The organism is Streptomyces sp. NPDC001002, from assembly GCF_053599215.1.
In genome coordinates this window covers 1-41,976 of sequence record NZ_JBSFLV010000085.1, presented here as the reverse complement: position 1 = coordinate 41,976, position 41,976 = coordinate 1, and the positions used below count along the sequence as shown (strand labels likewise).

Genomic DNA, 41,976 nt, shown 5'->3' with positions numbered 1-41,976 from the left:
CCCAACACTCTGTCCCTCCACGCCGCTCTTCCGATGTCCCGGTGGGCCGCCGCTGCCGCCCGAGCCGCCGCGCCGGGACCGGCGCGGGCTGCTGGCGGGGTGCGCGGTGTGGGCGGGCCTCGCCTGCACGTGCCAGCTGTGCTGCGGCTCGTACGAGGACCCCTGGACCCGGGAGCCGAAGGAAGGTCTCTGCAACCCGGACTGCGGCGACTGCTGTGACTGCTGCAGTTGCTGTGACGGTTGCGACTGCTGCGATTGCGGCTGCGACTGCAGTTGCTGAGGCGGCTGGATTGAACGCGGGGGCGTTCCGGGACGTATCTCCGGCAAGGACGCGAAGTGCGTGCGGCCGCTCGAAAGGATCGGGACCATGTCAGGGCGCTCTGACAGGATCGTGCCGCTCGCTGTGAAGATCGTGGTGAGCGGGGGGCTCGGGGTCGGCAAGACGACGTTCATCGGGGCCATTTCGGAGATCGGACCGCTGGACGCGGAGGCCGCGATCACGCAGATCTCGATGGGGGTCGACGCGGTCGACGGGACCGAGTCGAGGACGACCACGACCGTCCCGCTCGACTTCGGGCGGATCACGCTCGATCCGTCGATCGCGTTATACCTCTTCGGGACGCCCGGCCAGGACCGGTTCTCCTTCCTCCGGGACGACCTGGAGGAGGGCGCGCTGGGGACGGTGGTCCTCGTGGACACCCGTCGGATCGAGGAGTGCTTCCCCGCCGTCGACTACTTCGAGACGCAGGGCGCGCCGTTCGTGCTCGCCGTGAACCGCTTCGACGGCGCGGACCGGTACGAACTCGACGAAGTGCGCAGGGTGTTGGGGCTCAGGAGCGATGTGCCGGTGCTGGAGTGTGATGCTCGGGACCGCGGGTCGGTACGGGACGTGCTCGGCGCGTTGCTGGACCGGGTGATCGGGGTCCGGGCGGCGCCCAAGGGGAGGGGAGGGGTGTGCGTGTGAAGGCGGGGAAGGAAGAACACGTGCAGCGAGGAAGGCTCAACAGGAAGAGGACCACACTCGACCGAAGTCGATGTGGGAGCGCTTGACCAGCCACTGCTGTGGATGCATGGGCCAAGTGGAACAGGCATCCGGTTTCCCGTCAACCGAGCTGAGACGTGCCGCTCACATGATGGACAACCTTGACAGCGAGGGGAAACGGCCCCGTACAGTCGACGGACGGCCCTGCTGAGGGGCTCGGCCGTAGCGCGCCCAGCGGCGCACCGTGTGAAGGCACCCGTGCTCGACCTATGCGTCACGGAGTCTTCGCATGTCATCGGACACCCTTGCCAAAGTCACCGCCGTACCCGGCGCGAGGCCCTCCCTGGTGATCGTCGGGGCCGGGCCGCGAGGGACCGGTCTGATCCAGCGGATCGCGGCCAACGCGCAGGAGCTGTACGCCGGTTCGGGTCTCGACATCCATCTCGTGGACCCGCATCCACCGGGCGCCGGACGCATCTGGCGGGCCGCCCAGTCGCCGTTGCTGTGGATGAACTCCCACGCCGAGGACGTCACGATGTTCACCGACGAGACGGTGGCCATGGAGGGTCCCGTGGGGGAGGGGCCCACGCTGCACGAGTGGGCCGGTATCGACGCGGACGTCTTCGCCGACCGCCCGCTGCAGGGCTCCTACCTGCGCTGGGTGCACGAGCAGGCCCTGGCCGCCCTGCCGGAGGGCATCACCGTCCACCATCACCCGACCCGCGCCCTGCGGGTGGGTGGCCCGCGCGAGGGGCGCCAGCAGGTGTGGCTCCAGGGCCGCCCGCGTCCGCTCCTGGCCGACCTCGTCGTGCTGGCCCTCGGTCACCTGGACGCCGAACTCGACGAGCAGCAGAGCGAGTTGGCGTCGTACGCCGCCGCTCACGGGCTGGTCCATCTGCCGCCGGACTTCACCGCCGACAGCGATCTGTCCCCGCTGAAGGCCGGCGAACCCGTCCTGGTCCGCGGCTTCGGGCTCGCCTTCGTCGACCTGATGGTGCTGCTGACGGAGGGGCGCGGCGGGCGTTACGAGGGGGACACCTACGTGCCGTCCGGGCGGGAGCCGGTGCTGTACGTCGGGTCGCGGCGCGGAGTGCCGTACCACTCGAAGATCGGTTACGACTGGAGCGGTGAACGGCCGCCGCTGCCACGGTTCTTCGGGCCCGCCGAGGTGACGGAACTGCTCGGCAGGCCGGGCGGGTTCGAGTTCCGGCGGGACGTGTGGCCGCTGGTGGAGAAGGAGTTGGGGTTCGCCCACTACCACCGGCTGTTCACCGTGCATCCGGAGCGGGCCGCGATGCCCTGGGCCGACTTCGAGGAGAAGTACGCTGCCGCCGCCGACCTGGCCGAGCGCGAGGCCCTCGTGGCCTCCGCGGTGCCCGGAGCGGCGGACCGGCTGGATCTCACCGCGCTCGACCATCCGCTGGACGGGGTGCGGTACGGCTCGTTCGAGGAGTTCCAGGAGGGGCTGCGTGGCTATGTCGAACGGGACCTGACCAGACGTCATGATCCGCAGTACAGCCCGGACTTGGCGGTCTTCCTCGGACTGCTCTCCGTCTACGGTCAGTTGATCCGGCTCGGGGACATCGGGCCCTGGTGGCACGGGTTCTTCAGCTATCTGGCCTCCGGGCCGCCCGGCCCCCGACTGCGGCAGCTGCTGGCGCTGTCCCGCGCAGGTGTCCTGAACTTCCTGGGCGCCGACATGACCGTCACCGCGGAGGACGGCGTGTTCCGGGCCACCAGCGCAACCGTGCCCAACTCCTTCGTCGAGGCACGGGCGTTGGTCGAGGCGCGGCTGCCCGATCCGGCGATCGGCCGGGCCCGCGACGCCCTGCTCCGCGAGCTGTACGAGGAAGGGGACGGGGTCGCCGAGACCCCGGAGGGGCTGCTGCGGGTGGACCCCGGCGACGGACGCATCCTCGACCGGGCCGGCCGACCGCATCCCCGTCGCTTCGCACTCGGCCCCTTCACCGACGGCCGGACCTCCGGCGCCTTCACCCGGCCGCGCACCGGCGGCCCCGCGTTCCGACAGAACGACGCGACGGCACGGGCCGCGCTGCGGTTCCTGGCGGAACTCTCCGCCCGGGCGGCCGCGTGAGCGCTCCCGCTGCTTCCCGACACCGCTGCCGCGGTTCCCTGCGCGTGGGCGGGGTTCGTGACTCTCGCCGTTCCCTGCGAGTGGGCCGGAATTGCCGCTCAGGCTGCTCGCTGCGCGGCGGCGGGGCTTGCGGCTCCCGTTGTTCCCTGCGGGTGGGCGGGGCTGGTGACTCCGGCCGTTCCCCGTGTGTGGACGGGGTTTGCGACCCCAGCCGTTCCCTGCGTGGCGGCGGGGCTTGCGGCTCGCGCCGGTCCTTGCGTGTGGGCGGGGCCGGTGACTCCGGCCACTTCTTGTGTTTGGGCGGGGCTTGCGACCCCAACCGTTCCCTCCGTGGCGACCGGGCTTGCGGCTCCCGCTGTTCCCTGCGTGTGGGCGGGGCCAGCGACCCCCGCCGTTCCCTGCGCGTGGGCGGGATCAGCAACCCCCGCCGTTCCCTCCTCTTGGACGGGACCAGTGACCCCCGCCCCTCCCAGCGTGCGCGCCGGGCTCGTTGCCCCCGCCGCCTCCCGTGTGTTCTTCGAAAAGGATCTTCGACATGAGCCCTTCGTACGGTCGGGGGCTGTTGCATCTGGCCGCCGGGATCGACCAGCCGGCGGTGTTCGATGCCGGTTCCCATGTCGAGTTGGCGCGGCTTGCCGAGCGGGGTGGGCTGGACTTCGTCACGTTGGACGACACCTTCGCCCGGCCTGGACCCGACGCGCTCTCCGTTCTGGCGCGGGTGGCGCCGGCGACCAGTCGGGTCGGGCTGGTGCCGACCGTGACCACGACCCACACCGAGCCCTTCCACGTGCAGGCGGCCGTCGCGACCCTCGACTGGGTCAGCCGCGGCCGGGCCGGCTGGCGGATCGACGTGTCGGCCACCGAGGGCGAGGCCCGCCTCTTCGGCCGCAGACATGCCGCCGCGGCGGACGAGTTGTGGCGGGAGGCAGGTCAAGTCGCCGACGTGGCCGCGCGGTTGTGGGACAGCTGGGAGGACGACGCCGAGATACGGGATGTGCCGACCGGCCGTTTCGTGGACCGGGACAAGCTGCATCACGTCGACTTCGCGGGCGACTCGTTCTCCGTCAAGGGTCCTTCGATCGTGCCGCGGCCCCCGCAGGGCCACCCCGTGCGGGTCGTCGACGCCACCGAAGGGCACGCCCGGCCCGTGGCCGCCCGGTACGCGGACGTGGCGCTGGTGCAGGCCGTGAGTCCCGCCCAGGCCGCGGCCGTACGCGATGAACTGCGGCGCAGGGCCGCGGAGTTCGGGCGTGGTCCGGATGCGCCGCGGGTGCTCGCCAGTCTCCTGATCGACCTCGGCGACGGCGAGCACGCGGCCGAGCCCGGGCACGGCGGGGGCGGTCCCCGGCAGACCGCGCAGGGGCCGCTGTACCGGGGCGGTCCGGTGGACCTCGCCGAGTTGATCGCCGCCTGGTACAAGGACGGCGCCGTCGACGGCTTCCACCTCACGCCCGCCGAGCCACGCCGTGACCTGGAGCGGCTCGTCAACGGCACGGTCGCGCTGCTCCAGCACCGGGGCCTGTTCCGCACTTTCTACCCGGGCAGCACGCTGCGGGAGCACCTGGGACTGGCCCGGCCCGCCAACCGGTACGCCGTGGCAGGGGGCACGTCATGACCGTACGACGCAGGCGGATGCATCTGGCCGCGCACTTTCCCGGGGTCAACAACACCACGGTGTGGGCGGATCCGCGGTCGCGGTCGCAGATCGAGTTCTCGTCCTTCGAGCATCTCGCGCGCACCGCCGAGCGGGGTCTGTTCGACTTCTTCTTCCTCGCCGAGGGACTGAGGCTGCGCGAACACAAGGGCCGCATCCACGACTTGGACGTCGTCGGGCGCCCGGAGTCGCTCACCGTCCTGAACGCGCTCGCCGGGGTCACCGAACACCTCGGGCTAGCCGCCACGGTCAACGCGACCTTCAACGAGCCCTACGAACTCGCCCGCAGACTGGCCACGTTGGACCATCTCAGCGGCGGCCGGGCGGCCTGGAACGTGGTGACCTCCTCCGACGCCTTCACCGGCGAGAACTTCCGGCGCGGCGGCTTCCTCGACCGAGCCGACCGGTACACGCGAGCTGCTGAATTCATCGAAGTGGCACGGGAGTTGTGGAACTCCGGGGATTCCGACGGGGTCTTCCGGCCCTTCGCGCACCGCGGCCGACACTTCGACATCGCGGGCGAGTTCGGCGTCCCGCGCTCACCGCAGGGACATCCGGTCGTGATCCAGGCCGGGGACTCCGACGAGGGACGGGAGTTCGCGGCGGCCACGGCCGACGTGGTCTTCACCCGGCAGGGCTCCCTGGAGGCGGGCCGCTCGTTCTACGCGGATGTGAAACGCCGGCTGGCCAAGTACGGCCGTACGGCAGGCGACTTGAAGATCATGCCCGGTGTCTCCGTCGTCCTCGGCGACACCGCGGCCGAGGCGCAGGAGCGGGCCGCCGGGATCCGCCGGCAGCAGGTCTCCCCGCAGAACGCGATCCTCGCGCTTGAGCAGGTCTGGGGCGCCGACCTGTCCTCGTACGATCCCGACGGGCCGCTGCCCGACTTCGACCCGGTGCCCGACTCCGGGATCAGCCGGGGACGGACCCGGCGCGGCGACACGGTCGCGATCGCCGAGAAGTGGCGGGCTCTGTCGCGGGAGAAGGGTCTGTCGATCCGGCAGACGGTGATCGAGGCGAGCGCCCGGCAGTCCTTCATCGGCACCCCCGAGGCCGTCGCCGCCGAACTGGAGGAGTTCGTCCGCCGGGACGCGGCCGACGGCTTCATCCTCGTACCGCATCTCACCCCGGGCGGACTCGACGAGTTCGTGGACCGGGTGGTGCCGCTGCTCCAGGAACGCGGCGCGTTCCGCACGGAATACCGGGGCGCCACCCTGCGCTCACATCTCGGGCTGTCCGACCCGGTGGGGACGGGCTGATCGGATGACGGCGGGGTTGGTGACGTGATGACGAGGGTGGATCGCACGACCGCGGACGCGGCCGACGAGTGGCAGCACTGGCACGAGCACCGTGTGGCCTCGGCTTCGGCGCCCCACGGGTCGCTCGCGCTGACCGGCACGCACTGGCTGGAGGACTATCCGGACGGTCGACTTCCGGACATCCCCGGAAACTGGACGGACGACGGCGACGCGGTACGGCTCACGGCGACCGCGGCGGACAGGCTGACGGTGGATGGACGCCCCCTCGACGGCACCGTCCGACTGGCCCCTGACCTCGGTCCGGCGGCCGCGGCCCGGGTCGCGTTCGGCGAGCGGCGGCTGGTCGTGCTGGTGCGCGAAGGCGTATGGGGCGTACGGGACTTCGACCCGGACGCGCCTGCCCGGCAGGACTTCCGGGGCATCGAGGCGACCCCCTACGACCCGCGCTGGTCGGTGCCGGGGCGCTTCACGCCGTACGCCGAGGACCGGACCGTACGCGTCGAGAACGCGGACGGCCGCAAGCGTGGCCTCGGGCTCGGCGGAGAGCTGGCGTTCACCCTCGACGGACGGGAGCTGACCCTCCAGGTCACGGTCGAGGGCGACGGCTCGCTGTGGGCCGTGTTCGCCGACGTCAGCAGCGGACGGAGCAGTCATCGCTTCCGGTTCCTGCGCCCGGCCGCCCCGGACGCCGAGGGGCGCACAACGGTGGACTTCAACCGCGCCCTGCTCCCACCGTGCGCATTCGCCGACGCCTTCATCTGCCCCTTCCCGCCGCCGGGCAATACGCTGGACATCGCGATCGAGGCAGGGGAGCGCAACCTGATCTGAGTGCGGGGGCACCGGCATTCGGGAGGGAGGGGGGAGCGGCCCGGTCGCACAGTTGGTTCAAAGATTCACGGCCGAAAGGCGCCCTTGTGCCTAACGGTTGTTCGGCCGAATACTCCCCACAGCGCTTGTCAGGGGCACGGCATGTCCGGAATCCGGACGAAGTGGGCCCTGGCTGCGCCTCACGGGCCCCGACCCCACGCGGGCCCCCGACTTCCCCATGTGGAGGAACGACAAGTGAGGATCAAGCGCACCACTCCGCGCAGCGGCATTTCGAGACGGACCCGGCTGATCGCCGTCACCACCGGACTCGTGGCCGCCGCCTCGTTCGCGGTCCCCAGCGCGAACGCGTCCACCGTCACCCCCTTCAGCACGGCGCAACTCAAGAGCGTCAGCGGCTCGGTGCTCAAGGCCGACATCCCGGGCACCGCCTGGGCCGTCGACAGCAAGACCAACCGCGTCGTCGTCACCGTCGACAGCACGGTCTCCAAGACCGAGATCGCCAAGATCAAGGCGCAGGCCGGCGGCAACGCCGGTGCGCTCACGATCAAGCACACCCCGGGTCAGTTCAAGAAGCTGATCACTGGTGGCGACGCCATCTACGGCGGCGCCTACCGCTGCTCCCTCGGCTTCAACGTGCACAGCGGGAGCACGTACTACTTCCTGACCGCCGGGCACTGCGGTGAGGTGGCCTCCACCTGGTACTCCAACTCCGCGAAGACCACGCTGCTGGGCAGCAACGTGAGCTACAGCTTCCCGACGAACGACTTCGCGCTGGTGCGTTACACCGGTTCGGTGGCCCACCCCAGCTCGGTCGGCAGCCAGACCATCACCAGCGCGGCCACGCCGAGCGTCGGCACGACGGTCTACCGTCGCGGCTCCACCACCGGCACGCACAGCGGCCGGGTCACCGCCCTGAACGCGACCGTCAACTACGGCGGCGGCGACGTGGTCTACCAGATGATCCAGACCACCGTCTGCGCCGAGGGCGGAGACAGCGGCGGTGCGCTGTACGCCGGCACCGTGGCCTACGGTCTGACCTCGGGCGGCAGCGGCAACTGCACCTCCGGTGGCACGACCTTCTTCCAGCCGGTCACCGAGGCGCTGAGCTACTACGGCGTGACCATCGGCTGACCGAGCCGCGGAGCAGTCCTCGTCCGCGCCCGAGCTGACGAGCCCGGGCGCACAGCGCAGCCGGCGGCAGGCGAGCCCCCGTACGCAATCGGCGTGCGGGGGCTCGCCCATGTCCCTACTCCGGAGTTACCTTCGAAGTACAGGCAGAACTCCTCTGTAACGCGCACTCGGGACCCTGGGGGCCGGCATGGTCGAGGAGCTGGTGGCGGCTGGAGCTTCGCTCGCGGCCGTCGGAGCGGTGTACGTGATGGCCGCGGCGCGCGTCATCAAACAGTACGAACGAGGCGTGGTGTTCCGCCTCGGCAAGCTCCGGCCCGAGGTGCGTGGACCGGGGTTCACCATGGTCGTCCCGTTCGTCGACAAGCTGCGCAAAGTGAACATGCAGATCGTGACGATGCCGGTGCCGGCCCAGGAGGGCATCACCCGGGACAACGTCACGGTACGGGTGGACGCGGTCGTCTACTTCAACGTGACCGGTGCGGCCGACGCGATCGTCCGGGTCGAGGACTACCGGTTCGCGGTGGCGCAGATGGCACAGACCTCGCTGCGCTCCATCATCGGCAAGAGCGAGCTGGACGATCTGCTCTCCAACCGCGAAAAGCTCAACGAGGGGCTGGAGTTGATGATCGACAGCCCGGCGGTGGAGTGGGGCGTCACCATCGACCGCGTGGAGATCAAGGACGTCTCCCTGCCCGAGACGATGAAGAGGTCCATGGCCCGGCAGGCCGAGGCGGACCGTGAGCGGCGGGCCCGGGTGATCAACGCGGACGCCGAGTTGCAGGCCTCGAAGAAGCTGGCCGAGGCCGCCAAGGAGATGTCCGAACAGCCGGCCGCGCTCCAACTGCGCCTGCTGCAGACGGTGGTGGCGGTCGCGGCCGAGAAGAACTCGACGCTCGTGCTGCCGTTCCCGGTGGAGCTGCTGCGGTTCCTGGAGAGGGCGCAGCCGCCACAGCAGCCCCAAATGCAACAGCAGCCGCAGGAGCCGCAGGCGCAACAGCCGCCTCAGCAGCCACAGGTGCAACACGTGCAGCCGGCTCAGGTGCAACCCTCGGCGCAGGAGCAGTCGCCGCAACTGCCGGAGGCCTCCGGAGAGTCGAATTCAAGCCACGACTGATCCTCACCCTCTGGTGCCGGTTACTCGCCCGTAGTGTTTGCAGTGCGAATTTCCCTGGGATGACGGCGTGGCGACTGCGAACGGTTGCGGACGGGGAGCGCACGCCCTCGGCGTACGTGCGTCCTGAACTCGACCTTGTGTGCTCCCTGTGCACCTCGGAATAGTAGGCGCCCGTCAACCAGCCTTCCGGCCCGCGAGGTCCCCACAATCTCCCGGGCCGAACCCCCCACAGGAGGACGTGAGTTGCAGCACCGACGCATACCCAAGCGGCGTGCGGCCATCGCAGGTGCGGGTGTCACCGCACTGGTCGCCGCGGGAGTCACCTTCCAGACTGCGAACGCCAGCGAGCCCGCGAAGGACTCCGCGCCGCACACCCTGACGGCCCTCGCGGCCGGAAAGCTCGCCTCGACGCTCGGCCAGGACCTCGGCAGCGACGCGGCGGGCACGTACTACGACGCACAGAAGAAGAGTCTCGTCGTCAACGTCCTCGACGAGACCGCCGCCAAGGCCGTCGAGGCGGCCGGCGCCACGGCCAGACTCGTCGAGAACTCCCTCGCCGAACTGAAGGGCGCCCGTACGACGCTCAAGCAGGACGCGACCATCCCGGGCACCTCCTGGGTGACCGACCCGACCACCAACAAGGTCGTCGTCACCGCCGACCGCACGGTCTCGGCGGCCGAGTGGACCAAGCTCGGCAAGGTCGTCGACGGACTCGGCTCGGTCGCCGAACTCCAGCGTACGAAGGGGGAGTTCAAGCCCTTCATCGCGGGCGGCGACGCGATCACCGGCTCCGGCGGGCGCTGCTCGCTCGGCTTCAACGTGGTCAAGGACGGCCAGCCGTACTTCATCACCGCCGGGCACTGCACGGAGGCGATCTCCACCTGGTCCGACTCCAGCGGGAACGAGATCGGCACCAACGAGCAGTCCAGCTTCCCCGACAACGACTTCGGTCTTGTCAAGTACACGTCCGACGTGGACCACCCGAGCGAGGTCGACCTCTACAACGGCTCCGCGCAGCCCATCACGCGCGCCGCGGCCGCCACCGTGGGCGAGAAGGTGACCCGCAGCGGCTCGACGACGCAGGTGCACACCGGTACGGTCACCGGCCTGGACGCCACCGTGAACTACGGCAACGGCGACATCGTCAACGGCCTCATCCAGACCGACGTCTGCGCCGAGCCCGGCGACAGCGGCGGCTCGCTCTTCGACGGCGACGCGGCGATCGGCCTCACGTCCGGGGGCAGCGGCGACTGCACGTCCGGCGGGGAGACGTTCTTCCAGCCGGTGACGGAGGCGCTGTCCACGTTCGGGGCGGAGATCGGCTGATCTCTTGGTCGTGAGATGACGTGAAGTCCCGCCCCGCGCGCGAGGGGCGGGACTTTCGCATGCCGGGAGTTCGCGTGCCAGGAGTTCGCGTGCCGGGAGGGCGATCGAATGGTTGCCGTAGGCGAATTCCATCTGATCGTTATCTGTTTGAAACATTTCGCGCCTCACGCTGCTCTTGGGGCGCTGGTTACATTTGGGACCCCGGGGGCGTCAACTCGCGTGCTAGCGGATGAAGTTGACCATTCATCAAGTCGCTTTCACCAGACCTCCGCGGGGAGCCGTACAGCCGAACGACGGGGGAGTGCTGTGCAGAAGATCCAGTTGACCTATTGGTGGAACGGGCACGAGCCCGGTGATGTCGTCGAGGTCGACGACTCGACCGCGCGGGGAGTGCTCGGGGTGATCGCGCGTCCCGCGCCGGAGTCCGAACCTGAACCCGAGGCCGAGGGCGAACCGGACGCCGAGACGGACGCCGAGTCGGAGTCCCGGGGATGAGCGAGCCGTACATCACCTTCCCGGACGTGGAGCAGTTGGTCGTCGATCTCCTCAAGGACCGCAGTGAGTTGGCGGGTGTCCTGGTCGACGTCCAGCCGCCCGCCGGCTTCGACGGCTCGCAGCGCGCCGTACTGGTCTCCCGGGTCGGCGGAGCCTGGGCGGAGGATCCCCGCCTGGACAATCCGCTGGTCGACCTGGAGGTCTACGGGCCGTCCAAACCCGCGGCCCACACCGTCTCCCTGATCGCCCGCGCCCTGATGCTGCAACTCCGGGGAGCGGTGTACGGCGAGGCGACCGTGGTGGACGTGGTCGAGGAGGACGGCCCGCGCTGGCTGCCCGACTATCGGCACGCCACCGCCAACCGCTATGTCTCCACGACCCGGTTGGTGGTCCGCCCGGCCTGACGGTCGGTCACCGGCCCCCTGACGCACTCCCCGTGAGGGAAGTCGTCTCCGTCGCAGTGCCCCCGTATTACCCCCGTAGTACTTCCGTAGCACCTCCGCAGTCCCTTCGTACCAAGTCCGTAGCACGTCATGTCCCACTCCCATCAAGGAGCAGTGATGGCCGGAATGAACGCCAAGGAGATCCGGGTCGCGGGCAGCGGCCGGGTTCTCATCGCCCCGCTCGCCACCGCGCCGCCCGCCGACACCGCCGCGGTCTGGGGCGCCGGTTGGAGCGACCTCGGGTACACCACCACCGACGGGGTCAAGATCTCCAAGAAGGACAAGCTGGACCCCGTGGACACCTGGCAGAGCGTCAGCTCGGCGAGGTTCGTCTACTCCGACCGCGACCTCAGCTTCAAGTTCCAGCTCCTCCAACTCAACGAGGACACGCTGCCGTTCTTCTTCGGCGGCGGGAAGGTGAAGGAGACGGCCACCGGGTCCGGGCTCTACAAGTACGAGCTGGCGGCCGAGCCGAAGTTCGACGAGCGCATGCTCGGGCTGGAGTTCACCGACGGGGACGAGGTCAGGTACCGCATGATCATCGCCCGCGGCCAGGTGACCGAGACGGAGGAGATCTCCCTCGTCCGTACGGCCCCGGTGAAGCTCGGCGTCACGTTCACGGCGCTGGCCACGGTGGACGGTGCCCCGCTGGCGACCTTCCTGATGAAGGACCCGAGCTTCAGCGCGGCGTAAGTCCGCGTTTCTGCCCGTCAGTTGATCCGTCCCCGCAAGGAGCCCGACCCCTCATGGCCCGTTTCAACGTCAACGCCGCCCGTGCTCAGCGCCTCGAAACCCTCGGCAAGGACTGGGAGTTCGAGGTGGACACGGATGTCTTCCACCTGCCCACCGAGTTCCCGCGCAGCATCGCCAAGCAGATCGCCACGTTGGAGGACAACGACATCGACGGTCTGCTCGCGCTGCTGCTCGGTCCCGAGCAGTTCGAGCGGTTCTGCAAGTACGACGTCAGCGTCCAGGACGTCTCCGCGATCCTGGAGGCGTACGGCAGCGAGACGGGCATGACGCTGGGGGAAGGCTGAGCCTCGGCGCGCTGGTCGACGAGCATGCCGAGGCCTTGGAGGCGGATCTGCTCCGCCACTACGGCGTCGACCTTCTCGACTGGCACCGGGGCAGTCTCTCCTCCCGCCGCCTGCGTGTCCTGACCGAACACCTGCCGGCCGACTCGTCCTTCGCCCGGGCGGTCCACGGCGAACAGGCGGACTGGACGATCACCGACCACCTGCTGGCCGCGGTCGTCGACCAACTGGCTGTCGCCAACTGGATGTTCGCGACGGTCAACCGCGACGAGGACACGGAGCCGGCGCCGTATCCGGAGCCGGTGCCGCGCCCGAGCGGCGGTGCCGTCGAGGTCCCCGAGCAGGTGAGTCCGCCGGCTGTCGAGCAGGGGGCGTCGGCGGCGGAGATCGTGGCCTTCCTGAGCTCGCCGAGATGAGAGGAACCGGCAGTTGAGCGACATCAAGGAACTGGTCGACCAGCTGAACGCCAGGGTCCAGAAGCTGGAGGACAACCCCGGCGGGACACCGGCTCTGTTCGCCGCCCGGTTCAAGCAGCAGCTCGCGGCCGCTTCCAGCATTCCAGCCGAGTTCAAGAACGCCGTCCAGACCGAGATCACCTCCTGGAAGGCGCAGCAGGAGGCCCAGGACTACGACCACGAGAACATCCGGGCCAAGACCGAGACCGTGGGCGGCAAGGCCGAGGCGGTCGGCGGCAAGGTCGAGGCCACCGGTGTCCAGGTCGGTGTCGCCGGGGCGCAGCTCGAGTACAGCCTGTTCAAACACGAGCACGCCGTGATCGACATCAACAAGATGCTGGAGAACCGCGAGCAGAGGAACCGGGACCGGGTGATCGACGGCCGGTTCGCGGACTTGGTGCGGACCGACAGGAACATCAGGTCGGCGATCAGCGCGGTCCAGGAACGCATCACCACCAGCGCCAGGGAGGTCCGACGTACCGCGAGCGCCGGCGACCAGCGTCTGCGCGAGCAGGTCGCCGTCGTGCGCGCTGGCGTCAGGACCGCCAACCGGGTGGCCCACTCGGCGGAGCAGGGCGGCAGAAACGCCAACCGGGTGGCCCGTTCGGCGGAGCAGAGTGGGAGGACCGCCAACCGGGTGGCCCGTTCGGCGGAGCAGGGCACCAGGAACGCTCTGCTGCAGGTCAGAGAGCTGCGCAGACAGGTACTCGTCAGGGCGAGAGAGACCGACAGCAACCTCAAGAGCACTCTCAGGAAAGTCCGCTCCCTGGACCGTGAGGTCAAGGACGGCATGCAGAAGGTCCGGGGGCTGGAGGGCAGCGCCCAGAGCGCGAGGCGGTCCATCGAGGGGCTGCGCGACGGCATCAACTCCCTTGAACGGACCCTGCGTCAGTAGCGACCCCCACGACACCGACCCCAACGGCGAAACCGACGGAGCCAACCCACCATGCAGACGTCACTCGTATCGGTCACCCGGGCGCTGAACCAGATGAGGTCCGCCGCCACCAACACCGGCGGTGCCGTCACGCGCATGCGGACCGCGGTCACCGGCGCCACCGGTTCGGTCGACCGGCTCAAGAACGCGGCGACCCAGTCGAGCACGGCCACCGGCCGGCTGCGCACCTCGGCCACGCAGGCCAGCAGTGGCCTCAACCAGATGCGGACCGCCGCCGTCCGGGCCTCCGCGGACGTACAGAGGGCGGGCCGCAGCGCGGCATCCGGCGGCGGTCTCTTCAGCCGGTTCAGTCAGGGACTGAAGACCGCGACCACCGCCCAACGCGGCCTGAACACCGCGATGAAGGCCAACATCCTGGGCGCGATCCTCTCCCTGATCATGCCGCTCATCACCAAGCTCATCGACATGGCGATGCAGTCCAAGACCGTGCAGGCCGTCATGCAGGCGGCCTTCAAGGTCATCGGGCAGGTGGTGGGTACGGTCATGAAAGCCGCGTCGGTCGCCATCAACTGGCTGATCGACGCGGGCAAGAACGTGGTCAACTGGCTGAAGGCCAACTGGCCGTTGCTGGTGGCCATTCTGACCGGCCCGGTGGGCATCGCCGTGCTGGCGATCGTGAAGCACTGGGACCGGATCAAGGAGGCCGTCGGGGCCGTCCGGGACTGGATCGTCGACAAATGGAACGGCGTCGTCAACTTCCTGCGCGAGGTGCCCGGCAAGATCGTCAGCTTCTTCGCCGAACTGCCCGGCAAACTCACGGAGTTGGGCGGTGACCTCATCAACGGCCTGATCAACGGCATCAAGAACAAGGCCTCGGCCCTGCTCAACACCATCAAGAACTTCATCATCGATCACATCCCCGGCCCCATCCGCAGCATCCTCGGCATCTCCTCCCCGTCGAAGGTGATGATGGGCTTCGGCGGCGACATCGGCGAGGGCCTCGCCCTGGGCATGGAGCAGAGCGGCAACCGGGTCGCGGGCGCCGCCGGCCGGCTCGCCACCGCCACCGCGCGCAGTGTCATCGGCCCCGGCTACAGCCTCGCCGGAGCCGCCGGCGCCCGGTCGGCGATCCGCACCGGTGCCACCGCGTCCGCGCCGGTCACCGTCAACGTCCATCCCCGGCCCGGCCAGTCGGAGTACGAGATCGGCCGGATCACCGCCCGCGAACTCGCCTGGGCGGCCAAGCGATGACCGGACAGCAGCTCCAGCAGCCGGTGTTCGAGGTGGACGGCTGGGCCGGGAACACCGTCGACGACTCCGGCGTCGAATGGTGGGTCACCAGCGAGCAGGGCTGGGCCGCCACCCCGCCCGTCCGGCTCACCCTGATCGACCGCCCCGAGCGGAACGGCGCGTTCGACGCCCCCTCCTACCGGGGTCCGCGCGTGATCACCCTGGAGGGCACCGCCGTCACCCCCGAACGCGCGGTGCGCGAAGCGGCGAAGGACCGGCTGGCCGCCGTACTCGCCGACGGCAGCACGCTGTTGCCGCTCGTCGTCACCGAACCGCACCGCACCCGAAGGGTGTTGGTCCGCCTCACCGCCGAGACGAAGATCGTCGACCGCAAGTCCGGCTTCGAGTTCTCCCTGACCATGACCGCGCCGGACCCGCTGCGGTACTCGTACGGGCTGAACACGAGCACCTGTCCGCTGCCCTCCTCCAGCGGCGGGGTCAGCTTCCCGCTCTCCTTCCCGCTGAACTTCGGGTCCGGCTCCTCCGGCGGCAGGCTGCTGCTGGAGAACGCGGGCACCGCCCCCACCTGGCCCATCTGGCGGATCGCCGGACCCTGTGTCCAGCCGGTGATCACCAACACCGCGACCGGCGACGAGCTCGCCTTCGAACTCACCCTCCAGGAAGGCGAGTTCCTGCTCATCGACACCGACGCACGCTCGGTCCTGCTGCAGGGCACGGCCTCCCGCCGCTCCACCCTGCGGCCCGGCTCGGACTGGTTCCCGCTCCGGCCCGGTGCCACGCCCGTCCTCTTCCGCGCCCGCGACTACGCCCCGGCCGCCCGGCTGACCGCCGAATGGCGCGACGCCTGGCTCTGAGACCGCCCACCAAAATACGGCTACAGAAGGAACGCCCCGCATGGCTGACGAGTTCGAGCGCGACTCCGGATGGCTCTCCGGCGGTGTCGTGGACGCCGAGGACGCCCGCCTCGCCACCGGCGTGTTCGCCGCGGCGTCCGCGGATCCCGGCAACCCGATCGCCGCCCGCACGGGAATCAAACCGGGACCCGGCAGCCCCGGCAACGTCGAGGCGGCCTCGACCCCCACGCGCCATGTGACGGTACGGCCCTTCCAGGGCGTCATCCAGGGCACCCGCAGATCCGCAGCGGGCGCGTATCTGATCACGCTCGGCCAGCAGAAGATGCTCGACGTGCTCACCGCGGCCCCGGCCCACTCGTCCAACCCGCGCATCGCCCTCGTCGTGGCCCAGCAGAAGGACCGGCAGTACGGCGACGAGAGCGACGGCATGCTCGTGCGGATCGTCGCCGGGAACCCCGCGGTCACACCGGTCCCGCCCGCCATGACCGACGACTGGCTGCCGCTCGCCGAGATCACCGTCCGGGCCAACGCGGGGGCGATCACCCAGGCGGACATCAAGGACCTGCGGACGTACACCGTCGCCGCCGGCGGTGTGCTCCCCCTCCAGACCCAGGAGTCCCTGCCGGCCGACGGCTACTCCGGGCAGCGGGTGTACGACCTGGAGACCGGACTCGACATGGTCCGCGCCGGCACGGCATGGCGACCCGCGGCCACGGGAGCGGTGGAGCTCTTCGGCCCGGCCGACCCGGGCTGGCCGCTGACCACCGGTTCGGCGGGGGCCACCGGGTACACCTTCAACCAGGTGACGGTGCCGGCGGCGCCGTACCCCCGAATGCTCCTGATCACCGCGCAGTTCACCGCGCAGACCTCGGGCGCCAACGAGCGCTGGGACCACGTGGTGCGCCTGCAGGACGGGACGCCGGTGTCCCTCGCCTGCTTCCACGGCGGCCCCACGGGGATCACCACCAGCGTCGCCCAGGGCCACCGGCTGCTGCCCGCGGCGACGCCGCTGGTGCTGACGCAGCACGTCGCCCGGGGCGGCGGGATGACGACCGGTACCGCGCTCGTGTTCTCGCCCGCCGCGCACTACACCGGCCTGCGTGTGATGGCGTTCCCCGTCCCGTGACACCCCGACGTCCCGTGCCACCCCGATCGGAAGAGGCATCCTCATGAGCACGCCCACTCCAGAACGAGACTCCGGCTGGATCTCCGGCGGTGTCGTCGACGCGGAGGACGCCCGGCTCGCCACCGGCGTGCTCGCCGCGCCCGGGGCGAGCCCGGTCCAGGCCCGCAGCGGCATCCGGCCGGCCACCGCCGACCCCGGCAAGGTCCAGCCCACCGCCACCGTGTCCGGCAAGGTCACCGTCACCCCCTTCCAGGGCGTCATCCAGGGGACCAGGGCCACCGCGACCGGCGCCTACCTCGTCACGCTCGACCAGCAGAAGACCCTCGACGCGCTCGGCACGAACCCCGCCGACTCGGCCAACCCGCGCAACGACCTGATCATCGCCCGGCAGCGCGACGCGCAGTACGGCGACACCACCACCGCGATGACCGTCGAGCTCGTCAAGGGAACGGCCGCCGCCACCCCCACCGACCCCGCGGTCACCGGCGACTTCATCCCGCTCGCCCGGCTCAGGGTCGCGAAGAACGCCACGTCGATCGGCGCCGGCGACATCGACGACCTGCGCGTGTGGACCACCGGCGCCGGCGGCATCCTGCGGGTCTGGGGCGAGGCCGGCCGGCCGACGTACCCCTACAGCGGTATGTACATCCACCGCTGGGACACCAACCACCTTGAGTGGTACGACAGTTCGGCGGGCTGGCGGGCGCTCAACGACGACACGGGCTGGGTCACCCTCCCGCTGCTCGCCAACTGGACGGTCTACAACAACGAGACACCGGCCGTGCGGCGGATCGGATCGGCTGTCCACCTGCGCGGCGGCCTCCAGAGTTCGGTCGCGTTCTCGGCCAACGCCACGCCCGTGATCAACCTCCCCGCGGCCTTCCGCCCGGCGGTGGGGCACCACTGGTACACCGCGCTGGGCGGGGTGACCCGGGGCCTCGAACTCATGCTCCGCACCGACGGTTCCGTCCTGTCGTATCCCCAGGGCACGCAGATGCCGGCCGGCCAGCTGGTCTACCTCAACACCAGCTGGCTGGTGGGCTAGTGAGCTCCCGCCCGACCCGCTACACGTACTACACCGCCGACCTCACCACCGGCGCCATCACCGACGAACTCCCTTTGTACGACGTCACGTTCAGCACCGAGCTGAACGAAGCCGGCGAGTTCCGCGCCCGGTTGCCCCTCGGCGACCCCAGGGTGACCGTCCACCGCCCTCGCGAACTCACCGAACCCGGACGGGCCGCCCTCTACGTCGAGCGCGACGGCGTGCTCGTCTGGGGCGGGGTGATCTGGACCGCCAAGTACACCTCCGCGGACCAGCACTTGGAGATCGGGGCGGCGGGCTTCCTCTCCTACTTCGACCATCGCCGGGTGCTGCCCGCCGACTTCGACCCGAACACCACCGACCTGGCCGCCGTCGACGTCTCCTTCACGGACATCGACCAGTCCGACATCGCCCGCACCCTGGTCGCCGTCGCGCAGGCCCACACGGGCGGCGACATCCGGGTCCGCCCCGAGTCCACGGCCCGCTCCGGCATCACCCGCACCCTCGACTACCCCGGCGCCGGCCTCAAGAGCACCGGCGAGGCGCTGCGCGAACTGGCCAGCCTGGAGGACGGCCCCGACTTCCTCTTCGACATGGCCTACGGCACCGACGGCCGCCCCGTCCGCAGACTCCGCGTCGGCACCCCCCACCTCGGCCAGCAGGGCACCCCGCACGTGTGGGAGTACGGAGCCAACCTCATCGGCTACGCCTGGCCGGTCGACGGCGCCTCCACCGCGAGCCGCGTCTTCGCCCTCGGCGAGCAGGGCGAGACCGGCCAGCTCGTCGCGGTCGCCGAGGACCGCACCACCGGACGTCCCCTCACCGAGACCGAGGTCTCCTACGTCAACCTCGCCGACGTCAACCTCCTTCGCTCCCAGGCCCGTTCGGCCCTCGCCGCCGTGTCGACCCCCGTCGTCCTGCCCGAACTGACCGTCCGCGCCGACCTGGAACCCGTACTCGGCTCCTACCAGGTCGGCGACGACGCCACCGTCGTCATCAAGGACGTGTTCTTCCCGGAGGGCACCCACTTCGACGTACGGATCACTGGCATCGAGGTCACCCCGGGCAGCGACGCGGGGGAGGAGCAGGTCCAGCTGACCGTGACACCCGCCACGAACATCACCTGACCCCGAAGCCGACCCAGGAGCACGCCATGACCAGGATCAACCGCCCCGACACCCTCCTGACCGAACTCCGCGACATCAAGCGCCGGCTGCACGCCCTGGAGACCGCCCAGCGCACGACGAGCGGCGCGACCGCGAGCCTCGCCGCGGAGCCGGTCGCTCCTGGATCCGACGAATCCGAACAGGCCTCGGACGGTGACGAAAAGTAGTTTTCTCGGCGCTTTCTGTCACCGACCCCTCAACTGCTCTGCCCTGCCGAGGAGATGGCGGGGCAGTTCTGTTTTCGGCCGCCTCTCACCTCGTGACAAATCGAATACCAGTCCTGTCCGGGTCGCTGACCGGTGCTGATGGGGCTAGAGTAATCGAACGAACGTGCGACGGAGATATCGGGCGTATGGCTGAAAAGGGGTGGAGTGATGGAGGTGCGGCATGGCGGGCTTCGCCCACGTGCACGTCGCGTCCGGTTACTCCGCCCGCTACGGCGCGTCCCACCCCGAGCAGCTCGCCCAGCGGGCGGCGAGCCGCGGCATGGGCACCCTCGCGCTCACCGACCGGGACACGGTCACCGGAGCCGTCCGGTTCGCGCAGGCCTGCGAGAAGGAGAAGATCCGGCCGCTCTTCGGCATCGACCTCGCGGTCGAGGCCCTGGCGCCCCCGCCGCCCGCCCAGCGCCGCCGCACTCCGGCACACGGCGGCGCGCATGTCGTCGAGCCACCACTCCGCTTCGTGCTGCTCGCACAGAACCGGGAGGGCTGGGCCCGGCTGTGCCGCATCACATCGGCCGCCCATGCCGGCACCGCGTCCGGCGCGGCACCGGTGGTGGTGCCGTGGGATGCGCTGCGCGAGTACGGCGGTCCGGGGCTGACCGTGTTGCTGGGCCCGCTGTCGGAGCCGGTGCGGGCGTTGTCGGTGGGCCGGGAGGACGTCGCGATGAAGCTGCTGGCGCCCTGGAAGGAGGTCTTCGGGAGGGAGGTCCGGCTGGAGGCTGTCGCGCAGAAACGTTTCGGCACAGGTCCGGGCTCCCTGCGCCTGGCCGCCCGCACCCTCGCCCTGGCCGACCGCACCGGGACAACTGCCGTGCTCTCCAACGCCGTTCGCTACGCCGATCCGGACCAGCACCGCCTCGCCGATGTCCTGGACGCGGCCCGGCTGCTGCGGCCGATCGACCGGCGCCGGCTGGACAGCGGACAGCGCTGGCTCAAGGACGAGAGAGGGATGGTGAGCGTGGCCCGGATGGTCGCCGAGTGCGCCGGGATGGACGTACGGCGGGCCCGTCGGTTGATGGCGGACACCGCGGACACGGCGGAGGCGTGTGTCGTGGACCCCGCGGACCTCGGCCTCGGCAGACGGCACTTCCCGGAACCGTCGCTGTTCGAGGCCGGTCCGGGGGCGGGCGCCGCGCTGAAGGCGGGCGGTGCGGCTCGGTTGCTGCGGCTGCGGTGTGAAGAGGGGCTGGCCCGACGCGGCCTCGACCGCGACCCGGCGGCGCTCGCCCGGCTGGAGGAGGAACTCACCGTCATCTCCCACTGGAACTACGACGCGTACTTCCTCGCCGTCGGACAGGTCGTCGCCGACATCCGGGCCAAGGGCATCCGGGTCGCCGCCCGCGGTTCCGGCGCCGGGTCGATGGTCTGCCACGCGCTGGACATCGCCACCGCCAACCCGCTCGACCACAGCCTGCTGTTCGAACGCTTCCTGAGCAGCCGCCGGGAATCGCTGCCCGACATCGACATCGACGTGGAGTCCGCCCGCCGCCTGGAGTGCTACGACACGATCTTCGAGCGCTTCGGGAAGGAGCGCGTCGCGGTCACCGCGATGCCCGAGACCTACCGGGCGCGCAGGGCCCTGCGGGACACCGGCCTCGCGCTGGGGATCGCCCCGGCCGACGTCGACCGGATCGCCAAGAGCTTCCCGCACCTGCGGGCCTCCGACATCACGAACGCGCTCGCCGAACTGCCCGAACTGCGCCAGTTGGCGGGCGAGATGGGCCGGTACGGGCCCCTGTGGGAGCTGGCCGAGGGCCTCGACGCCCTGGTCCACGGCATGGCCATGCACCCCTGCGGTGTGGTCATCAGCGACGCGACGCTCCTGGACCGGTTGCCGGTGCAGCCGACCCCGCAGGGCGACTACCCGATGGCGATGGCGGCGAAGGAGGAGATCGAGGCGCTGGGCAACATCAAACTCGACGTCCTGGGCGTCCGGATGCAGTCCGCGATGGCCCACGCCGTCACCGAGATCGAACGGGCCACCGGCAACCGCGTCGACCTCGACAATCCCCAACAGGTGCCGCTGGACGACGTGTTCGCGTTCAAGCTGATCCAGGAGAGTCAGACGCTGGGCCTGTTCCAGTTGGAGTCGCCGGGCCAGCAGGACCTTTTGTCGAGGCTCCAGCCCCGTGATGTGCAGGACGTCATCGCCGACATCAGTCTCTTCCGTCCGGGGCCGGTCGCCGGGGGCATGCCCGAGCGGTACATCGCGGCCCGTCACGGCGGCAGGCCGGACTACGCCCACCGGGACCTGGAACCGGTGCTCGCCGACACCTACGGCGTGACCATCTGGCACGAGCAGATCATCGAGACGCTGCGGGTGCTGACCGGCTGCGACCGGGCCTTCGGGGAGGTCACCCGGCGAGCACTCGGCGACAAGGACGAACTGCCCAGGATCAAGGAGTGGTTCCACGAGAAGGCACGCGCGCGTGGCTACAGCGCGGCCGTCCGGGACGACGTCTGGAAGACCGTCGAGGCCTTCGGCGCGTACGGCTTCTGCCGTGCCCACGCGGTCGCGTTCGCCGTGCCGGCGTTGCAGAGTGCCTGGCTCAAGGCGCACCATCCGGCGTTCCTGCTGGCGGGGTTGCTCGAACACGATCCCGGGATGTGGCCCAAGCGGGTCCTGGTCTCCGACGCCCGTCGGCGTGGGGTGCAGGTGCTGCCCGTCGACATCAACCGTTCGAAGGTGAAGCACGTCGTGGAGATGACCGAGCAGGAGGAGTGGGGCGTGCGGCTCGCGCTGTCCGGGGTGCACGGCATCGGCGATGAGGAGTGCGCGCGGATCGAGGCGGGACAGCCGTACGGATCACTGTCGGACTTCTGGCAGCGGGCCCGCCCCAGCAGACCGACCGCCGAACGCCTCGCGGGGATCGGCGCGTTCACCTGTCTGCACGACGGCCACCTCACCCGGCGCGATCTCCTGCTGCAGATCGCCGAGTTGCACCGCCAGTCCCGCAACCGGAGCGCGGGCTCGGGTCAACTGCCCATAGACACGGGCGCTGTTGGGGGAGCGGAGCCGAGCGGGTTGCCGGAGATGACCGGACGCGAGGCGCTGAGCGCCGAGTTGGACACGCTCGGCATCGACGTCTCCAGGCATCTGATGGAGCATCACCACCGGTTGCTGCGGGAGATCGGTGCGACGGACGCGGCCCACCTGGCCGGACTGCGCGCGGGGCAACAGGTGTTGGTCGCCGGCGTGCGGGCCTCCACCCAGACCCCGCCGATCGCGAGCGGCAAGCGGATCATCTTCGTGACGTTGGAGGACGGCTCGGGTCTGGTGGACCTGGCCTTCTTCGAGGACTCCCATCCGGCCTGCGCGTACACGGTCTTCCACAGCGGGCTGCTGCTGGTCCGCGGCACGGTCCAGGTGCGCGGCACCCGTCGTACCGTCGTCGGTTCCATGGCGTGGGACCTGGACGAGATCGCGGGCGCCCGCCGGGACAACGGGCCCGAGGCCGCCCTCGCCCTCCTCGGCGAGAGCCGCCCGCATCCGACCCCCGCCCAGCCGCAGCGCACCCTGACCGACGGCACCGCCGGCGCCCGCCTGCACCCGTACGCCGACCTCCAGCCCGCCGGCACCCGCTCCGCCGACCTGAAGAAGTTCGGCCACCGCAGCCCCGGGAGCGCAGGATGAACGGGACGACGATCACGCGGCCGCGGCACATCGCCCACTTCCACCTGCACACCGCACTGACCGAGACCCAGTACGACGACGTAATCGAACTGGTGTCCGGTATCACGCCTCACGTCCAGGCCATCCCGCCCAACGCCCTTCAGGTGGACCTGACTTCGGCGCTCCGCTACTTCGACACGTCTGCCTACAACGCGGTCCAGATGGTGAGGATGAGGCTGAAGGCCTTCTACGACATCGACAGCAGCGCAGGGCTCGCGGGCAATCGCATGCTGGCGGCGATGGCGGCCGACGCGTCCGCACCCGGGGACACCACCGACGTGCCCGCCGAGGAAGTGACCGACTGGCTCTACCCCCGCCCCGTCACCGCGCTGCCCGGCATCGGCCGCACCATCGCGGACACGCTGCACCGATACGGACTGCACACCATCGGTCAGCTCATCGACCTGCCTCCGGTGACCCTGCAACGGCTCCTCGGCGCAAGCCAGGCACGGTTGTTGACCGAGCGCGCCCGCGGTCAGGACCCCCGCCCGATCGTCCCGGCGGAACCGTCGGCGCATCTGGCCGCCGACTTCGTGCTGAGCCGGGACTGTCTCGACCCGGCCCAACACCACCGGGCCGTCCTGGGACTTGCCGAGCAGATCGGTCAACGCCTGCGCACAGAGCGGCAGATCACTGGCCGGCTCACCCTCACGGTCCGGTACGTCGACCGCACCTCCACCACCCGTACGCGCGCGTTGCCGGAACCCACCGACCACTCACCCGCCCTCACCGCCACCGCCCTGGGCCTGTTGGCCTCCCTCGGACTGCAGCGGGCACGGGTGCGGGCCTTCGTCGTCCGCGCGGACCACTTGCTGCCCGCCGCCGACACCTACCGTCAACTCTCCCTCGACCCCGCCGCCGACCGCGCCCGTGCCGCCGAAGCGGCGGCGGACCGTGCTCGTCGCCGCTTCGGGGCAGGGGTCGTACATCCGGCCGTACTTGCGAACCGACCGCCCGCGCCCGGAACCGGGCGGACCGTCAATTCGAGCGCGTACGGGCGGAGTTCGAAGGGGTGCTACCCGATCGAGTAGCCGGTGATCTCGCCCATCCACTTGATGAGGTCGCCCGGGTCCTCGTTGGCGCCGTGGCCGCCGTCCCAGTACATCTTGAGGCTGACGTCGTCGCCGAGGTTCTGGGTCTTGAGGGCGAGGTTGGTGATCGCGGTCAGGGAGTGCGTGGTGTCGCTGGTGCCGATCCGCAGCCACCAGTGCCTCGCCCGGTGCGGGTTGCGCTCCTCCAGGTAGGTCATCGGGTTGGTGAGCTTCACCTTGCGCGGGATGTCGCGGTCGACCGTGGCGGTCTTGTCACCGGTCGCGTAGCGCAGGCCGAAGTTCGTGAAGTGCCGGGAGACGTGGGTCTCGTCGCCGAAGTAGCCCGGCTCCGGCTGGGCCATGGCCTTGTCGTCGAAGGCGGGCACCGGACGGGACCGCGCGATGTGCGCGATGTAGCCGTCCCAGGCGAAGGTCGCCTTGCCGCCCGACCACTTGATGAACGGGTTGGCGGTCAGGTAAGCCGTCCGGTCGGCTTCCGAGAGCGCCGCCAGGTGGCTGGTCGCGGCCGGCTGTATGTAGTTCTCCAGCAGGTACCGGTCGTAGTTGGCGGCCGTCACCCGGCCGAACCGGCCCACGCCGCGCAGGCCGAGGGAGGCCTGGTACTCCGCGAACTGGGCGGTCAGTTGCTTCGAGGCCGTCTGGTCGACCAGCTCGCCGCTCAGCTTGGCCGAGCCGTACATCCACTCGTAGGCCTTGTCGGCGTTGCCGAGGTCGATGATCGGGCAGAAGACGGCGGAGGCGAACACCGCGTCGCTCGCCTGGGCCGCGCCGAGCTCCCGGAGGTAGGAGTCGAACACCGGGCTGCCCGCCGAGGCGCCCATCATCGAGGAGAAGTTGCCGCCGGCGCTGCCGCCGTTGGTGATGATCTTGTCGGGGTTGCCGGGCAGCACGCCCTTGTTGCGGTGGACGTAGCGCAGGGCCGCCTTCAGGTCCACGAGGGCGGCGGGGGCCTTGCCGTAGTACTTGCCGTCCTTGACGTTCTCCCGGCCGCGCGCGCCCGAGGTGACCACGACGTAGCCGGCCGCGAGGGCCAGTGCCGAGTTGTCGCCCTGGTCGCCCGCCCCGGGCGGCAGCGGCGGCCTGGTCGTGGGCGACGCGGTCGGGGTGGCGCCGGGGTCGGCCGAGGAGCTGTCGCTCGGGGACGGGCTCCCGCCGGGGAAGCCGCCGTTGGTGCCGCCGGTGGGCGTGCCGGAGAGGAAACCGCCGAGCGGGATGGAGAAGAAGATCGGGGCGTGCGAGGCGTCGACGGCCCGCCCGTCGATCTCGACCGGCTGCTGGACGTTGAGGCACTGGTAGGTCGGGTCCACCGGATTGGCGACGTAGACGATGTTCTCCCAGAACCGGTACGTGACGCTCTTCTCGGCACCGTCGGCCGTTTTGATCGTCTTGGTCTGGGTGGTGTACGAGTCCTTGGGGAAGGCCAGCGTGGATCCGGTCGACGCTGCCGCGCCCTGCGTTCCGCCGTAGTACAGGGCGGCGGTCGCTCCCGCTGCGGTGGCTGCCATGCCGGAAAGGAATATTCGGCGCTTCACATCAACATCCTTGTCGGGGTGCGGGTTTGTGTGACCTGGTACTGTGCATTTCCTGAGAAATCCGTCGCGTGGGGGAAGATGACGGATTCAAACTGCCTTCTGGAAACTGGTTCCGCGTCCCCTGAATACCGTCTCTCGCGCGTACGGTGCCTGCCGTATTGCGCCTCGCGGTATACGGGGGTCGACGTAGGGCCGGCCGACGAGCCGGCCTTTCGTAATCCGTGAAGGCGCAGGTGAGTTCGCGTACGGGAAGCGTCGTCACGGGTGTCCAGGCCCGTCGAGGCGCGTACCGTGAACGGCGTGGGCTGTGTGCGTGACTGTCGCGAGAAAAGACCCGCCGGAGTCCGGGGATGGTGAGTGTGCTGGACGGAACACGTGGCCGGATGCTCGGCAATCCGTTCCTCGTCGACGGTTTGCTCGCCCTGGTATGGGCCGTCCTCATTGTCCCGGCATTCTTTAGGGAGGGCGTCTCGGCGGGGCCCGCTATTTTGTTCACGCTGTTGTCGGCGGCGCCGCTGACGGTGCGGCGGAGTATGCCGGCGGCCGCGCTCGCGGGGACGACAGTCGGCTACCTCGTCGCCCTGCTGTGGATGATGGAACCGGGCCCGGGAATCGTGTGCTGTCTGGTGGCCCTGTATTCCGAGGCGGTGTCCGCCCCGCGCACCCGCGCCCTGATCGCGGGCGCGATCGCCGGAACCATGATCCAGATCTTCACTCTGATCGTGACGGGGGTGCACGTCTTCGATCCGGCCAACCTCATGCTGATCGCGTGGCTCGGTGCGGCCGTCGCCATCGGTGACGCCACCAGGAACCGCCGCGCCTACATCCAGGCCATCAAGGACCGAGCCCTGCGCGCCGAGCGGACCCGGGAGGCGGAGGCGTCACGGCGGGTGGTCGAGGAGCGCCTGCGGCTTGCCCGGGACCTGCACGACATCGTCGCGCACAGCATCACGGTGATCAACTTCCAGGCCGGAGCCGCTGCCCACCTGCTGCGCCGGGAGCCCGAGGCGGCAGAGGCAGCGATCGAGCACGTCATCACGGCGAGCGGCAGCACACTCGCGGAACTCGGCACCCTGCTCACCGTCCTGCGTCAGCCCGACGGTGAGACGCCCTTGCCGGAGCCCATGCCCACCCTGGACCGCCTCGACGATCTCCTCGACGGCTTCCGTGCCGCCGGCCTGGCGGTCGACATACAGCGCGGCGACAGGACCTTCGGTCTGAGTCCGGCCGTCAGCATGGCCGGCTACCGCATCATCCAGGAGTCGCTGACGAACGCGATCAAGTACGCCACGCCCCGGACCGCGACGGTCCGGCTGTCCTTCGCCGCGCACCGGCTCCGGGTCTCGGTGGTCAACCCGGTGACCCGCACCGAGGATCAGCGGCATTCCGCATGGGGCACAGGCCGTGGCCTGTTGGGTCTGCGTGAGCGGGCCGCATCCGTCGGCGGCCGTCTCGACATCGTGGAGGGCCGCGAGGAGTTCAGCGTGGACGCGTTCCTTCCCGCACTCCCCGCACCTCCCGCGAAGCCCTGAACGCCGGTTCCGGCCGGCGCCCCGGCTAGCGCCCGGCGGTCGCCGGGCGGACGAGCCCTGTGCGGTAGGCGATCACCACGAGCTGCGCCCGGTCCCGGGCCCCGAGTTTGGCCATGGCGCGGTGCACATGGGTGCGGACGGTCTGGCGGGAGATGTACAGGTGGTCGGCGATGGCCTCGTTGGACAGCCCCTCGGCCACCAGCGCCACGATCTCCCGCTCGCGATCGGTGAGTTCGGACAGTTCCCCGGACAGGGCGGGCGGCGGTCCGTCGGGCAGCGCGAGGTACCGCCTGATCAAGGCCTGGGTGGCCTTGGCGGACAGCAGGGCCTCGCCGCGCGCCGCGATCCGGATGGCCTCCGGCAGCTCCGCGGGGCGCATCCCCTTCCCCAGGAAGCCGCACGCCCCGGCCCGCAGGGCCTGCAGGACGTACTCGTCCACCTCGTAGGTGGTGAGGATGACGATGCGGACGCCGTCGAGCTCCGGATCCGAGGCGATCTCCCGCGTGGCGGCGAGACCGTCCAGCTCCGGCATGCGGATGTCCATCAGTACGACGTCCGGCGTGGTGCGGCGGACGATCTCGATGGCTTCGAGGCCGGTCTCGGCCTCTCCCACCACCTCCAGATCGTCGGCGGAGTCGATCAGAATGCGGAATCCGCCCCGCAACAGAGCTTGATCGTCGGCGATGACGACCCGGATCGCGGCGTCCTTCATGCCGCCACCCTACGGCAAAACGGAGATTGCGTCTCCGTTACGGTCGCCGCGATCCGGAAGGCCGCCGGCCCGGCTCAGTCCGCCGGACGCTCGGCGGGGTCCGGCGCGACCGACAACGTGGGCGCGTCCGCCCGAGCCGCCCGCTTCGCCGCCTGGATCTGCTCGTAGACATGAGTCCGCAGTTCGGTGAAGCGCGGGGCGACCCGGGTGTGCAGTTGATCCCGCTCGTCGGGCAGGTCGATCCGGAGCTCGTCCTGTACGACGGTCGGCGAGGCCGACAGGACGATCACCCGCTCGCCGAGGTAGACCGCCTCGTCGATGTCGTGCGTGACGAACAGGACGGTGATCCCGCGCTCCTGCCACAACGCCCGCACCAGGTCCTCCAGATCGGCACGGGTCTGCGCGTCGACCGCCGCGAACGGCTCGTCCATCAGCAGGACTTGAGGTTCGTAGGCCAACGCCCGTGCGATCGCCACCCGTTGCTGCATGCCGCCGGACAACTGCCAGGGATAGGCGTCGGCGGCGTCCGGCAGTCCCACCGACCGCAGGGCGTCGGCGACCAGCTCCTGGCGCTTCGCCTTCGGCAACCCCTTCTCCTTCAGGGGGAGTTCGACGTTGGCGGCGACCCGCATCCAGGGGAAGAGGCTGCGCCCGTACTCCTGGAAGACGATCGCCATGCCGGGCGGGGGGCCGGTCACCGGTATGTCGTCGAGGAGCACTTGTCCCGAGGTCGGGGTGAGCAGTCCGCCCATGCACTTCAGCAGGGTCGTCTTGCCGCAGCCCGACGGGCCGACAAGGCAGACGAGTTCACCGGCCTTCACCGTGAACGTGAGGTCGCGGACCGCCTCCACCTGCCGCCCTGACCCCTGGTAGGTCTTCCCGAGACCGCGTACGTCGAGCATGGTTCGCCCTTTCGGAATGTTCATTCACGACCGCCGGGTGGATGCGCGCAGGCCGTGGTACCAGCCGAGCACCCGCCGCTCGGCGAACTGGAAGACGACGGAGAGCAGGAAGCCGAGCAGGCCCAGGAGCAGGATTCCGGTCCACATGTCGGGGATGGCGAAGCTGCGTTGGAACTGGACGACGGTGAAGCCGATGCCGTTGTTCGCCGCGAACATCTCGCTGATGACCATGAGGATGATGCCGACGGAGAGGGCCTGGCGCAGACCGGCGACGATCTGCGGACTCGCCGAGGGCAGCACCAGATGACGCAGCCGCCCCGCACCGCCGATGTGGTACGAACGCGCCGTCTCCAGCATCACCGAGTCGACCGCGCGCACGCCCTCGACCGTGTTGAGCAGGACCGGCCAGACACAGCCGCTCGCGATCACCACGATCTTCATCGTGTCGCCGATGCCCGCGAACAGCATGATCACCGGCACCAGCACCGGGGGCGGCACCGCCCGCAGAAACTCCAGCACGGGCTCGCAGAAGGCCCGCACCCCGCGGTGGGAGCCGATGAGGGTGCCCAGCCCGATGCCCACGACAGCCGCGAGCGCGTACCCGCCGGCCAGGCGCAGCACGCTGGGCACCAGGTCGGTGCGCAGGCGTTCACCGGTCCACACCGAGGGGAAGGTCCGGAAGATCGTGCGCAACGGCGGCCAGAACGGGTCGGTGCTCCCGTCCGACGCGACCCACCACAGCGCCAGCAGCACCGCGGGCAGGCCGATCGCGAACAGCACCTGACGTGTCAGCGCCCTCACAGCACGGCCTCCCCGCGTACGGACTGGTGCCAGGCCAGCGCCCGCCGCTCCACCGCCCGGGCCCCCAGGTTGATCAGCAGCCCCAGGACTCCGGTCACCGTGACCAGCGCGTACATCTCGGGCACGGCCTGCGAGGCCTGGGCGACCGCGATCAGCGAGCCGAGTCCCGGTGCGCCGATGACCAGTTCGGCCGTGATGGCGAGCACCAGGGCGACCGCGGCGGCGAGCCGGACGCCGGTCATGACGTAGGGCAGGGCCGTCGGCCACATCACATGCCGGATGCGCGCCCAGGTCCCGAGACCGTACGACCGTGCCGTCTCGTCGGCGACGGGGTCCACGTCCTGGACGCCGTACAGGACCTGGATGAGCACCTGCCAGAACGCCGCGTACACCACCAGCAGGAGCACCGAACGCAGTTCGCTGCCGTAGAGCAGCACCGCGAGCGGGATCAGGGCCACGGACGGGATGGGGCGCAGGAACTCGATCGTCGACGCCGTCGCCCGGCGCAGGAACGGTACGACCGTGATGAGCAGACCGCACAGGACGGCCGCACCCGAGGCGATGCCCAGGCCGATCATCCAGCCGGTCAGGGTGTCGCCGAGCGCCGACCAGAAGGCGCCGTCGCCGAGTTCGTCGCCCAGCGCGCCGGCGATCCTGCTCGACGGCGGGAAGTAGTCCGCGCTGACCAGACCGAGGCGCGGGACGGCCTCGCCGAGGGCGAGGAAGGTCGCGAGGCCGGCCGCTCCGAGTGCGATGTTCTGATTCCTCACGGCAGCAGCGCATCCAGGTCGGGGGCGGTCTTGAACAGGCCGTCCTGCTCGCCGAGTTTCTCCAGGGTCTCCACCGAGGACCGGCTGATGTCCGCCGGCCACTTCGGCAGCGTCACCTTCGACAGGACGGAGGACGGGATCTGCGTGTAGGTGGCGACGATGTCGCGGACCTCGTCGGGATGGCTGTTCGCGTAGGTCAGCGCCTCAGCGGTGGCCTGCTGGAACTTCTTCACCACGTCGGGGTTCTTCGACGCGTACGTCTGCGAGGTGAAGTACATGGCGACCGTCAGATCCTTGGCCACGTCCACATACGGTGACGCGATCTCCACGCCCCCCGCGTTCAGGATGGTCGTCAGCGCCGGCTCGACCGCCATCGCGGCGTCCACCTGGCCCTTCTCCAGGGCGGCGGGCATCTGGTCGAAGGCCAGCTCCACGAACTTCACCTTCGACGGGTCGCCGCCGGCCTTGCGCACGGACTCGCGGACCGAGGTGTCGAGGATGTTCTTCAGCGTGTTGACGGCAACTGTCTTGCCCTCAAGGTCTTTTGCGGACTTGAGGGAGCTGCCCTTCTTGACCACGAGCGCGCCGTAGTCCTTGCCGTCCACGCCGGTGGTCGCCACTCCGTTGGAGACCGCCTTCACCTGGATGCCGTTGCTCTGCGCGACCATCAGTGAGGTGGTGTTGCTGAAACCGAACTGGAACTGGCCGCTGACCACGCCCGGCACGATGGCCGAGCCGCCCTGCGCCGTGGTCATCGAGACATCGAGACCGTACTTCTTGTAGATCCCCTGCTTCTGGCCGAGATAGATGGGGGCCACGTCGACGATCGGGATGACCCCGACCTTGACCTTGGTGGTACCCCCGCTCTCCGACGCGGAGTCGCCGGAATCCCCGGACGAGCCACAGGCGGTGGCCGCTAGCAGAAGCGAGGCGGCGGCGATGCCGACGAATAGGCGTTGCATGGTCTGACCTCCGGGTCACATCTCTTTGCGCGCGAACCGGACGGAACATTTCGGTGCGGTTCGCCGACGTGCCAAAGGTGTCGTCCGCGGATCACCAGCACATCCCCCGGGCACCGTCATTGGCCCGTACGACGGCTGCCGTACGAGGGGGGAGGGGTACGGCCACAGCCGTACGGGAGGCCGAAGCCTGGGAGCCTGCTTCAGGCTCGCGAGGAGCCCGGGGCGTCCGGTCCCGGTTGCGGAGGGTCGATCCAGTCCGGTCCCCGGATGTCGAACCGCTGGCCGTAGTCCGCGCCGGGCAGCGGCCGCGTGCGCTCGGGATCGGCGCGCAGCCCGTCCAGCAGCAGCGTCAGATAGCGCCGCCACAGATCCGGCTGCCCGCTCCGCTCGGTCACCGCGGCCAGCATCTGCTGGATCACGACCAGGTCCCAGGGCTCCGCGTCCGCGCGCAGCACGCCCTGCTCCTTGGCCCGCTCGACCACGAGATCGACGTTCCGCCTGATCTGCCGCTGGTGCCGCATCCCCGCCGGCACCGCGCGGTCGCTGTGCAGCACGACCTCGCGCAGGCCGCGGTCGAGCGCCTGCAGTTCGGCCACGCGCTCCAGGCTGACGGTCAGCCCGCGCCAGGTGTCGGGGTCCTCGGCGCCCTCCCGGGTGGCTTCCTCGACACGCGCGAACATGTCGTCGACCAGCTCGTCGATCAGGGCCTGCTTGTTGGGGAAGTGGCGGTACGCGGTCGCCACGCCGAGCCCGGCGTGCCGGGCGACGTCGTCGAGAGTGGCCTTCAGGCCGTGATCGCGGAACACCTCGCGTGCGGCGGTGAGGAGCTTGCGGCGGTTCAGCTCGCGGTCGCGCCGCGGTCTGGGCGCGGGTGCCCCGCCGGCGCCGCCGGTCTCGCCGGACGCGGGGGGTACCGCCATGCGGGGTCTCGCTTTCGGAGGGCGCGATCGTCGTGGCACATGGTACGGGTGTGAATATCCGCACCCCTTCCGGCATTGCGCCGGCCGGTTCGGCACGCAAGAGTGTTCCAACTGTCTTACTCGACTGGCGAGATGCCTGCGTCGGCCGCCGTGCACGGTGGCCGGTACACAGTGCGGAAGAGGAAGAGAAGCGAGTGAACCGGATATCGGTCCGGGGATTCGCGGTGGTCTCGGCCACCGCGGTCACCGCTGTCGGAAGCGTCGTCGGTGTTGCCTCGGGCAGCAGCGCGCAGAACAACGACGCGGAGGCGACGGCCGGCGATGTCACCCTCCTCGCGGACCTGCCCGCGGGCCGGCAGGCGCAGGTGCAGACCGCGTCCCTGACGCAGCAGGCGAACGCCGTGGCCGTCCAGGCGGACGCGACCGCGCGGAAGGACGCCGAGCAGACCGCCCGGGTGGCGGCGGCCAAGACCGCGAAGGCCAAGAAGGACGCGGCCGACGAGGCGGCGCGGGCCAAGGCCGCGGAGGGCGATCCCGACGCCACCTTCTCGCTGCAGCCCTCCTACACCGTGGCGCAGGTCAAGGCGATGGCCACGCAGATCGTGGGCAGCGGCCAGTACCAGTGCTTCAGCAACATCGTGGACCACGAGTCCACCTGGAACTACCTCGCGGTCAACCCCTCCTCCGGCGCCTACGGCCTCGTCCAGGCCCTGCCCGGCTCCAAGATGTCCTCCGTCGGCGCCGACTGGCGGACCAACCCGGCCACCCAGATCAAGTGGGGCCTCAACTACATGAACGTCACCTACGGCAGCCCCTGCGACGCCTGGGCGTTCTGGCAGGTCCACCACGCGTACTGACGGTCCCTGACCGTTCCCGGTACCGGCCTCAGCGCGCCCACGGCGGCGCGGCCGGTCTGCCCGTCGAGGGTGACCAGCAGTTCGCCGTCGAGCAGATGCAGGATCTCCTCCCGGCTGACGGTGTGCGCGGGCGCCTTCGTGCTCGGCGGGATCTCACCGCGCCAGGCGCACAGCTCCTTGCTGCCGCTGATCCGAGGCCATGGCCCTGTCCGCCGCCCTGCTCGCCGCCGCCGGTGAGCTCACACAGCGCATCAACGAAGGCGTCGTGACGCGCGGGCCCGGCTGGTCGTGCTGACCGAGCGGGGGTGGGCCTGCACCCGGGCGGCGGAGGAGGCGGCCGCCGAGGTGGTGCGCGAATGGGGCGAGCTGCTCGGCGAGGGTGAAGTGCGCGCGTTGCGTGACCGATTGGGACGTATTGCGCCCTATGGTCCCCTCAGGCCCGCCTGGTGACGGTTCGGCAGTAGCTACTGCGGAGTCAGTTATCACTGGAAGTTTTTACTGACGCGTAACTTCACAGTTGCACTACTCGCCCGTAACTTGACGAGTGAACAGCATTCTTTGTGATCCGGATCACAGGGCGTAAGGCCGTCGCACATCCCTTGAGCCGCAAGGAGATCACACGATGCTGCCCTGGAAACGACTGCTCAGACCGCTTGTCCCGCTGCTGCTGACCGCCGCGGTCGCCGTCGTCCCCACCGCTACCGCCGCCCAGGCCGCCGACGAATCCGCCGCTCCCCACAGCGGCTGGAACGACTACTCCTGCCAGCCCTCCACCACCCACCCGCGCCCCGTCGTCCTGGTCCACGGCACCTTCGCCAACTCTGTCGACAACTGGCTGGCCCTCGCGCCGTACCTGGAGAACCGCGGCTACTGCGTCTTCTCCTTCGACTACGGCCAACTGCCGGGCGTCCCCCTCGTATACGGCCTCGGCCCCATCGACAAGTCGGCCGAGCAGCTCGCCACCTTCGTCGACAAAGTGCTCGCCGCCACCGGCACCGCCAAGGCCGACCTCGTCGGTCACTCGCAGGGCGGCATGATGCCCCGCTACTACCTCAAGTTCCTCGGCGGCGCCGCCAAGGTGAACGCCCTCGTCGGCATCGCGCCCGACAACCACGGCACCGACCTGAACGGCCTCACCAAACTGCTGCCGTACTTCCCCGGCGCCGAGGGCCTGATCTCCACGGCCACGCCCGCCCTGGCCGACCAGATCGTCGGCTCCGCCTTCCTGACCAAGCTGAACGCCGGCGGCGACACCGTCCCCGGCGTCCACTACACCGTCATCGCCACCAAGTACGACGAGGTGGTGACGCCGTACCAGAGCCAGTTCCTCAGCGGATCCGACGTCCGCAACGTCCTGATCCAGAACCTGTGCGCGCTTGACCTCTCCGAGCACACCCTGCTCGGGCTGACCGACCGGATCGCCTTCCACGAGGTCACCAACGCGCTCGACCCGGCCCACGCCACCGCCACCACCTGCGCCTCCGCGGTCCTCGGCTGAGGCACGCGCGGGGTCTGTCCGACCTGAGCCGCCGGACAGACCCCGCCCCCTGTACGACCGCTACGAGCGGCCGTGCCGTCCGCCGCCGGTCGCCCGGCGGCGGACCGTGGCGAACAGGGTCGCCGAGCCGAGCGCCAGGGCCGCCGCGCCGCCCATGGCGAGATACGGGGTGTTGTCGCCGCCCCCGGTCGCGGCGAGGTCCTCCGGCTCCGAACTGCCCGCCGCCTTCGGCTCGTTGACCGCGGCCGGCTCCACATCACCGTTCGCGCCGTTCGCGGCGTCCTCCGTCGCCTCCTGAGTCGGCTGCGCCGAGGTGCTCGGGTCGTCGTCACCGTGCCCGTGGTGCTCGATCGTCGACTTGTCGGCGCCGTCCGCGATCTGCTCGTCGGAGGGGGAGGAGGCGGTGGGAGCGGGCGGGGCGGACGGCGCGGTGGTCGGCGTACCACTGCCGGTGTTGCTCCGGGTGCCGCTTCCCACGCTGCTTCCGCCGAACGTCACGTCCGAGCAGGAGTAGAAGGCCTCGGGGCTGTCCGAGCGCTGCCAGATCGCGTACAGGAGCTGCTTGCCGGAGCGCTGGGGGAGGGTGCCGGAGAAGGTGTAGAAGCCGCCCGCGGCGACCGGGTCGGTGGCCGTCGCGACCGGGTGCGCCAGATCCAGGTCGGCCCAGGCCAGCGACTTCGCCGGGTCGTAGCCGGCCTTGGTGAGGTACACCTTGAACGTGCCCTTGTGCGGCGCGGTCACGCGGTACTTGAAGGTGTACGAGCCGGCGCGCACGTTCGTCGCCGGCCAGTCCGCGCGGGCCAGGTCGAGGCCCTTGAACTCCGCGTTGTTCGCGCTGCACAGCTTGCCGTCCGGGATCAGCGCCTGGTGCTGCCCGTTGGCGTCACCGATCCGGATGCCATTCCAGTCGTAGAGCGCCTGCGTGCCGCCCGCCGCGACCGCCGCCTTGCACGCGTCCGACTTCGGGCTCTCGGGCCCCTCCGCGTAGCACTGCGCGACCCGGCTGACCGGATCGCCCATCGAGCCGTGCGCGGACGCCGGCGCGGTGGCCAGGGCGGTCAGCGCGAGCGGAACCGTACCGAGGACGGCGAGCGTGGCGACCTTGCGACGGCGAGCGGGCATGGCGAACTCCTCGAAGCGGTCCACGACTTGGGGGTGGATCCCGCCCACGGACTCCGTGACGATCCGGTGGGCGGGATCCCGTGGGGGGCGATCAGCAAGCTAGCCCCAAGAGACCGTTAAATCGCCTGCTGGAGGCGGGGGGAGGAGATCCTTATGGCGCCGTTAAGGGAGTGCTCAGACTGAGATCAGGTAGGTACCGTGCGCGGCATGGGAACCGATGAGATCCGGCGGGCCGTCGCCGCCGACGTGCCGGCCGTGCGGGACGTGACCGATGCCGCCTACCGGCCCTACATCGAGCGCATCGGACGCGAGCCGTTGCCCATGGGGGCGGATCATGCGGCGAACGTGGGCGCGGGGAAGGTGTTCGTGACGGGGGAGCCCGTCGTCGGCCTGGTCGTGCTGGAGGAGTACGACGACCATCTGTTCCTCGACAGCATCGCCGTCCATCCCGACGCGCACGGCACAGGCGTGGGGCGGCGGCTGCTGCGCTTCGTGGACGCACGCGCGCGTGAGCTCGGTCTGGCCGAGGTCAGGCTCTACACCAACGCGATGATGTGGGAGAACCAGAAGATCTATCCGCGCTACGGGTACGAGGTCGTGGAGCGGCGTGTGGACGGGCCCTACGACCGTATCCACTATCGCAAGCGCCTGGACCGACCGGACCGACAGGACTGACCGGGCGGGTCAGCCGTCCGGCCACCACGTGCGCGCGATGTCCTTTCGGACCTCGGGGCGCCCGGCCGGACGCTCGTCGGCCTCTTCGCGCACCCTGCGGGTGTCCGTCTTCTTCAGGGGCTTCTGCACAGTCGTCCGGCGCATGGCTGCCTCCTTCGATGCCTACCGATTTCCCGCGTTCTCAGGTTGGTAGACCTTTCCCGGGAGGGTGACTCATCGGTCCCGGTCTGTCAGTGGCGGCTGTCACGATTCGGTTGTCAGTGGCGGGTGTCACTCTTGGGCGCATGACGAACGACGAGGGTTTCCCTGGCGTCGACTGGGACGCCGAGGCCGTGGGCTTCGACGAGGAGCCTGACCACGGGCTTCGCGACCCCGTGGTGCGCGCCGCCTGGGCCGAGCGGTTGCGCGACTGGCTGCCGCCGCGCGCGTCCGACGTCCTCGACCTCGGCTGCGGCACCGGCAGCCTGTCGCTCCTCGCGGCCGAGCAGGGACACCGCGTCACCGGCGTCGACCGCTCCCCGGCCATGGTCGACCTCGCCCGGGCCAAGCTCGCCGGACGTGACGCGGTGTTCCTCCTCGGTGACGCGGCGGCACCACCGGTGGGCGAGCAGCTCTACGACACCGTGCTCGTCCGACATGTCCTGTGGACGCTGCCCGACCCCGGCCGCGCCCTGCGGCACTGGCGGGGGCTGCTGCGCCCCGGCGGCCGGCTCGTCCTCGTCGAAGGGGTGTGGGGCACGGTCAGCCCGGTCGGCATACCCGCCGACCGGCTCGCCGACCTCGTGGCACCGCTCGCCGGGCAGGTCCGGGTGGAGCGGTTGTCGGGGGACGCGCTGCTGTGGGGGAGGGACGTGGAGGACGAGCGGTATGTGGTGGTGGCGGTGGTGTGAGACGCCCGGGCGGTCACACCTGGCGAGAGGCTCCAGGGCGGTCACACCTGGCGAGAGGCTTCAGAGCAGCAGCGCGTCGAAGTCGCCCTCGACGGCGAGCCGTTCCAGTTCCTCCAGCGCGGCCACGGCGGCTGCGGCGGCCTCGGGATCCGTCTCCGTCAGACCGCTCTCCGCGAACTCGTCCTCGTCCAGGCGGAGTACGTCCGTGCCGTCGGCGGAGCGCCACAGGTCCAGGTCGAGGTCCTCGACGACCAGTTCGGTGCCGGAGAGCACGGCGGGGCGGGTGATGTCGCAGTACCAGCCCTTGACGGTGCCCGCGGAGTCGCGGACCTCCTTCACCGCGTACCAGCGGTCGCGCCAGTAGTACTCGGTGAAGACATCACCCTTCTCGAACCGGACGAAGCCGAAGTCGCGCACGCCCTCGCCGGCCCAGGGGGCGCGTACGGCGATCCGGTTGCCGTCGTCGCCGAGCAGCTCGGCCGCGTAACGGATCTTCGTGCGGCCCGCCTTGACGAGGACGACGTCCAACCACCGTGCGGAATCAGCCGAGTTCGCGGACATACCGCACCTCCGTTCCACAGACCTCGTATCCGAACCATTTGTTGACCGCCAGCATGGGCTCGTTGCCGGCGTCGTTGCCCGTGAGGGCCTCCGTGTACCCGGCGGCGCGGGCGCGGTGCAGGGAGTCGTTCTTGGCGAGCTTGGCCAGGCCGCGGCCGCGGAAGTCGCGGGAGGTGCCGGTCATCGCGGTGCCGTAGCGGGTGCCGCCGTCGGTGCGGGCCAGCGTGAAGGCGGCGGGGCGGCTGTCGACCAGGACGACCGAGGTCAGCTCGGGGCTGAACTGCGGGTGCCGCCAGGTCTCCGCGAGCCAGGCCTCGTAGTCCGTGAACGCGACGTCCACGTCGCTCGGTTCGTCGGCCATCGTCTCCGCGTCGAGGCGGAACACAGGGCGCGGGTCGTCCGCGTAGTCGGCGCCGGTGCGCAGTTCGACGCCGGCCGGGAGGTCCTGGCGGGGCGGGAGGGTGCCGTTCACCAGGTCGAGGCGGAGGAATTGCGCGGAGCGGCTGGCGCGGTAGCCGCGGCGCTCGGCGAACGCGCGGTTGGCCGGCGCGTCGACCACCCACGCGTACAGCTTCGTCGCCCCGCTCGCGGCCAGGTGCTCCTCGGCGGCGCGGACCAGGAGCGCGCCGGCACCGCGGCGGGTGCGGTCCGGGTGGACGTAGATGTTGAGGTATCCCTGGCCCGGCTCCGGGCTCTCGTGGGCGAGGCCCACCTGGGCCGTGCCGATCAACTCGCCGTCCTGCTCCGCGACGAGGGAGCGGTTGCGGGCGGCCGGGGGCGTGTGGGTCAGGTTGTGGAGGATGGCCTCCGGGGTCCACAGGATGTGGGGGAGTGCCAGGTGGCGGATGTCGGAGAACTCCGCCACCTCGGCCGGCACGTCGGTGCGGAGGTCGCGCACGGTCACAGTCATGACGGCGAACGCTACGGGCCGGAGGCGACCCGGTGCCTCCTATTTTCGGGTGGGTGCGGGACAATCGCTGCGTGACCTTGAAGATCCACATCGACGACAGTGCCGCGCCCTACGAGCAGGTGCGGGCGCAGATCTCCGAACAGGCGCGGGCGGGTGTGCTGCCGGTGGGGTACCGGTTGCCGACCGTGCGGGGTCTTGCCGAGTCGCTGGGGCTCGCGGCGAACACGGTGGCCAAGGCGTACCGGGCGCTGGAGACGGACGAGGTGATCGAGACGCGGGGGCGCAACGGAACGTTTGTAGCTGCCGCCGGCTCGGCCGCTGAGCGTGAGGCGGCGTCGGCTGCTCAGGCTTACGTCGATCGGGTTCGGCGTCTTGGGTTGGCTGAGGGGGATGCGTTGGCCGCCGTGCGGGATGCCCTGCGGGCGGCCTACGGGGCGAGTTGAGGTGAGTTCGGCACCGCCGGGATGCGTCGCTGTGGCTGATCGCCGTCGCGGCGGGACGTGACTTGGCGGCGTGTACATCAGGTTGCCCGATGGCACCAACCCCGCTCACTTACAGGTACAACCCCGCGTCCGCCCCCTCCCGAGGTTCCGGTACCGCCGTCGGAGACGTCCCCCGGCGCAGGGCGTACAGCTCCGCCAAGGTCGCGCCCTCTCTGCCCACGCCCTCCTCCGTGCCGAGCCACGTGACCGCTTCGCCGCGGGTCAAGGGACCCACCTCGATGCGGGCCAGACAGCGGCCGGGGCGGACGACCGCGGGGTGGAGGCGCTCCAGGTCCTCGTTGGTCGTCACGCCGACCAGGACGTTGCGGCCCTGGCCGAGGAGGCCGTCCGTCAGGTTCAGCAGGCGCGACAGCGCCTGGCCCGCCGTGTGCTTCGCCTCGCCGCGGATCAGTTCGTCGCAGTCCTCCAGGAGGAGCAGGCGCCAGCGGCCCTTGCCCGTGCCGTCCTCCTCGCCGATCGCGATGTCCATCAGATAGCCGACGTCGGAGAAGAGGCGCTCGGGGTCCAGGACACAGTCCACCTGGCACCAGTCCCGCCAGGAACGGGCGAGCGTGCGCAGCGCGGAGGTCTTGCCGGTGCCCGGCGGGCCGTGCAGGAGCAGGAGCCGGCCCGCGATGTCCTCCGGGGTCGTCTTCATCAGGCGGTCCATCGCGTCCGCCACCGGCGCCGTGTAGTTGTCCCGCACCTCGTCCCAGGTGCCGGCGGAGATCTGCCGGGTGGTGCGGTGCGGACCGCGCCTGGGGGAGACGTACCAGAAGCCCATCGTCACGTTCTCCGGCTGGGGTTCGGGCTCGTCCGCCGCACCGTCCGTGGCCTGGTCCAGGACCTTCTCGGCCAGGTCGGCGGTGGTCGCGGTGACCGTGACGTCCGCGCCGCGGTTCCAGCGCGAGACGAGCAGGGTCCAGCCGTCGCCCTCCGCCAGCGTCGCGCTGCGGTCGTCGTCGCGGGCGACGCGCAGCACCCGGGCGCCGGCCGGCAGCAGCGTGGCACCCGTGCGTACGCGGTCGATGTTGGCCGCGTGCGAGTACGGCTGCTCGCCCGTCGCGAAGCGGCCGAGGAACAGCGCGTCGACGACATCGGACGGCGAGTCGCTGTCGTCTACGTTGAGCCGGATCGGCAGAGCGTCGTGTGGGTTGGCAGACATGGCGTCCATGATCCGACACCGGGGCGTCCGGTGCACCCGCTTTCCGCAGTGCGCCGGGTGTGTCGGCGGCGGCCGCTTGGTCCGGTTGTGTCCGGGTTGCGTCCCCGAGGTGTCCGCCCGGTGTCCCCTCCGTACCGGCTCTGTCCTGTTACAGAGCTGTGCATCCACAACATCTGCCCGATCAGGGACGGCCTTGGTTACTGTTGCCCTCAATGGGACGTCATGGGTGGACTTCGGGGGCAGGGCGGTGGCGGCTCACCGCGCTGCTGGGCGTGGGCGTGGCCGCACTGGCCCTCATCGTGACGCTGATCAACACGCTGCCGGACGGCGGCGCGAGCACGGCGGGCACCTCGCGCAACGGCGACACCGTGCACGGCACTCCGGCGACTCCGCCCGACCAGGACAAGCCCGAGGTCGGCTGGGGCTTCACGCACACGCAGTTCAGCGCGGACGAGGGCGCTTCCGCCGCCACCGAGCGGGTCGAGGGGCTCATCTCCGATGCCGGCGGTGTGCCGCAGGACCAGGCGATCATGGGCTGGGGCGCGGACAACCCCGAGCCGGTGAAGGGGCGTTACGACTTCGGCGCGATGGACCGCCGTATCGACTTCATCCGCAAGACCGGCGGCACCCCGGTCATCACCCTGTGCTGCTCACCGGACTGGATGAAGGGCGGCAAGGCCGGTGTGAACAACACCGATTGGAGCCAGGCCTCCCTTGAGACCGCCCCGCAGCCCGCGCACTTCGCCGACTTCGCCGCGCTCGCCGCGACCGTCGCCAAGCGCTACCCGGACGTCCGTCACTTCGTCGTCTGGAACGAGTTCAAGGGCTTCTGGAACGACTCCGAGGGCCGCTGGGACTACGAGGGGTACACCAAGCTCTACAACCTGGTCTACAAGGCGCTGAAGAAGGTCGACAAGGACATCATGGTGGGCGGGCCCTACCTGGTCATGGACAGCGTCGACCCGCGCGCGGGCGAGGCCTCCTCGACCTTCAAGGGGCCCTGGGGCGCGATGGATCAGCGGGTCCTCGACGCCTTCGACTACTGGAACAAGCACAAGGTGGGCGCCGACTTCGTCGTCGTCGACGGCTCCAGCTACACCAACGACGACGAGATGCTGCCGAACGAGTTCGCGGCCACCGATAAGTTCACCGCCGTCGGCAAGTGGGTGCGCCAGCAGACCGGCGACAAGCTGCCGTTGTGGTGGGCCGAGTACTACGTCGAGCCCGCCGACGGCAAGGACGAACGCAGAGGCTGGTCCGAGAACCGCCGCGTCGCCGTGCAGGCCGCCGGAATGATCGCCATGGTCAAGGGCGGTGCCTCCTCCGGCTTCTACTGGAACCCCGAGGACGAGAAGGGCACCGACTGCCCCGGCTGTCTGTGGACCCCGACCGACGGCGCGGCCGGCGGCAAGAAGCTGCCCATGTTCGACCTGATCGCCCGCTTCAACCAGGAGTTCGGGCCGGGCGCGACATACGAGACCGTCTCCGTGGCCGCCGACGACGTGCCCAACGTTCGCGTTCTGGCCACCGACAAGGCGGTTCTGGTGGTCAACACCCTCGACCGGTCGATCAGCGCGAAGGTC

The 41,976-nt window shown here is 70.2% G+C and carries 41 protein-coding genes and 3 pseudogenes; 31 read left to right on the top strand and 13 right to left on the bottom strand.

Annotated elements, in window-relative coordinates; genetic code table 11:
• The 23 genes and pseudogenes from ACWDR3_RS31500 to ACWDR3_RS31390 form a co-directional block, all read left to right on the top strand.
• Positions 1-280: pseudogene (locus ACWDR3_RS31500) on the top strand (hypothetical protein); the annotation flags it as partial.
• An 87-nt stretch (positions 281-367) separates the two neighbouring features.
• The gene (locus tag ACWDR3_RS31495; RefSeq protein WP_450355969.1) at positions 368-964 is read left to right on the top strand and encodes a GTP-binding protein; all 597 of its coding nucleotides are present in this window, start codon (positions 368-370) and stop codon (positions 962-964) included.
• A 307-nt stretch (positions 965-1,271) separates the two neighbouring features.
• Positions 1,272-3,077, top strand: a complete 1,806-nt coding sequence (locus ACWDR3_RS31490; RefSeq protein WP_450355968.1) for an FAD/NAD(P)-binding protein — start codon at positions 1,272-1,274, stop codon at positions 3,075-3,077.
• Between the two features lie 535 nt (positions 3,078-3,612).
• The gene (locus tag ACWDR3_RS31485; protein WP_450355967.1) at positions 3,613-4,692 is read left to right on the top strand and encodes an LLM class flavin-dependent oxidoreductase; all 1,080 of its coding nucleotides are present in this window, start codon (positions 3,613-3,615) and stop codon (positions 4,690-4,692) included.
• Complete coding sequence (locus tag ACWDR3_RS31480) at positions 4,689-5,990, top strand: NtaA/DmoA family FMN-dependent monooxygenase (RefSeq protein ID WP_450355966.1); 1,302 nt, start codon at positions 4,689-4,691, stop codon at positions 5,988-5,990. The genes ACWDR3_RS31485 and ACWDR3_RS31480 overlap by 4 nt, the downstream gene beginning before the upstream one ends.
• A 27-nt stretch (positions 5,991-6,017) precedes the next feature.
• Positions 6,018-6,818 carry a DUF1684 domain-containing protein gene (locus ACWDR3_RS31475; protein ID WP_450355965.1) on the top strand — a complete coding sequence of 267 codons (801 nt, stop codon included), beginning with the start codon at positions 6,018-6,020 and terminating at the stop codon, positions 6,816-6,818.
• A gap of 234 nt (positions 6,819-7,052) precedes the next feature.
• A complete protein-coding gene (locus tag ACWDR3_RS31470) occupies positions 7,053-7,949 on the top strand; it encodes a S1 family peptidase (protein ID WP_450355964.1) in 897 nt (298 codons plus the stop codon).
• Between the two features lie 187 nt (positions 7,950-8,136).
• Positions 8,137-9,063, top strand: coding sequence for a slipin family protein (locus ACWDR3_RS31465; protein WP_450355963.1), 927 nt, complete (start codon positions 8,137-8,139; stop codon positions 9,061-9,063).
• A 243-nt stretch (positions 9,064-9,306) separates the two neighbouring features.
• The gene (locus ACWDR3_RS31460; protein ID WP_450355962.1) at positions 9,307-10,389 is read left to right on the top strand and encodes a S1 family peptidase; all 1,083 of its coding nucleotides are present in this window, start codon (positions 9,307-9,309) and stop codon (positions 10,387-10,389) included.
• A gap of 306 nt (positions 10,390-10,695) precedes the next feature.
• Positions 10,696-10,884, top strand: a complete 189-nt coding sequence (locus ACWDR3_RS31455) for a hypothetical protein (RefSeq protein ID WP_450355961.1) — start codon at positions 10,696-10,698, stop codon at positions 10,882-10,884.
• Entirely contained in the window at positions 10,881-11,288 is a 408-nt protein-coding gene (locus ACWDR3_RS31450; protein WP_450355960.1) for a hypothetical protein, read from the top strand. Before ACWDR3_RS31455 ends, ACWDR3_RS31450 begins: the two co-directional genes overlap by 4 nt.
• Positions 11,289-11,444: 156 nt before the next feature.
• The gene (locus tag ACWDR3_RS31445; protein WP_450355959.1) at positions 11,445-12,020 is read left to right on the top strand and encodes a phage tail tube protein; all 576 of its coding nucleotides are present in this window, start codon (positions 11,445-11,447) and stop codon (positions 12,018-12,020) included.
• Positions 12,021-12,073: 53 nt separating this feature from the next.
• Positions 12,074-12,364: a hypothetical protein gene (locus ACWDR3_RS31440; RefSeq protein WP_124002523.1), complete on the top strand. Its 291-nt coding sequence runs from the start codon at positions 12,074-12,076 to the stop codon at positions 12,362-12,364.
• A 35-nt stretch (positions 12,365-12,399) separates the two neighbouring features.
• The gene (locus ACWDR3_RS31435) at positions 12,400-12,777 is read left to right on the top strand and encodes a hypothetical protein (RefSeq protein ID WP_450355958.1); all 378 of its coding nucleotides are present in this window, start codon (positions 12,400-12,402) and stop codon (positions 12,775-12,777) included.
• A 13-nt stretch (positions 12,778-12,790) separates the two neighbouring features.
• Entirely contained in the window at positions 12,791-13,711 is a 921-nt protein-coding gene (locus ACWDR3_RS31430; protein WP_450355957.1) for a hypothetical protein, read from the top strand.
• A 51-nt stretch (positions 13,712-13,762) separates the two neighbouring features.
• A complete protein-coding gene (locus ACWDR3_RS31425; RefSeq protein WP_450355956.1) occupies positions 13,763-14,962 on the top strand; it encodes a phage tail protein in 1,200 nt (399 codons plus the stop codon).
• Positions 14,959-15,816, top strand: a complete 858-nt coding sequence (locus ACWDR3_RS31420; RefSeq protein WP_450355955.1) for a phage distal tail protein — start codon at positions 14,959-14,961, stop codon at positions 15,814-15,816. The genes ACWDR3_RS31425 and ACWDR3_RS31420 overlap by 4 nt, the downstream gene beginning before the upstream one ends.
• Before the next feature lie 40 nt (positions 15,817-15,856).
• The gene (locus tag ACWDR3_RS31415) at positions 15,857-16,942 is read left to right on the top strand and encodes a hypothetical protein (protein ID WP_450355954.1); all 1,086 of its coding nucleotides are present in this window, start codon (positions 15,857-15,859) and stop codon (positions 16,940-16,942) included.
• A 43-nt stretch (positions 16,943-16,985) separates the two neighbouring features.
• Positions 16,986-17,987, top strand: coding sequence for a hypothetical protein (locus ACWDR3_RS31410; protein WP_450355953.1), 1,002 nt, complete (start codon positions 16,986-16,988; stop codon positions 17,985-17,987).
• Entirely contained in the window at positions 17,987-19,114 is a 1,128-nt protein-coding gene (locus ACWDR3_RS31405) for a hypothetical protein (RefSeq protein ID WP_450355952.1), read from the top strand. Before ACWDR3_RS31410 ends, ACWDR3_RS31405 begins: the two co-directional genes overlap by 1 nt.
• Positions 19,115-19,140: 26 nt before the next feature.
• A complete protein-coding gene (locus ACWDR3_RS31400) occupies positions 19,141-19,320 on the top strand; it encodes a hypothetical protein (RefSeq protein ID WP_450355951.1) in 180 nt (59 codons plus the stop codon).
• Positions 19,321-19,540: 220 nt separating this feature from the next.
• Complete coding sequence (locus ACWDR3_RS31395) at positions 19,541-23,011, top strand: DNA polymerase III subunit alpha (protein ID WP_450355950.1); 3,471 nt, start codon at positions 19,541-19,543, stop codon at positions 23,009-23,011.
• The gene (locus ACWDR3_RS31390; RefSeq protein WP_450355949.1) at positions 23,008-24,081 is read left to right on the top strand and encodes a DNA polymerase Y family protein; all 1,074 of its coding nucleotides are present in this window, start codon (positions 23,008-23,010) and stop codon (positions 24,079-24,081) included. Before ACWDR3_RS31395 ends, ACWDR3_RS31390 begins: the two co-directional genes overlap by 4 nt.
• On the opposite strand, the gene ACWDR3_RS31385 is transcribed toward ACWDR3_RS31390, so the two are convergent.
• Complete coding sequence (locus ACWDR3_RS31385) at positions 24,066-25,607, bottom strand: subtype B tannase (RefSeq protein WP_450355948.1); 1,542 nt, start codon at positions 25,605-25,607, stop codon at positions 24,066-24,068. The genes ACWDR3_RS31390 and ACWDR3_RS31385 overlap by 16 nt on opposite strands.
• A 377-nt stretch (positions 25,608-25,984) precedes the next feature.
• Between ACWDR3_RS31385 and ACWDR3_RS31380 the strand changes: the two genes are divergently transcribed.
• Positions 25,985-27,166 (top strand): sensor histidine kinase, encoded by a 1,182-nt coding sequence (locus tag ACWDR3_RS31380; protein WP_450355947.1) that lies wholly within the window; start codon positions 25,985-25,987, stop codon positions 27,164-27,166.
• Positions 27,167-27,191: 25 nt separating this feature from the next.
• Here ACWDR3_RS31380 and ACWDR3_RS31375 read toward each other — a convergent pair whose 3' ends face one another.
• The 6 genes from ACWDR3_RS31375 to ACWDR3_RS31350 form a co-directional block, all read right to left on the bottom strand.
• Positions 27,192-27,878 carry a response regulator gene (locus ACWDR3_RS31375; RefSeq protein WP_450355946.1) on the bottom strand — a complete coding sequence of 229 codons (687 nt, stop codon included), beginning with the start codon at positions 27,876-27,878 and terminating at the stop codon, positions 27,192-27,194.
• Between the two features lie 74 nt (positions 27,879-27,952).
• A complete protein-coding gene (locus ACWDR3_RS31370) occupies positions 27,953-28,780 on the bottom strand; it encodes an ABC transporter ATP-binding protein (protein WP_450355945.1) in 828 nt (275 codons plus the stop codon).
• Positions 28,781-28,804: 24 nt separating this feature from the next.
• Positions 28,805-29,581 (bottom strand): ABC transporter permease, encoded by a 777-nt coding sequence (locus ACWDR3_RS31365; protein WP_450355944.1) that lies wholly within the window; start codon positions 29,579-29,581, stop codon positions 28,805-28,807.
• A complete protein-coding gene (locus ACWDR3_RS31360; RefSeq protein ID WP_450355943.1) occupies positions 29,578-30,351 on the bottom strand; it encodes an ABC transporter permease in 774 nt (257 codons plus the stop codon). The genes ACWDR3_RS31365 and ACWDR3_RS31360 overlap by 4 nt, the downstream gene beginning before the upstream one ends.
• Positions 30,348-31,313 (bottom strand): ABC transporter substrate-binding protein, encoded by a 966-nt coding sequence (locus ACWDR3_RS31355; protein WP_450355942.1) that lies wholly within the window; start codon positions 31,311-31,313, stop codon positions 30,348-30,350. The genes ACWDR3_RS31360 and ACWDR3_RS31355 overlap by 4 nt, the downstream gene beginning before the upstream one ends.
• 200 nt (positions 31,314-31,513) lie before the next feature.
• Complete coding sequence (locus ACWDR3_RS31350; protein WP_450355941.1) at positions 31,514-32,233, bottom strand: TetR/AcrR family transcriptional regulator; 720 nt, start codon at positions 32,231-32,233, stop codon at positions 31,514-31,516.
• A gap of 194 nt (positions 32,234-32,427) precedes the next feature.
• Between ACWDR3_RS31350 and ACWDR3_RS31345 the strand changes: the two genes are divergently transcribed.
• Positions 32,428-33,090, top strand: coding sequence for an aggregation-promoting factor C-terminal-like domain-containing protein (locus ACWDR3_RS31345; RefSeq protein ID WP_450355940.1), 663 nt, complete (start codon positions 32,428-32,430; stop codon positions 33,088-33,090).
• Positions 33,091-33,125: 35 nt separating this feature from the next.
• Here the strand turns inward: ACWDR3_RS31345 and ACWDR3_RS31340 are convergent.
• Positions 33,126-33,281 (bottom strand): annotated as a pseudogene (locus ACWDR3_RS31340) (cupin domain-containing protein); the annotation flags it as partial.
• Between the two features lie 8 nt (positions 33,282-33,289).
• Between ACWDR3_RS31340 and ACWDR3_RS31335 the strand changes: the two are divergent.
• Together ACWDR3_RS31335 and ACWDR3_RS31330 are read left to right on the top strand one after the other, a co-directional pair.
• Positions 33,290-33,540, top strand: a pseudogene (locus ACWDR3_RS31335) (hypothetical protein).
• Between the two features lie 172 nt (positions 33,541-33,712).
• Positions 33,713-34,588: an esterase/lipase family protein gene (locus ACWDR3_RS31330; protein WP_450355939.1), complete on the top strand. Its 876-nt coding sequence runs from the start codon at positions 33,713-33,715 to the stop codon at positions 34,586-34,588.
• Between the two features lie 60 nt (positions 34,589-34,648).
• Here the strand turns inward: ACWDR3_RS31330 and ACWDR3_RS31325 are convergent, their stop codons facing one another.
• A complete protein-coding gene (locus ACWDR3_RS31325) occupies positions 34,649-35,710 on the bottom strand; it encodes a lytic polysaccharide monooxygenase auxiliary activity family 9 protein (RefSeq protein ID WP_450355938.1) in 1,062 nt (353 codons plus the stop codon).
• A gap of 207 nt (positions 35,711-35,917) precedes the next feature.
• Between ACWDR3_RS31325 and ACWDR3_RS31320 the strand changes: the two genes are divergently transcribed.
• Positions 35,918-36,385: a GNAT family N-acetyltransferase gene (locus ACWDR3_RS31320; protein ID WP_450355937.1), complete on the top strand. Its 468-nt coding sequence runs from the start codon at positions 35,918-35,920 to the stop codon at positions 36,383-36,385.
• Between the two features lie 9 nt (positions 36,386-36,394).
• On the opposite strand, the gene ACWDR3_RS31315 is transcribed toward ACWDR3_RS31320, so the two are convergent.
• A complete protein-coding gene (locus tag ACWDR3_RS31315; protein ID WP_280877734.1) occupies positions 36,395-36,529 on the bottom strand; it encodes a hypothetical protein in 135 nt (44 codons plus the stop codon).
• A gap of 140 nt (positions 36,530-36,669) precedes the next feature.
• On the opposite strand from ACWDR3_RS31315, the gene ACWDR3_RS31310 reads away from it, so the two are divergent.
• Positions 36,670-37,275 carry a class I SAM-dependent methyltransferase gene (locus tag ACWDR3_RS31310; RefSeq protein ID WP_450355936.1) on the top strand — a complete coding sequence of 202 codons (606 nt, stop codon included), beginning with the start codon at positions 36,670-36,672 and terminating at the stop codon, positions 37,273-37,275.
• A 60-nt stretch (positions 37,276-37,335) separates the two neighbouring features.
• Here ACWDR3_RS31310 and ACWDR3_RS31305 read toward each other — a convergent pair whose 3' ends face one another.
• A complete protein-coding gene (locus tag ACWDR3_RS31305; protein ID WP_450355935.1) occupies positions 37,336-37,836 on the bottom strand; it encodes a DUF402 domain-containing protein in 501 nt (166 codons plus the stop codon).
• The gene (locus ACWDR3_RS31300; RefSeq protein ID WP_450355934.1) at positions 37,817-38,746 is read right to left on the bottom strand and encodes a GNAT family N-acetyltransferase; all 930 of its coding nucleotides are present in this window, start codon (positions 38,744-38,746) and stop codon (positions 37,817-37,819) included. The genes ACWDR3_RS31305 and ACWDR3_RS31300 overlap by 20 nt, the downstream gene beginning before the upstream one ends.
• Positions 38,747-38,817: 71 nt before the next feature.
• Between ACWDR3_RS31300 and ACWDR3_RS31295 the strand changes: the two genes are divergently transcribed.
• Positions 38,818-39,189: a GntR family transcriptional regulator gene (locus tag ACWDR3_RS31295; RefSeq protein WP_450355933.1), complete on the top strand. Its 372-nt coding sequence runs from the start codon at positions 38,818-38,820 to the stop codon at positions 39,187-39,189.
• 109 nt (positions 39,190-39,298) lie between these two features.
• Here ACWDR3_RS31295 and ACWDR3_RS31290 read toward each other — a convergent pair whose 3' ends face one another.
• Complete coding sequence (locus ACWDR3_RS31290) at positions 39,299-40,393, bottom strand: DUF5925 domain-containing protein (RefSeq protein WP_450355932.1); 1,095 nt, start codon at positions 40,391-40,393, stop codon at positions 39,299-39,301.
• Positions 40,394-40,605: 212 nt separating this feature from the next.
• On the opposite strand from ACWDR3_RS31290, the gene ACWDR3_RS31285 reads away from it, so the two are divergent.
• A partial coding sequence (locus ACWDR3_RS31285) for a GH39 family glycosyl hydrolase (RefSeq protein WP_450355931.1) occupies positions 40,606-41,976 on the top strand: 1,371 nt, incomplete at its 3' end.

Bases quoted from the DNA above. Each gene is read 5' to 3' on its own strand.
- ACWDR3_RS31370 (WP_450355945.1), bottom strand. From the start codon at position 28,780: ATGCTCGACGTACGCGGTCTCGGGAAGACCTACCAGGGGTCAGGGCGG.
- ACWDR3_RS31305 (WP_450355935.1), bottom strand. From the start codon at position 37,836: ATGTCCGCGAACTCGGCTGATTCCGCACGGTGGTTGGACGTCGTCCTC.
- ACWDR3_RS31425 (WP_450355956.1), top strand. From the start codon at position 13,763: ATGCAGACGTCACTCGTATCGGTCACCCGGGCGCTGAACCAGATGAGG.
- ACWDR3_RS31395 (WP_450355950.1), top strand. From the start codon at position 19,541: ATGGCGGGCTTCGCCCACGTGCACGTCGCGTCCGGTTACTCCGCCCGC.
- ACWDR3_RS31320 (WP_450355937.1), top strand. From the start codon at position 35,918: ATGGGAACCGATGAGATCCGGCGGGCCGTCGCCGCCGACGTGCCGGCC.
- ACWDR3_RS31490 (WP_450355968.1), top strand. From the start codon at position 1,272: ATGTCATCGGACACCCTTGCCAAAGTCACCGCCGTACCCGGCGCGAGG.
- ACWDR3_RS31355 (WP_450355942.1), bottom strand. From the start codon at position 31,313: ATGCAACGCCTATTCGTCGGCATCGCCGCCGCCTCGCTTCTGCTAGCG.
- ACWDR3_RS31440 (WP_124002523.1), top strand. From the start codon at position 12,074: ATGGCCCGTTTCAACGTCAACGCCGCCCGTGCTCAGCGCCTCGAAACC.
- ACWDR3_RS31480 (WP_450355966.1), top strand. From the start codon at position 4,689: ATGACCGTACGACGCAGGCGGATGCATCTGGCCGCGCACTTTCCCGGG.
- ACWDR3_RS31325 (WP_450355938.1), bottom strand. From the start codon at position 35,710: ATGCCCGCTCGCCGTCGCAAGGTCGCCACGCTCGCCGTCCTCGGTACG.
- ACWDR3_RS31315 (WP_280877734.1), bottom strand. From the start codon at position 36,529: ATGCGCCGGACGACTGTGCAGAAGCCCCTGAAGAAGACGGACACCCGC.
- ACWDR3_RS31390 (WP_450355949.1), top strand. From the start codon at position 23,008: ATGAACGGGACGACGATCACGCGGCCGCGGCACATCGCCCACTTCCAC.
- ACWDR3_RS31445 (WP_450355959.1), top strand. From the start codon at position 11,445: ATGGCCGGAATGAACGCCAAGGAGATCCGGGTCGCGGGCAGCGGCCGG.
- ACWDR3_RS31465 (WP_450355963.1), top strand. From the start codon at position 8,137: ATGGTCGAGGAGCTGGTGGCGGCTGGAGCTTCGCTCGCGGCCGTCGGA.
- ACWDR3_RS31400 (WP_450355951.1), top strand. From the start codon at position 19,141: ATGACCAGGATCAACCGCCCCGACACCCTCCTGACCGAACTCCGCGAC.
- ACWDR3_RS31310 (WP_450355936.1), top strand. From the start codon at position 36,670: ATGACGAACGACGAGGGTTTCCCTGGCGTCGACTGGGACGCCGAGGCC.
- ACWDR3_RS31350 (WP_450355941.1), bottom strand. From the start codon at position 32,233: ATGGCGGTACCCCCCGCGTCCGGCGAGACCGGCGGCGCCGGCGGGGCA.
- ACWDR3_RS31420 (WP_450355955.1), top strand. From the start codon at position 14,959: ATGACCGGACAGCAGCTCCAGCAGCCGGTGTTCGAGGTGGACGGCTGG.
- ACWDR3_RS31300 (WP_450355934.1), bottom strand. From the start codon at position 38,746: ATGACTGTGACCGTGCGCGACCTCCGCACCGACGTGCCGGCCGAGGTG.
- ACWDR3_RS31380 (WP_450355947.1), top strand. From the start codon at position 25,985: ATGGTGAGTGTGCTGGACGGAACACGTGGCCGGATGCTCGGCAATCCG.
- ACWDR3_RS31330 (WP_450355939.1), top strand. From the start codon at position 33,713: ATGCTGCCCTGGAAACGACTGCTCAGACCGCTTGTCCCGCTGCTGCTG.
- ACWDR3_RS31450 (WP_450355960.1), top strand. From the start codon at position 10,881: ATGAGCGAGCCGTACATCACCTTCCCGGACGTGGAGCAGTTGGTCGTC.
- ACWDR3_RS31415 (WP_450355954.1), top strand. From the start codon at position 15,857: ATGGCTGACGAGTTCGAGCGCGACTCCGGATGGCTCTCCGGCGGTGTC.
- ACWDR3_RS31410 (WP_450355953.1), top strand. From the start codon at position 16,986: ATGAGCACGCCCACTCCAGAACGAGACTCCGGCTGGATCTCCGGCGGT.
- ACWDR3_RS31485 (WP_450355967.1), top strand. From the start codon at position 3,613: ATGAGCCCTTCGTACGGTCGGGGGCTGTTGCATCTGGCCGCCGGGATC.
- ACWDR3_RS31385 (WP_450355948.1), bottom strand. From the start codon at position 25,607: ATGGCAGCCACCGCAGCGGGAGCGACCGCCGCCCTGTACTACGGCGGA.
- ACWDR3_RS31290 (WP_450355932.1), bottom strand. From the start codon at position 40,393: ATGTCTGCCAACCCACACGACGCTCTGCCGATCCGGCTCAACGTAGAC.
- ACWDR3_RS31375 (WP_450355946.1), bottom strand. From the start codon at position 27,878: ATGAAGGACGCCGCGATCCGGGTCGTCATCGCCGACGATCAAGCTCTG.
- ACWDR3_RS31475 (WP_450355965.1), top strand. From the start codon at position 6,018: ATGACGAGGGTGGATCGCACGACCGCGGACGCGGCCGACGAGTGGCAG.
- ACWDR3_RS31495 (WP_450355969.1), top strand. From the start codon at position 368: ATGTCAGGGCGCTCTGACAGGATCGTGCCGCTCGCTGTGAAGATCGTG.